The organism is Dietzia cercidiphylli (genome assembly GCF_039531545.1).
Taxonomy (GTDB): domain Bacteria; phylum Actinomycetota; class Actinomycetes; order Mycobacteriales; family Mycobacteriaceae; genus Dietzia; species Dietzia natronolimnaea.
In genome coordinates this window covers 184,973-241,229 of record NZ_BAAAQG010000003.1, presented here as the reverse complement: position 1 = coordinate 241,229, position 56,257 = coordinate 184,973, and the positions used below count along the sequence as shown (strand labels likewise).

Here is a 56,257-nt window from a genome sequence, read left to right as displayed (position 1 = left end):
GGCGGCGTTGTCGGCGGCGTCGGACTCCACACACCCGGTGCAGGTGGCGTCGCCGACGGTGCGGAAACGGACGAGCTCGGTGCGCGCCTCCTCGCCCGGGAGGGTCTCGAGGAACCGCGTCTTGGCCAGGAGCATCCCGTCGCGCTCGATCACCTCGCGCTGGTGCGCGTAGTAGATCGGCGGCAGGTCGATGTCCTCCCGCTCGATGTACTGCCAGATGTCCAGCTCGGTCCAGTTGGACAGCGGGAACACCCGGATGTGCTCGCCCTTGCGGTGGTTGCCGTTGTACAGCTTCCACAGCTCGGGGCGCTGTGCGCGCGGGTCCCAGGCGCCGAACGCGTCACGGAAGGAGAAGACGCGCTCCTTGGCGCGGGCCTTCTCCTCGTCGCGGCGGGCGCCGCCGAACACGGCGTCGAAGCGGTTCTCCTGGATGCCGCGCAGCAGGGCGGCGGTCTGGAGTCGGTTACGGCTGGTGCCGACGCCCGTCTCCTCGACCACGCGGCCGGCGTCGATGTCGTCCTGGACGTACGACACGAGCAGCTGGACCCCGGTCTCCTCGACCACCCGGTCCCGGTACTCGATGACCTCGTCGAAGTTGTGACCGGTGTCGACGTGCATGAGCGGGAACGGCATGGGCGCGGGCCAGAACGCCTTGCGCGCCAGGTGGAACATCACCACGGAGTCCTTGCCGCCGGAGAACAGCATCCCCGGGCGTTCGAACTGCGCGGCTACCTCGCGGAAGATGTGGACGGACTCGGCCTCGAGTGCGTCGAGGTGCGAGAGCGTCACCGCCGTCCTCGCTGTCATGCGACCTCCAATGTCGTGGGCTCGTCCGGCGTGACCGGACAGCAGACCGCAGACAGGTCTGTCTGCGGTCCGGCTCGGAGACCATCGTGCTCCCCGAGCGGCCCGATTTACATCTCGGAGACGGCAATCCCGGGCAGATTGTCCGCATGTCGACATAGGCTGTCGGATATGCGACACGAACCCACCCACCGTGTGCTCTCCGTGATCGAGGCGCTGTCGATTGAGGGCCCGCCGTTGCCCCTCGCCGAGATCGCCCGGGCCACCGGGGCCAGTCGCTCGACCCTGCACGCCGTGCTCGCCGAGATGCAGGCCGAGCAGTGGGCCGAGAAGCTCGAGGGCGGGTGGCGCGCCGGGCCCCGGATGCGCTCGGTCGCCGCGTCGCTGTCCGCCGAGGTCGACCTGGCCCGGGCCGCCAGGCAGCCGCTGGAGCGACTCGTCGACGCCACCGGCATCGCCGCCGTGGTCTTCGAGACCCGCGACGGCATGAGCGAGGTCGTGGACGCGGTCGGGGCGGGCATGCGCACCGCCTCGCGACCGGACATCGCCGTCGGGCACGTCGTCCCGGTGCGCGCGCCCTTCGCCCGCGAACTCGTCGCCCGGCTGCCGCTGGTCGACCAGCGGCGGTGGCTGTCCGACTCCGGCGGACTGACCGGGGCCGCGAGGGAGCGGCTGGAGCTGGTGATGCCGCAGATCGCCCGGCGGGGCTGGTCCATCGAGCGCCTCACCCCCGCGCGCCGCGAGCTGCTGCGGATGGCCGACTCACTGGAGTCCTCGGGCGTGGGAGCCCTGGTGCGCGACCGCGTCTCCGAGCTCTTCGTGGAGCTGTCCGAGATCGACGTGACCGACGCCGAACTCTCCTCCGCCGCCGACCTCGCGGTGACCTCGGTGGCGGCCCCCGTGCTGCGGGCCGACGGCCGGGCCGTCGGCTCGGTGGCCGTGACCCCGGGGCGGCGCATGACCGGCCGGGCCGTCGCGCGCGCGGTCGACGCCGTGACCGGGTGCGCGGGCGAGGTCTCCTCCCGCCTCGCCGCCCATCCGCGTCCCGCCCGCGCGCCCGGGCTCCCCGCGCATCTGGTGCACCCGGCCCACGCGGCCCGGAGCCACTGAGCCGCCGCCCGAGCCCCGGGATCCCGATCGCCCGAGCCCTGGGATCACCCCGCCGCCCGCTTGCGTATGGTGTGAGTCACACCCCTCATCCGGCCGGAGGTGCCCCGTGACCCAGACAGTCCACTCCCCCGTCGCGCCCGGCGAGGACCCGGTGGACCTGTCCTGGCGCCGGTCCGCCTCGTGCGGACTGACCCCGAAGAGCGCGCGCCCCGGTGCCCCCGATCCGCACGCCTCCCGGTCCCACCGTCTCGCCGAGGCCGCCCGACCGGTGATGGACGACCTCGACGAGGTCCTCAAGGACACCGGAGCCATGCTCCTGCTCGCGGACCGCGAGGGCCGGGTCATCCGCTCGGTGCGCGACAACGCCCGGATCTCCCGCATGCTCCTGCGGCGGGGAGTCGACGACGGTGCCACCCTCACCGAGGACGCGGTGGGCAACAACGGCATCGGCACGGCGCTCGAGACCCGCGCCGGGGTCTTCATCCACGGCGAGCAGCACTTCGCGGAGGTCCTGCGCGACTTCGCCTGTTACGGGCACCCGATCGTCGACCCGCTCACCCGCCGCCTGGTCGGGGCGGTGGATCTGACGGGGATGAGCGCCGACGCCTCCCGCATGTTCGCGCCGTTCGTGCGGAAGATCGTCGCGGACATCGAGGCCCGCTACGTCGACACCGCCCGCGCGGACGACCGCGAACTCTGGCACCGCTTCGTCGAACGCACCCGATCCTCCGACGCCGCCACCTGCGCGTTCGGCGACGAGGTGGTGCTGGCCTCGCACTCGAGCCTGGAACGTCTGGCCTCCCGGGACATCGCAAGACTCCGGCGGCTGGTGGAGCAGGACGAGGTGGGCGACGTCGTGGAACTCTCGGTGGGGACGGTCGGGGTCCTGTCCAGCCGGGTCGGCCGCCGCGGCCACCTGCTCGACCTGACGTTCCCCGACCAGCACCCCGCGCCCACGCTGCGGAGCACCTCCTCCCCGGGCCCCGGCTCCACCCCGGGCTCGACCTCGACGCGGGCCATGACGTCCGCCCCGGGTTCCACCTCCACGCCGGGCACGACGTCCCCGCCCGGGTCCACGGGTCCGGCGGACACGTCGGGTCCGGGGGCCGGCGTCGGTGTCGGTGTCGGTGGCGGTGCCGGCGTCGGTGTCGGTGCCGGCGTCGGTGTCGGTGCCGAGGGCGCCACCGCCCGGTCCCACGCCGTGGTGGGTCCGTCCGGGTCGGGACGGTCGACGACGGCGACGGCGCTCGCCGGCCCGGACGCCGCGCACGTCCGGCTCGCGGAGGCCGACAGCGCGGACGCGGCCTGGCGCGACCTGGCGGTGCCCGCCCTGCGCGGACTCGGCGCCCGGGGCGATGCGCTGGTCCTGGACGACATCGACCTCCTCGACGACGCCGACCTGCGCCGCCTGGCGGCCCGCCTGGGGTCCGCGGGGGCGGCCCTCGTCGTCGTCACCAGTCGCGAGGACCCCCGCGCGGCGGTGACGGAGGTGCTCGACGCGTGCGGCGCCCGGACGGTCCTGCGCCCGCTGCACGAGCGCGGTTCCGAGAGTGGCGAGATCGTGCGCCGGATGGTCGCGGAGCTGGCCGCCGGGCGCGGTGTCGGGGCGCCGACCGTGACGGTCCGGTTCGTGGACGCCGTCTGCGCACTGGACCTGCCCAACGGGCTGGTGTCACTGCGGTCCGTCCTGGGCGACTGCCTCACCCACACCGCCAGGAGAGGGTCGGGAGTCCTCGACGTGGACTCACTGCCCTCCCGGGCCCGTGCCGTCCGGCCTCCGCGCGCCGGCGAGCTGGCACGGGGCGAGTACGACGCGATCGTGGCCGCGTTGGCGGACTGCGACGGCGTCCGGTCCCGCGCCGCCAAGCGGCTGGGCATCAGCCGGACGACCCTCTACGCCCGGATGCGGGAATTCGGCCTGTCCTAGAAGGTGTCCAGAAACTGAACACTCCGGGTCCCGTCCACGACCCCATGATGGGTTGTGACCGGCCTCACACCTGAGCCGGTCGGGATTCTTGGAGGACACAATGACCGGCACACTCTCCCGGGACACCGGCGCCACCACCCAGGGCGACGAGCGACTCGGCGCCGAGGCCCGCGACTTCCTCGGCCGCCCGCACCAGCTCTTCATCGACGGGCAGTGGGTCGACGCGGCGGACGGCCGCACCTTCGGCACCTACGACCCCGCCACCGGCGCCGAGATCACCCAGGTCGCGCACGGCGGACCCGAGGACGTCGACCGGGCCGTCGCCGCCGCGCGCCGCGCCTTCGACGACGGCGCGTGGGCGACCATGAAGCCCAACCAGCGCGAGCAGATCCTGTGGCGCATCGGCGACCTGCTGGACGCCAAGGCCGAGCTCTTCGGGCAGATCGAGGCCCTGGACAACGGCAAGTCCGTCGCGATCGCCACCGCCGTGGACGTGGCGTGGGCGGCCGACGTGTTCCGCTACTACGCCGGCTGGTCCACCAAGATCGAGGGCTCCACGGTCAACGTGTCGATGCCGTTCGCCGGCGACAAGCAGTTCCACGCCTACACCCAGCGCGTCCCCGTGGGCGTGTGCGGCCAGATCATCCCCTGGAACTTCCCGCTGCTCATGGCGGCGTGGAAGCTCGCCCCCGCCCTGGCCACCGGCAACACCCTGGTCCTCAAGCCGGCCGAGCAGACTCCGCTGACCGCGCTGCTGCTGGGCGAGGTCATCGCCGAGGCCGGCGTGCCCGACGGCGTGGTCAACATCGTCACCGGCTTCGGCGACGCCGGCGCCGCGATCTCCGCCCACGACGACGTGGACAAGGTGGCCTTCACCGGCTCCACCGAGGTGGGCAAGCTGATCGTCGACGCCGCCAAGGGCAACCTCAAGAAGGTCTCCCTCGAGCTGGGCGGCAAGAGCGCCAACATCGTCTTTGCCGACTGCGACTTCGACGCCGCCGTCGCCGGATCCGTGGCCGCGTGGATGTTCAACCACGGCCAGGCCTGCACCGCCGGCACCCGCCTGTACGTCGAGGACTCCATCTACGAGAAGTTCACGCAGGCCGTCGCCGACGCCGCCGCCCAGGCCACCATCGGACACGGCCTGGACCCCGCCACCGAGCTCGGCCCGCTGGTCGACCAGGACCAGTTCGACAAGGTCTCCTACTACCTCCGCGCCGGCATCGAGGACGGCGGGCGGGCCCTCACCGGCGGCGGCCGACACGGCGACACCGGCTACTTCGTCCAGCCGACCGTGTTCGTGGACGTCGAGCCCGACCACCGGGTGGTGACGGACGAGATCTTCGGCCCCGTCGTCTCGGCCCTGCGGTTCACCGACGTCGACGACGCGGTCCGGCAGGCCAACGACTCGATCTACGGCCTGGCCGCCGGGGTGTGGACGAAGGACATCTCCAAGGCCCACAAGGTCGCCAGCCGCCTCCACGCGGGCTCGGTCTGGGTCAACCAGTACAACGGCTTCGACACCGCCATGCCGTTCGGCGGGTTCAAGCAGTCCGGCTGGGGCCGCGAGCTGGGCCAGGGTGCACTGGACCTCTACACGCAGACCAGGTCGGTCAACATCCAGCTCTGACCTGGTCCGGGTCGGACTCCCTCCGACCCCCGGGACCGGGACCCGGCGTCCCCGTGACTCGTCCGGGGACGCCGGCGACTCCCCTTCTCTGCGACCTCTCCTGACGTCCCACACCCCTTGCCCACCCGCCCCGTCCACACCCCCTCTCCACTTCCGATCACCCGCTCCCCCGAAAGGAACACCGCCGTGAAGACCAAGGCAGCAGTACTGTTCGACCTCCACCAGCCGTTCGAGATCATCGAGCTCGACCTGGACGATCCCGGCCCCGGCGAGGTCCTGATCAAGTACACGGCCGCAGGCCTGTGCCACTCCGACCTGCACCTGTCCGACGGCTCGCTCCCGCCGCGCTTCCCGATCGTCGGCGGGCACGAGGGCGCCGGCGTCATCGAGGCCGTGGGCGTGGGCGTCACCAAGGTCAAGCCGGGCGACCACGTGGTGTGCTCCTTCATCCCCAACTGCGGCACCTGCCGGTACTGCTCGACCGGGCGACAGAACCTCTGTGACATGGGTGCCACGATCCTCGAGGGGCACATGCCCGACGGCACCTTCCGCTTCCGCTCGGGCGGCAAGGAGTTCGGTGCCATGTGCATGCTCGGCACCTTCTCCGAGCGCTCGGTGATCTCCCAGCACTCGGTGGTCAAGGTCGACGACTGGCTGCCGCTCGACAAGGCCGTCCTGGTGGGCTGCGGCGTGCCCTCCGGCTGGGGCACCGCCACCTATGCGGGCAACGTGCGCCAGGGCGACACCGTGGTGATCTACGGCATCGGCGGGCTCGGCATCAACGCCGTCCAGGGCGCCGTCCACTCGGGGGCCCGCCACGTCGTGGTGGTGGACCCCGTCCAGTTCAAGCGCGACGAGGCCCTCAAGTTCGGCGCCACCCACGCGTTCGCCGACGCCGCCGAGGCCCACGCCGAGGTGGAGAAGCTCACCTGGGGCCAGATGGCGGACCAGGCGCTCATCCTGGTGGGCACCGTCGACGAGCAGGTCGTCTCGAGCGCCTTCGACGTGATCGGCAAGGGTGGCACCGTGGTGATCACCGGCCTGGGCAACATGACCGACAAGACCGTCCAGGTCAGCGGCACCGTGATGGCGCTGTTCGGCAAGACCATCACGGGCACCCTGTTCGGTTCGGCCAACCCGCAGTACGACATCGTCAAGCTGCTGCGCCTGTACGACGAGGGCAAGCTCAAGCTGGACGAGCTCATCACCACCACCTACTCGCTCGAGCAGGTCAACGAGGGCTACCGGGATCTGCAGGACGGCAAGATCATGCGCGGCGTGATCATCCACGACGCCTGACCCGTCGCCACCCGACCGGCGCGGCCGACGACTGCGCACGCCGCCCCGATCCCGGGGTGGCGCGCGCAGTCGTTGGCCAAGCAATGGCGGGCAGGCGCTCCCGCGGATGGCGTCTCGCGCGAGCGCGTGCCCGGTCAGCGCACAGCCGCACGACGGGATGGCGTCTCGCCCGCACCGCGGCTCACGCGAGACGCCATCCCGGCGTGCGGCTGCGTTGGGCCGGCTCAGGGAGTGGGCGCGCCGCCGGTCACCGAGAGGGTGTTCCCGGTGGTGTAGGACGACTCGTCGGAGGCCAGGTACACGTACGCGCCCGCCATCTCGACCGGTTGTCCGGGCCGACCCAGCGGATTCTTGTGCCCGAAGATCGGCAGCTTCTCGGGCTTCTGGCCGCCGCTCACCTGGAGCGCTGTCCAGAACGGACCGGGCGCGACGGCGTTGACGCGGATGCCGCGCGGTGCGAGCTGCTGGGCGAGCGACTTGGACATGGTGTTGACCGCCGCGCGCGAGGTGGCGTAGTCCACGAGCCCCGGTGACGGGGTGTACGCCTGCACCGAGGACGTGAAGATCACGCTCGATCCGGGCTGCAGGTGGGCGAGCGCCTCCTGCATCATCCAGAACGGCGCCGAGATGTTGACGTTCATCGTCTCGGCCCACTGCTCGGAGGACAGGTCCTCCAGGTGCTCGACGAAGGTCTGCCGGGCGGCGTTGAGCACGAGCACGTCCAGACCGCCGAGCCCCGCGACGGCGTCGCGGACGATCCCGCGCGCGACGGCCTCGTCACCGACGTCGCCGGGGAGCAGGACGCAGGTCCGGCCGGCCGCGCGCACGAGCTCGGCCACGTCGTCGGCGTCGGACTGCTCAGAGGGCAGGTAGCCGATCGCCACGTCGGCGCCCTCGCGTGCGTAGGCGATGGCCACGGCGCGGCCGATCCCGGAGTCACCGCCGGTGATCAGTGCACGCCGCCCGGTGAGCCGGCCGTGACCCACGTAGGTGTCCTCCCCGTGGTCGGCGGGAGGGTCCATCTCGGAGGCCAACCCCGGAACCGGTTGCTGCTGGACCGGCACCTCGATCTGGTACTTGGTCGTCGGGTCGACGAGTACGGAATGCCCGGGCTGGTCAGAGGACTGAACTGTCGGATCGGTGGTCACGGATGCCTCCCTGGTCGTCTGGACTCCCGACCGTACGCCCCCGGCGACCGGATGCGAGTGGGCGCTCGATCCCCCAGAATGCGGACACGACACACGTCACCCGAACCGAAGGAGTGGGCATGCCCCGTTACCGCGTGATCGACCCCGAGCAGAACGTCATCGATGAGAAGGAGTTCGCCGACGACACCAAGGCCTACGACTGGTTCAAGACGGTCGAGGTCCCCGACGATGCTCTCGGTTACGCCATGGAGGTCGACATGGACGGTAAGTGGACCCGCTTCGAGATCAACGACGGTGGCACCAACACCTCCCCCGCGGCCGACGAGGGCACGGGCGTCGCCTGACCTGACTCAGGGCTGCTCAGGCCACGCAGCCGACCCCGACGGGCCGGCTCCCCACCGCGTCGATGCGGGGGGAGCCGGCCGGTCGTGGTTGTGGCGATCCCCTCGAGGCCGGCCCTCGCGGTCAGCCGGTCGGAGCCGATCGGGCGAACTCGACGACCGAATCGAGGTCGTAGCTTCCGGCGGTGGTCCCGAGCCCCCGGGCCACCTGGGCCGCGACCGCGCAGCCGAGGACGGCGGAGCCCCGCAGGTCGCGACCGAGATGACGCCCCACCAGGAACCCGGCGGAGAACGAGTCCCCGCAGCCGGTGGTGTCGACGACGTCGATCGCGAAGGCGGGTACCGCGATGGTCTCGTCCGGTGTCACGACGAGCGCGCCGTCGGCGCCCGCGGTGAGGGCCACGCACGCGACCCCGCGCTCGATCAGCATGCGCGCGCCCTCGGCCAGCATGTCGGCGCCGGTGAAGCCGCGGACCTGGTCGTCGTTGGGCAACAGGTAGTCCACGTGCGGTAGCGCGTCCGCGATCCACTCGAGCATTCCGGGGTCGCCGTCGGCCAGGATGTCGACCGACGTGGTGATCCCCTTCCCACGGGCACGGGCGAGCAGCTCGCCGGCCGCCGGGCCGCCCAGGAACTCCGGCCCACCCAGGTGCAGATGAGTGAGCCCCTCGAGCGCGTCGTCGTCGATGTCGTCCAGGGTGAACACGCCGTTCGCGCCGATGCAGTGCCACGCCGGCCGGTCCCCGTTGGGGCGCACGGGGATCACCGAGGCGGACGTCTGTGCGTCCGCCTTGGTCACCAGGCGGCCGGTGTCGACCCCCTCCCCGCTCAACAGGGTCATCAGGGTGCGCCCGATCGAGTCGGCGCCGACCGCACCGATGCTGCGGACCCCGGCCCCGAGGCGGCTGAGCACCACCGCGGTGCCCCCCGCGGTCCCGGCCGGGGAGAAGGCGATGGTGTCCACGAGGGCCCCGGCAGAGCCCTCCGGGATGGACTCGATCCCGATCGCGTGGACGTCGAGGACGTGCACTCCGACCGTCGCGATCGTCATGGATGAGATGTCGGTCATTGCGGGCTCTCCTTGGTGGTTCCGTACTCGAGGGTGATCGCCTGGACGACCGCGTCGTGTTGCTGCGCCTCGGTGAGGGGTCGTGGTGTGCCCACCCCACTCGCGCGGACGTGCAGGGCCGCCAGCCACTCCAGCAACAGCGCGTTGTCGAGGGCCTTGTCGAGGGAGGATCCCACCGTCACCGAGCCGTGGTTGGCCATCAGGACCGCCTGCCGGTCGCGCAGGCCGTCCACGACGAGGTCGGCGAGCTCGGGGGTTCCGAAGGTCGCGTAGGGCGCCACCCGGATCTCGCCGCCCAGCAGCAACTGCTGGTAGTGCAGTACGGGCAGCGCGTCCATCCCGGTCACGCAGGAGACGGCGGTGGAGAACGGGGCGTGGGTGTGGACGACGGCCCCCGCCTGAGTACCGGAGTAGATCCCCAGATGCAGCCCGAGCTCGGAGGTCGGCGCGAGTCGGCCGTCCACGTGCTCGCCCGTCGCGCCGACCACGGTGACGTCCTCGGCTCGGCAGTCGGCCAGGACCACGCCGGTGCCGGTCACGGCGATCCGCCCGTCGTCCACCCGGGCCGAGACGTTTCCGGCGGTGCCGATGAGCAGTCCCTCGGCCGCCAGTCGCCTGGCGGTGGCGGCGACGTGCTCGCGGGCCCGCGACGACTGCCCACGGGATCCCGACGACTCCGTCGTCACAGCCCACCGGCCTGATCGATGCCGCGTTCGGCGTGCACGACGCTCTCGAGCGTCGTCATGGACCGGCGGAACTGGCCGGTGAGCGACTTCTCGAGAACCGGCGCGATGAGGCGGCCGAGGGGGCCGAGCCCGACCCGGCAGTCGACCCGGTACGTCATCAGGGTGGCCTCGGCGCCCAGCGGCTCGAAGCGGAAGGTGTTGACCATGTCGTGCAACGGCGCGAACCCGGTCCCGGAGTCGACCCTGAGGGACCGCGGCTCGACCTTCCCCACCGTCCACACGGACCGCGTCGTGAGCGGCCCGATCGTCCGGTTCCGCTCGGAATAGGTCTCGCCCACGGTCGCCGCACCGTGGTGGGCGGTGACCTCCAGGGCCCCGTCGACCCACTCGGCGTACCGGGAGGTGTCGTCGATCACGGCCCAGATGTCCTCGACCGGGGCTGCGAGTCGCTGCTGTACGGAAACGGTCAGACGTGTCACGGATGTCCTCCTGAGTGTGCGATCACGGCGCGGGCGGCGGCCTCCCCGGAGCGGACCGCGCCGTCCATGTAGCCGTTCCAGTAGTCGGAGTGTTCGGCACCGGCCCAGTGCACGCGGCCGAGCGGCCGGTCGCGCCACTGACCGAGCGTGGTCAGGACGCCGGGGCCGAGGACAGCGGTCGGGCCACCCCGGGTCCAGCGTTCCGCGGTCCAGTCCTTCTCGAAGTATCCGACAGGCGCCAGCGCCGCGGGCCCGACCACCCGGGCGAAGCTCTGCAGGACCGCCCCGCCGCGCTCCCGGGCCGGACGGGGCGCCCACTTCCGCCACCCCGCTCCCCCCACGAACCCCATGAGGATCCCGGGTGAGCCGCTCGGCGGGGTGTTGTCGAACATCGAGCACACCGGGGTACCGCCCCCGCGGAAGACGCCCTGGCCGGAGAGTCCGTCCTCCCGCCAGAACGGGCGCTCGTAGATCGCCTCACACTTCATGAGGGTGCCGAAGGCCATCCTGCGGAACAGGGCGTCCTGGTGGGCGGGCAGCGACGGGCTCCACTCGATCTCGGCGGCCAGGTGGGGTGGCGCGGTCACGATCACCTCCTCGCCGTCGAAGGACCCCGCGTCGGTGGTGACGGTGACCCCCGTGGCACGGTGTTCGATCCGCCGGACGGGGGCGCCGAGGGTGACGGAGTCGCCCAATTCCTCGGCCATGCGTTGCGAGATCACCTGCGAACCGCCCACGACCCGGGATTCCTGGGCCCCGCCGGCCACGCCGATCATCCGGTCCAGTGAGCCCGGGTGGATCTCGTCACCCGCGCCCGCGACATACGCCAGGCCGTACAGCGCCGAGGCCTCGGACGCCGCGGCCCCGAACGCCGAGCCGAGGAGGGTGTCGATCAACTCGACCCCGCCGGCGCCGATCGCGCCGCGCCGCAGCCAGGTGGCGAGGCTCTGGGCGTCCAACCGGCCCGCGTCGGGATGCTCCCACGGCGCGGCCACGTCGACCTCGCCACTCGCGCGGGCCAGGCGGGTGGTCGCCAGGGCGATGTCGGGCAGGGCGAGGCGGTCCGGCGGGATGTCCCCGCGGAATCGCCGGCTGCGCGAACCGTGGACGTAGACCGTGTCCCCGACGGTGTGGGCGGGGAACGTCGTCACCCCGAGCTCCGCGGCGAGCCCCAGCACGTGGTCCTGGGTGGGTCCGACGAACTGCCCTCCCGCCTCCACCACCTGCCCGTCGTCGAGCACGTGGTTAAGCGTGCGTCCGCCGACACGGTCCCGGGCCTCGAGCACCCTGACCGTGCGACCCGCCTCGACGAGCCTCCGCGCGGCGGTGAGCCCGGCCAGTCCCGCACCGACCACGACGGTGTCGACCGTGGTGCTCACCGGCGGTCGCCCGGAGCCGGGTCGGTGGCGGCGCCGGTGGCGGAGCCGGTGGCAGTGGCAGTGGCGGCGCCGGTGGCAGTGGCAGTGGCGGGGGAGATCCGGGCGACCAGCCTGGTGTGGAGGACGCCGACCGCCTCGAGCAGCGCGTCCCGGGCGGCGTGTCCCACTCCCGTCGCGTTGATCAGGCCGTGCACGTGGCCGCTGTGCCGTCGGAGGGTCACGTCGACCCCCGCCTCGACCAGTGCGGCCGCGTAGCGTTCGCCCTCGTCACGGAGCACGTCGAAGCCGGCCACCACGACGTAGGCCGGGGGCGCGTGGCCCAGCTCGCCGGCGAGCAGTGGCGAGACGCGCGGGTCCAGGGCCTGTTCGGGATCGGCGAGATAGTGGGATTTGTACCAGTCCATCTGCGCCTCGGTGAGGAAGAACCCTCGTCCGAACAACTCGTACGACTTGTGCTTGGTGGACAGGTCCGTGACCGGGTTGAACAGGACCTGCATGGCCGGTGGGGTCCATCCGGGGGCGCGGTGCAGGGCGACCACCGCGGCCAGGTTCCCGCCCGCGCTCTCGCCCCCGATCGCGATCGCCCGTGGGTCGAGGTCGTACTCCGCCGCGTGCTCGACGACGTGCCCGAACGCCGCGAGGGCGTCGTCCAGGCCGGCGGGGAACGGGTGCTCCGGAGCCAGCCGGTAGTCGATCGAGATGACGGTCAGCGGGGTGTGGGCGGCGAGGAAGCGGGACACCGAGTCTCCCGAGTCGAGGTCGCCCAGGACCCAGCCGCCACCGTGGAGGTACACCAGGGCGGCGCTCGGCCCCTCGATCCCCGCGGGCCGGTACAGGCGAGCCGGGATCGGGCCGTTCGGACCGGGGATGGTGAGGGGACGGACGGTCTCGACGGGGGTCTGGTGACCGAAGACGAAGGCCTCGCCCGCGATCTGGTCCCGTCCCCGGTCCAGCGGCATCCGTTCGAAGGTCTCGGACACCCCGAGGTTCAACAGTCTGGTGCCGACCTGGGCTTCGAGGCCGAGCTGCTGCCCGTCGACCCGGACCGGGGGCCCGGCGATCAGTCGCTGGATCGGGGACGGTGCCGCCCCGATGAGGCGGATGACGCGGCGGAGCACGTGTTCCGCGAGAGGTCTGTGCGTGGGGCTCATCTGGGTATCGATTCTGCGAGGCCGAACTGGAGGTGCGACCACCGTATGCCGAACTTGGACGCGCGTCCAGTATTTCCCGGAAAATCCCGGATCGACCCTCCCGTGCCTGCCCCGGTCCCCGCCGATCGGGCCCGGATCCTGGACACCCGTCCTACACTCGGCGCCATGGATCGAGGCCCACAGCGGCACGCGGACGCCGCCGACGTGATCGTGATCGGCAGCGGGTTCGGTGGCGCGGTCAGCGCCCTCCGGCTGGCCGAGCAGGGGCTCACGGTCCTGGTGCTCGAACAGGGTCGTCGTCATTCCCCCGACGACCTCCTGGCCGCCCGCAGGGACCCGCGCAGGTACCTCTGGATGCCCGGTCTGGGCCTGCGCGGCTTCTTCTGGCAGCGGGTGCTGCGTCATGTCGGCATCATCGGCGGCGCGGGGGTGGGGCGGCGGCAGCATCGTGTGGGCCGGGGTGTTGCTCGAGCCGAAGGACGAGTTCTTCACCGACCCCGCCTGGCCCGCGTCCGCCGCCGGCTGGCGCGATGAGCTCGCCGGGCACTACCGGACCGCCTCGCGCATGCTCGGCCGCGAGACCACCCGCCACGTCGGACAGATGGATCTGCACCTGCAGGCCACCGCCCGCTCGATGGGGGCCGACCGGACGTACGGCCCCACGCCCATGGCCATCTGGTTCGGCGAGGAGGGGGTGACCGTGCCGGACCCGTACTTCGACGGCGAGGGGCCCGACCGCACCGGCTGTCGCCTCTGCGGGGCGTGCCTGATCGGCTGCCCCTACGGGAGCAAGAACGCACTGGACCTCAACTACCTGTGGCTGGCCGAGAAGCGCGGCGCCCGTATCCGACCCGAGACGCGGGTGGAGGCGATCGCGGAACTCCCGGGCGGCGGCTACGAGGTGCGCGCGGCCGGCGGCGAGAGGTTCCGCGCGGGGGAGGTCGTCCTGGCCGCCGGTGTCCTGGGCACGGTCGAACTACTGTTCCGCTCCCGCGAGCAGGGTCTCCTCCCCCGCGTCTCGCCACGGCTCGGCGAGCGCGTGCGCACCAATTCCGAGGCCATCACCGCCGTCCTGGCCGACGACCCCCGCACCGATCTCACCCGCGGCCCCACCATCTCCAGCGAGTTCTACCCCGACGCGGCGACCCACGTGACGCAGAACCGCTACGTCGGGGGATGGCACATGCGCTTCCAGCTGGGCCCACTCGTCGACGGCGAGGACCCGGCCAGGCGGCGGCGGGCGACACTGACCCGGCTCGCGCGAGCGCCGTGGCAGCAGATTCGGCTGATGGCCGCCCGCAACTTCATCGCGCGCCTGAGCGTGTTCACCGTGATGCAGAACGTGGAGAACGAGATCCGGTTGGTCTTCGACCGCTCGCCGGTCCGCCCGTGGCGGCGGGTGCTCAGATCGCGGGTGGTGGGCGGCACCCGGGCCCCGAGCTACCTGCCGCAGGCCAACGAGGTCGCGCGCCGGTTCGCGGAGTCGGTGGGCGGGCGGCCGCTCAACCTGCTTCTGGAGAGCGTGGGCGGCAAGTCGATCACCGCGCACGTCCTCGGTGGCGCGTCGATGGGAGAGTCGGCGGCGGACGGTGTGATCGACACCGATCACCGGGTCTTCGGCCATGCCGGGCTGTACGTGGTGGACGGTTCGGCTGTTCCCGCGAACGTGGGCGTCAACCCGAGCCTGACCATCACCGCGATGGCCGAGCGCTTCGCCGCCCGCCACGCAGCCCGCCGCGCCGCGACCCCGTCCTCGACCTCGACCTCGCCGTCGCCCGGGTCCTCACGGACGATCGGAGCCTCATGACCCAGCCCCCTCCGACCGGACCCGCGCCGGCCTCACCCCTGCCCGACTCACCACTGCCCGCCTCGCTCGGCGCACTGCGCGGGCTGTTCTCGCGGGCGCCCGCCCCGGCGGGGCCGCCCGAACCGGGGGACTACCTCATCAGCTTCATCGGACCGGGGCCGCTCAGGGCGGTCGCGCCCCGGGCCATCGCCCTGGGCGGGATGCCCGGGTGGCGCGGCAAACGCATCGCCGCCGACGGTACCGCGGTCAACCTGCTCGACGACGGCCGCGGAGCTCTGCGCGAGGCCCTGCCGATGCGGGTCACGGTGGAGTCGTCCTGGTCGGACGGCCGGCCGACGATCGTCTGCTCGTACGGCTCGGACGGGCCCGTGCCGTGGCGCTGGGTCCGCGACGAGTTCCGTGCGCTGGACGACCGCCGGCTCCTGGGGTTGACCTTCGTCGGTGGCCCGTGGTCCCGGATCGCCGCGGCTCCGCTGCTCCTCACGCGCGCCTAGACCGCGCCCGGCCCGCGGCGCGCGGCCGGATCGTCAGCGGTTCGACTCGTACCTCGCGGCCAGGCGCGAGAGCGTCTCGGTGATCCCGGCGGCGTTCTTCTCCGCCATCCCGACGCGCTCCATGACCCGCCCGATCTTCGACTCACGGTTGTCGAAGCTCTCGGTGACCTCGGTCCGCCCGTCGGCGGTCGGGGTGAACTCCCAGCGCCAGCGGTGCCCGGCGGGGTGGGCCCACTCGACGACCTTGAGCTCCGGGGTGTCGACATGCTCGGTCACCGTGGAGGTGATGCGGTACGGGACGCCGTACATCCGCATCCTCGTGGTGAACTTCGCACCCTCGGACAGGGCGGACGGGCCCTTGACGTTGTCGCGGACCGTCCCCGATCCGTCGACGAGGCCGTGCTTCGCGGGGTCGTTGACCAGCGCGAACAACTCGTCGGCGGGGGCGTTGACGGTGACGCGCCGGGCGACGACGCGCGGTCCGCGGTCGACTGTGGTGATGGAGGTCATGGGTGGACCGGTCCTCTCGGGAGACGTCGATGACGGTGCAGACCACGAGGGGTCTCGGGTCGGTGGGCCTGCCTCCGGACCACCGTACGCCCGAGTTCCGCCACGTTCCCGGCGACCGCACCGAGGCCGGCGCCGATGACCAGGCCCGGGGCCAGGCCGGTCGGGCCGGCGACCGCGAGCCCGATGATCAGGCCGGCCCCGGCCCCGTAGACGAGTCCCAGGCCGACCAGTGGTCCGGCCGCACGCGATCTCATCACCTCACCGTAGACCCCGGCGCCGCGCTGACGAGGCGGTCACGCAGCGGTCTTGAGTCCGACCACCCCGCCGATGATCACCAGGAGGAAGACCACCTTGGCCGGCGAGACCGGTTCCGCGCCGGTGGCCATGGCGTACAGCACGGTCAGGGAGGCGCCGATGCCGACCCACACGGCGTAGGCGGTTCCCACCGGGAGGCCTCTCATCGCGTAGGCCAACCCGGCCATGCTCACGACCAGTGCGACCCCGAACACCACGGACGGGATGAGCCGGGTGAAGCCCTCGGATCTGCCCAACGCGGTGGCCCACACCGCCTCGAGGATCCCGGACAGAACGAGTACGAACCACGCCATGACAGCCTCCGGCGGGCCGTCTTGTCGCGCTCCGGGTACGGCGCCCCTCGTCCGGGAGACCCGTCCACGGGACTCTGGGGACCATGCTGGCACATCGGGAGCCGGTCCGACCGACCCGGACTCCGACCACAACCGGCGAATCCGTCTCCCCACCCGACCGACTGCGGCATCATCCCCGGTGCGCGACCCTCCGGACGACCGGATGGAGCGCCCCTCGAAAGGACCCCCTTGATCACCCTCACCGTCCTCTACGGAACCCCCGACGACGTCGAGAAGTTCGACGAGTACTACGACGGGACCCACATCCCCCTCGCCCGCGCGGTTCCGGGCCTCGACGACGCCAAGGTCACACGCTTCCTGCCCGGCCCGGACGGCTCCGCACCCGAGTTCCACCTGATGGTTCAGTTGTTCTTCGCGGACGCCGAGGCGATGGGAGCCGCGCTTGCGACGGACGAGGGCCGGGCACTGGTGGCGGACGGGGCGAACCTCGGGATCACCCCGACGATGCTCGTGGGCTCCACCGGGTAACCGCCGGGAACGCGCGGCCGCGGAGGGGCCGTGGGTACGGTGAGGCCACCATGACCCCTCACCACTCCCCCTCTGCGCGGCCGGACCGGGCATCCGTCCCCCCGTTGGCGGTGGCCGTGATCGGCGCCGGCGCGATCGGGACCGCGGTAGCGGAGGCACTGGAGAACGGCGACGTCCCCGGAGCGCGTCTGGTGGCGGTGCTCCGCTCGGGCAGCACGCGCGACGAGGTCGACGCGGCCGTCGATGCCGCCGACGTCCTGGTCGAGGCCGCCGGGGTCGAGGCCGCGGAGGAGTTCATCCCGCGCGTCACGGGCGCCGGCAAGGACGTGATCGTGTGCTCGTGCGGGGTGTTCGCGCGGCACGAGTACCCGCAGGACCTGATCGGGGACGGCCCGGGCCGCGTCCTCGTTCCCGCCGGGGCGGTGGGCGGACTGGACGTCCTCGCGGCGGCGGCCCGGGCGGGCACCGATGAGGCCGCGCTTCGCCACGTCACCATCAAGAGCCCGGCCGCGCTGGGCATCCGGCAGACCCTCGACACGCCCCTCGAGGTCTTCCGCGGGTCCGCGCGGGAGGCGGCGCTGGAGTTCCCCCGCACCTCCAACGCCTCCGTGGCGCTCGCGCTCGCGACGCTCGGCCTGGACCGCGTGGAGGCGATCGTGGTGGCCGACCCCGGGGTGCAGCGCACCCGACACGTGGTGGAGTGGGAGTCCCCGGTGGGCCGCTACGACATGCGTTTCGAGAACGCGGTGGACCCGGACTCCGGTGGCCGCACCTCGGCGATCACGGCGTGGTCGGTGGCCGGGGTCCTCACCTCGATCAGGGCCGGGGCCGGGCCCGGCGTGGTGGTCGTGGCTGCGGCCCGACCGGTGGAGGGTGCGCGGGTGACGCCATAGCGTGGAGGGACCAGCCGCCACGAAAGGTGTCCCATGACCCACGCACGGCCCTCCGACCCCGATCCGAGTCAGAGCCCCGATCTCGACAGCGGCGGTTCACCCGACGGACCGCAGACACCGGACTCCGATTCCACGTCGATGCAGTCGGACAGCGCCACGGAGAAGCAGAGCCCGACGCAACAGCAGAGCCCCACCCCGTCCCCGTCCAAGAAGGGGGCGTACATCCCGATCGTCGTCATCGTCGTCGTCGTCCTCCTCCTGGTCATCGGGCTCGTGGGCTACGCAGTGACGGTCTGACCCGTGTCCGCCGCGTTCGACACCGTGATCATCGGAGGGGGCAACGCCGGGATCTCCCTGGCGGCCCGCCTGCGCCGGGACGGTCGGCAGAACATCGCTCTGGTCGACCCGAGTCCCGTGCACCGGTACCGGCCGATGCTCAACTACGCCGCCACCGGCCTGGCACCGATGAGGCGGTACGAACGCGCGATGACGGACGTCGTCCCCGCCGGCGTCCACCTGCTCCCCCACCTGGCCGGACGGGTCGACACGGACGCCCACACCGTCACCCTCGGTCCGCGCGAGGAGGGTCCCACGATCACCTACGAGGACCTGGTCGTGTGCCCCGGCCTGACCCCGCGGTGGGACGCGATCCCCGGGCTGGACAAGGCCTACGTCGCCGGATGGGCGGCCTCGGCCCACGTGCCCGAGTACGCGGGTCGCGCGTGCGCCGCGCTGGTCCGCCTGCGCGAGGGGACCGTGGTGTTCTCGGTGCCACCCGAACCCGCCTCCTGCGGCGGGACCGTGCTCAAGGCCATGTTCCTGGCGTGCGACCGCTGGCGGCGCGAGAAGGTGCTCGATCGTATCGACGTGCACCTGGTGACCCCGTTCCGCGGACTCCTCGGACTCGAACCGTGCGACTCGCGGGTGCAGCCGTACCTCCGGGAGTACGGCATCACCGTCCACGAGGGATCCGAGGTCGCCGCCGTGGATCACCACGCCCGCACCGTCACACTCGACGGCCCGGTCCCCACCACGATCGAGGACGTCGACCTGGCCTACGTCACCCCTCTGAGCCGCGCGCCGAAGTTCATCGCCGACGCCGGGTTGTCCGACGGCGGTGTCGCCGGGCTGGTCGAGGTGGACCCCCGGACCCTGCGCCACGCGCGCCTCGACTCGGTCTGGGGCCTGGGCGACGCCGCGACCGTCGACACCCGTCCGTCCGGAGGGGCGCTGAGACCGCAGGTGGCGGTGGTCGCCGACAACCTGCGCGCGGCCCGGGACGGCGGACCCGGCACGCGGTACGACGGCTACACGATCATCCCGATCGCCGTGAGCCGCGACCGGCTGATGCTGGTCGAGCACGACCGGGACGGTCGGCCCGCACCGTCGGTGCGGGGGATCGACCTGACCGTGCCCAGACGCTCGACCTACGCGTTCGACCGGTATCTGCAGCCGGTGGTCTACTTCCGGAAGCTGCTCCGCGGGCGGGTCTGAAGGCGGGTCAGTCCCGCGACACGGTCCCGGCCCCGGACCCGGACCCGGCCCCGGACCCCGCCCCGGCACACAGTGCGGCCTCGATCATGTCGTAGAGGTGCGCCACGACGTCCTCGAACCGCGCGTTGACCACGGTGTTCCGGGCGTCCCGGCGGTCCTCGTAGACCGCCAGCGCCCCGGTGAACATCTGGGTGGCCAGGTCGATGCGTTCGAACGCCACCCGCCGCGGCAGGGGGGAGAGCACGTCGATCAGCCGCACCACCACGTCGTCGGTCGCCGTCCGCAGATCCGCCTCCGGGATGCCCGGCGCCATGACCGGCCCGACCCGCTGCAGGAACCGCGCGTAGTGCGTGGCCTCGGGGTGGGCGCGCAGGAGCTCGACGATCGGTTCGAACAGCACCCCGACGAGGGTGTGCAGGTCGTAGCCCAGACCCTGCTCGTCGGCCGCGGCCAGCCGCGTCTTCCGGGCGGAGTCCAGGGAGATGATCCGGCGTCGCAACACCTGCAGGATCAACCCGTCGCGGCTGCCGAAGTGGTACTGGACGGCCGAGTTGTTGCGTTGACCGGCCGCCGTCGCGACGTCGCGCATCGAGACGTCGTCCAGCCCCCGCTCGCTGATCATCTTCTCGGCGACCTCGATCATCGCCGTCTTGGCGTCCTTGGCGTCGCGGGAATCGCCGGCCTCCTCGGGCATCTCGGCCACGTCGGCTGCGCTCCCCTCGGCTGAGGTCTCATCAGATCTTCGCTGCACCGGGACTCCACTTCCGACCTGCCGCCTCGCCCAGCTGATTGAAACTGAGCACCGTCAGGAATAGTACGACCGCCGGGACGCCGACGAGATACGGGTATCGCTGGAAATCGGCCTGACCGGCACTGATCATGTTGCCCCATGTCGGTTCCGGCCGGGGAATGCTCAGCCCCAGGTAGCTCAGCGACGCCTCGGCCACGATCAACACGGCGACGAGCATGAAGCTGTACGAGAAGACCGGTTGGACGATGTTCGGGGTGACCTCCCGCAGCATGATCCGCAGTTCACCCGCCCCGAGCGACCTCGCCGCGGTGACGAACTCCCGGCCGGCGAAGCTCATCGCGTTGGCCCGGACGAGCCGGGCGTAGGCCGGGACAACCATGATCCCGAGGGCGAGGGTGATGTTGGGCAGTGTCGGGTCGAGCACGGTGACGATCGCGATGAGCAGGATGAGCGACGGGAACGCCAGCAGGGTGTCGGTGATGATGGAGACGATGCGATCGGTCCACCCACCCCGGTAGCCGGCCACCAGCCCGAGCGCGCCACCGACGAGGGCCCCGACCAGGACTCCGCCGATACCCACGACGAGGGAGACCCGGGCGCCGTAGAGCAGGCCTCCCAGGATGTCCAGGCCCTGTCCGTCCGTCCCGAGGGGATGGTCGGACAGCAGGTCGGGGGCGAGGGTCGACGGCGTCATCAGCGCGAGGGACGGGTCGCGCGCCTCGGCCAGCGGCAGGAAGTCCACGAACAGTGCGCCCAGGACGATGAGGACGGTCCAGGCCAGGGCGAGCGCGGTGCCGAGTCCGGACAACCGGGGCATCCTCGGACGGCGGCGTGCCGGGGTGGCGGCGGCCACGGTGGGATCGGCGACGACGGCGGGGCCCGCGACGGGCCCGGAGGCAGCGGGGGTGGAGGCAGCCCGGGTGGGATCGGGGCGGGTGGAATCGGGGCGGGTGGAATCGGGGCGGGTCGGGTCGGTGTCAGCCACGGCGGATCCTCGGGTCGATGAGTGCGTACGTGACGTCGACGGTCATGTTGACCAGGACGTAGAACACGGCGATCACGATCACCCCGCCGAGTACGACCGGCAGGTTGTCGTTCTGGACGGCGTCGACGATCATGCTGCCCATGCCGGGGAGGTTGAACAGGCGCTCGACCACCACCGTCCCGCCGATGAGCCGGCCCAGGCTGATCCCGGCCAAGGTGATGATGGAGACCGTGGACGGTCGCAGTGCCTCCGAGACCAGGACGTGCCGGGTGGGCATGCCCTTGGCGCGCGCCGAGAGGACGAAGTCCTGCTGGAGGGTGGAGATCATGTCGGTCCGCAGGACTCGGGTGAAGATCGCGACCTCCATCAGGGCGAGGGTGATGGCCGGCAGGGCGATGCTCCGCAGGTTCTCCCCCAGTCCGTCGGCCAGCGGCACGTAGCCCTGACGCGGGAACTCGGGGAGGAACAGGGCCACCAGCGCCAGCACCGCACCCACGGCGACGCCGCCGATCAGGGCCCGACCCCACATCACCCCGGGTGATCCGCGCCCGCCGCGCCGACCGAGCGGGGACAGCGCCACCGCGAGGCCGATCACCACCGCCGCACCGAGGATCAACTGCTGCGCCAGCGAGTGGTTGAAGACCAACAGGTAGATCAGCAGGAGGCCGGCCACGAAGCTGGGCACCGAGATGAACGCGAACGCGACGATCGAGGCGACCTGGTCAAAGACCCCACCGCGGCGGTAGGCCGACCACACGGCGACCGGCACCGCTATCGCGAGGGACAAGATGATCGACAGGAACGCGAGTTGCATGGTGACCGGCAGGGCGTTGCCGATCATCTCCCCCACGGCCTGGTTGGGCGGGATGAGCGAGTTGCCGAGGTCGCCGGAGGCCAGCCCCCCGACCCAGTCGGCGAACCGGGTCCACACGGGATCGTCCAGTCCCAGTTCCTCCCTCGCCAACTGATATTGCTCCGCGGTGGCCCCCGGGCCGACGGCCGAGGCCGCGGAGTCGCCCGGGACCGCCTCCATGAGGAAGAACGCGCCGGTCGCGGCGAGTACGACGACGACGATCGCGTGCAGAGCGCGTTCGCCAATGAACCTGAGCACGTAGTGACCCTTCGATTGAGACACCGCCTAAGGCGGTTTCTTACTCGTCTTGACGTAGCCACCATATGCCGTGATACTCGTCACAGCAAGACGGATTAAGTAGATGACTTAGACCGGACCATCACCCCGAGGAGGCCGTCATCGCCGCCGCACCACCCCGCAGACCCGTGTCGTCGAACGACCGGGACGACCTGCTGCTCGAGGTCCGGGATCTCCGCACCCACATCGACACCCCCTCCGGGCGCATCACGCCCGTCGACGGGGTCGACATCTCCCTGCGCCGCGGCGAGACGATCGGCATCGTCGGCGAGTCCGGCTCCGGCAAATCGATGCTCGTCCGCTCGATCATGGGCATCGCCCCCACCACCGCCCGGGTGGATCCCGCCTCGACGGTCCGTTTCGACGGCCGCGACGTCCTGGCCCTGTCCCAGCGCGAGGCGCAGAAGTTCTGGGGCCGCGAGATCGCGATGGTCTTCCAGGACCCGCTCACCTCGCTCAACCCCATCCGGACCATCGGCCGGCAGATTATCGACCCGCTGCGGCACCATCTGGGGCTCGGTCGCCGGGAGGCGGCCGACCGCGCGGTCGAACTCCTCGAGCGGGTCCGGATCCCCTCACCCCGGGCCCGCCTCACCGAGTACCCCCACCAGCTCTCCGGCGGCATGCGCCAGCGTGTGGGGATCGCCATCGCCCTGTCCTGTTCGCCCAAGCTGCTCATTGCCGACGAGCCCACCACCGCGCTCGACGTGACGGTGCAGCACGAGATCCTGGACCTCCTCCACGGGCTGCAGGCCGACGGGGACATGGCGATGATCCTGGTCTCCCACGACCTCGCCGTGGTCTCGCAGCACACCGACCGGATCGGGGTCATGTACGCCGGTCGGTTCCTCGAGGTGGGCGACACCCGGGCGCTGCTCGACGAACCCGCGCACCCCTACACCGGCGCACTGCTGGACTCGATCCCGCGGCCGGACCTGCCTCCGCACACCCGGCTCACCGTGATCGAGGGGCGCCCGCCGAACCTGCGGGAGATGCCGCCGGGATGCCGGTTCGCCCCGAGATGCCCCCGGGTGGCGGACGACTGCCTCGTCGTCGACCCCCCTCTCGAGGACCTCGCCACGGCCTCCGCCTCCCACCCCACGGCGACCACCGTCCACCGCGTCGGATGTCTCCACCCCACCGTCCCCGTCCACCACCGCACCAGCAGCGAGGCCTCATGACCGGCTCCAGTCAGCACGTCGCCGACGCGCCCACCCCGCCGGACGCGGGACGGCCCGGGGACGCCAAGCTCGTCGTCGATCACGTGACCGTCGAGTACCACACCCGCAAGGGGACGGTCCACGCCGTCTCGGACGTCTCCCTCGAGGTCCCCCAGGGCAGGACGCTGGCTCTGGTCGGCGAGTCCGGCTGCGGCAAGTCCAGCCTCGGCCGGGCGCTGCTCCAGCTCCCCCGTCCCACCTCCGGGCGGGTGATGGTCGACGAGACCGACCTGTGCTCGCTCTCCGGGGCCTCCCTCACCCGGGCCCGGAAGCTGATCCAGATGGTGTTCCAGGACCCCGTCTCGTCGCTCAATCCCCGCCGCAGGGTCCGGGACATCGTGGCGGAGGGCCTGGAGATCCAGGGCGTCGACGGCGGCCGGGAGGAGATCCGGCGCCGGGTCGACGCGGCCCTCGAGGCGGTGGGCCTGGACCCCGACCACGCCGGTGGCCGGCGCCCGTCCGAGTTCTCGGGCGGCCAGTGCCAACGCATCGCGCTGGCCCGGGCACTGGTGCTCGAGCCCGAGGTGCTGGTGTGCGACGAGCCGGTCTCCGCGCTCGACGTCTCCGTGCAGGCGCAGATCCTCAATCTGCTCGAGGAGATGAAGGAGCGCTACCGGCTGACGATGGTCTTCATCTCCCACGACCTGTCGGTGGTGCACAACATCGCCGACCAGGTGGCCGTGATGTACCTCGGCACGGTGTGCGAGGTCGCCGACACCTCCTCCCTCTACCGCGCGCCCGCCCACCCGTACACGATGCTGCTCATCTCGTCGGCCCCCACACTCGGCGGCACCCTCGCGGACACGCTCGGCGAGTCGCCGATCACCGCCACGAGTTCGGAGCTGCCCTCCCCGCTCGACCCCCCGTCCGGTTGCCGCTTCCGTACCCGGTGCCCCCGGGCCACCGAGATCTGCGCAGCCGAACGCCCACAGCTGACCGTCCTCGCACCCGGCCACCAGGTCGCGTGCCACCACCCTCTCGAGGAGAACCGATGAAGCGCACCACCAGCGCACTGGCCGTACTAGCGGCGGCCACCCTGACCCTGACCGCATGTGGCGGGGGCGGGGACGACTCGACCGCCGCGGCCGGCGGCGAGGGCCTCGCGCCGGACCAGTCCGAGCGCTGCACCGAGGACCGCGCCGGCGGCACGATCACCGTGGGCGAGTTCTCCATGCTCCCCAGCTTCGCGCCCGGCCAGGGCCAGTACGGCGTCCGCGGCGGCGCCCAGTCGGCGGCCGTCTACGACCGACTCATGGTGTGGAACCCGGAGGCCGAGGAGTTCGAGCCCAAGCTGGCCGAGTCGCTGGAGTCCAACGACGACAACACCGTGTGGACCCTCACCCTCCGCGACGGAGTGACCTTCTCCAACGGCGACCCGCTCACCGCGGAGGACGTCGCGTTCACGGTGGGCCTGCACAAGGACCCCGCCACCCGGTCGGTCGCGATGACCGAGGCCATGGAGATCACCGAGGCTCGGGTGGTGGACCCGCTCACCGTCGAGTTCACGCTCGCCGACCCGTGGGCCGGGTTCCCCATCACGCTCGCCGGGACCGTCGGGGAGGTCATCCCCCGGGACGCCTACGAGGCCGCCGACCCGCAGGAGTGGGCCAGCAACCCGATCGGCGCCGGAGCGTTCACCGTCGCCGACTTCACGCCGGACCAGGAGACCGTGCTCGAGCCCAACCCCGACTACTACGGCGGTCCCGTCTGCCCGACCCTGAAGTTCATCCGCATCCCCGGATCCCAGGGCACCTACGACGCGTTCCAGACGGGTGAGGTCCAGGTCGGGTTCCTGCGCGGCGCCAAGTTCGTGAACATGGCCCAGGACGACGAGGTCCGCGGCTTCGAGGAGATCATCAGCTCCGGCTCGGTGATCAACATGAACTCCGGCAAGGCCGGATACGACGGCGTCCTGACCGACGTCCGCGCCCGCCAGGCCGTCGCCGCCGCGCTGGACCGCGACCTGTGGAACCAGCGCCTCTACAACGGTGAGGGCCAGGCCACCTCGGCACTCGTCGCCGACTCCTCCCGGCTCTACGACGGCCAGGAAGGGCCTGCGTACGACGTGGAGGCGGCCCGGGCCCTGGTGGAGGAGGTCAAGGCCGACACCCCGGACTGGGACGGCACCCTGCGCATGCTCATCGGCGACGGTCCCGAGAACATCGAGGCCGGAGTCGTGGCCAAGGCGCTGCTGGACGCGGCCGGGTTCACGGTCGTGATCGACAACGCGCCGGTCTCCCAGGTCACGGCACGCCAGTTCACCGGGGACTTCGAGATCGTGATCGGCGGACTGGCCACCTCGGACGCCGATCCTGCGGCCGCCTTCGCCAGCGGCATGCTCCCGACCGGGGCGACCAACATCACCGGGATCGACGACCCGGAGCTCACCGCCGCCATCAACGACCTCAAGGCCGCCGCCGACCTCGACGCCCAGAAGGAGGCGCTCACCCGCCTGCAGGAGGTCTTCAACGAGGTGCAGCCGTTCACCGTGATGGCCAACGCCGAGCAGTACGTCACGGTCTCCGACACAGTCGGTGGACTCACCCCGACCCTGTCCTCGACGGTCCTCTACGACGGGGCGTTCGTGACCGAGTGACTCTGCTCAGGAGTGACGGTGCTCCATGAGTGACGCTGCTCCAAGAGTGACGCTGCTCAGGAGTGATCCCCACCGGTCCTGACCGACCGGCTGCACTCCGACCCCCACGCACACGGGCCCCGGGCTCCCGCCACACGGCGAGGCCGCCCGGGGCCCTGTGGCGTCCCGGTCGAGTCGAGGAACAGTGGCGCGGCTCCTGCCCAGCTCGTGCCCGGCTCGTGCCTGGCTCCCTCCCAGCTCGTGCCCGGCTCGTGCCCGGCCACAGCCGCACGCGAACCTGGCGTCCCGCGTGTACCGATGCGCAGGCGAGACGCCATGTTCAGAAGCGGCTGCAGTCAGCGTGTACGGGCGCGCGAGCGAGACGCCAGGCGCGGGAGCGGATGAGCGAGGCGCAGAGAGCACGGGCCACGGCCCAGCCGCCGCAGCGGACCGGGCGGCGCAGGAGACAGGCGGGTCAGGAGCCTCGCAGGTCAAGAGCAGGGCGGCGCAGGAGACAGGCAGGTCAAGAGCCAGGCAGGTCAGGAGCCGCACGGGTCAAGAGCCTCGCGGGTCAAGAGCCGCGCGGGTCACCGCCATCCGAGCCCGGACGATCAACGCCCGCGCGTCACCATCCCTCGTACCCCGGCGCCACGGTCGCCCACGGCGCGGCCGCCTCGAGCTGCCCCGACAGCCGCAGCAGCACATCCTCGCGGGCGTAGTCGGCGACCAGCTGCACGCCCACGGGCAGGCCCCGGTCATCCGCGGCCAGCGGGAGGGAGATGGCCGGCTGCCCGGAGAGGTTGAACATGCTCGTGCACACGGAGAACGCCGAGGACCGCGTCCACATCGCCTCCGGGTCGGTCGGGTCGAGGTAGCCCAGCTCAGGGGTGGTGGAGGGCAACGTCGGCAGCATCAGCACGTCCACGCCGTCGGGTCCGAACAGTTCGGCCACGCGCCAGCCGGTCCGCGTGGCGGTCTGCAGGGCCCGGGCGACGTCGGGCGCGGAGTGGGTCATGGCGTTGTCCAGGATCACCCGGGTCCAGGGCTCGATGTCGTCGTCGTCGAGGTCTCTTCCCAACGCGGCGAGGCGCGCATCGATGGTGGCCCGCAGTTGGGCGCCCATGATGGCGCCGACCGCCGACATCCCCTCCAGCACGTCGACGTCCAGCTCCACCTCATGAACGTCGTGGCCGAGCCCGGCGAGCAGAGCGGCGGTGTGGTCGACGGCGGCGGTGCACGCGGCGTCGGTGGGGAACGGTCCCGGCGCGACGCGCAGCATGCCGACGCAAAGACGGCCGGGGTCGGCGCCGACCTCGTCGAGGAACGGGCGCGACGGCGTGGGCGCACCGTAGGAGTCGCCGGGGCGGTGGCCGGCCACCACGTCGAGTAGCGCTGCGCTGTCACGGACAGTGGTGGTCAGCGCGTGGTGATAGGACAACGGCGAGGAGAGCGCGTCGGGGTGCGGCCACGTCGGAACGCGCCCGCGGCTGGGCTTGAGGCCCACCAGTCCGCACATCGCGGCGGGGATGCGGATGGAGCCGCCGCCGTCGGTGCCGTGAGCGACCGGCACCATTCCCGAGGCGACCGCCGCCGCCGATCCGCCACTCGACCCGCCCGTCGAGTACGCCGTGTTCCACGGGTTGTGGCACGGGCCGTGCAGCAGCGATTCGGTGGTGGTGGACTTGCCCATCTCGGGCACGTTGGTCGTACCGAGCACCACCATCCCGGCGGCCTTGTAGCGCTGCACGACGGTGCTGTCCACGGTCGCCACGACGTCGGCGAGCAGTCGGGAGCCGTCGGCGGCGGGCAGCCCGGCGACGTCGGTGCCGAGCGCCTTGATGACGATCGGCACCCCGCGCAGTGGGCCGTCGGGCAGGCCGGCCTCCACCTCGGCACGCGCGGCGTCGATGCGCGTGGAGACCATGGCGCCCAGCCCGGGGTCGAGCCGCTCAATGCGGGCAATGGCCTCCTCCAGTACCTCGGCGGCGGTGGTGGCGCCGGCGCGGATGTCGGCGGCCAGGGCCAGCGCGTCGCGGCTGGTCGGGGCGGTGTTCGTGGGACCAGTGGTCGGGGTCATGGCGGAGGCTTTCCGGGGAGAGGGGTTGTACGGGGCGACGACGACGGGGTCAGCCCCAGCGGGACTGGCCGCCGTCGAGGGGGATGGTGGCACCGCTGAGGTACGAGGCCTCGGCCGAGCACAGCCAGGCCACCGGGCGACCGATGTCGGGGAGGGGGTCGCCCACGCGGCCGGCGGGGATGCTCGACACGAACTCCTCGGCCTCCTCGGGGTTGTTCTCCATCCACCAGTCCAGCCCGGGGCTGTGAGCGTGCGGCGCCACGTTGAGGGCGCGGGTTCCCTCGGCCGCCCACTCGTAGGCGGCGGCGCGGGTCAGGGCGCGGATGGCCTCCTTGACCGCGGAGTAGATGCCGTAGTTGGCGGCGTCCCACCGGACGGCGGCGGCGGTCACGAGGTTGATGATCGTTCCCCCTCCGCGCTTGGCCATCTCGGGCCGCGCCAGCTTCATCAGGGTGAAGGTCACGCGGGGGCCGCCCTCGAAGGCCTTGCGGAACTCGTCGTCCGGGTAGTCGGACAGCGGCAGCGGCATGGCCATGTTGGCGTTGTTGACCAGGATGTCGACACCGCCGAGCTTCTCCACGGCGGTCGCGATGATCGCCTCGGGGGCGCCGTCGGTGATGATGTCCACGGCCAGGCACTCGGCCGTCCCACCGTTCGCACGGATGATCTCGGCGACCCGCTCGAGTTTGCGCATCCGGCGGCCGACCAGCAACAACGCGGCACCGGACTCGGCGAGGCCGAGCGCGATGCCCTCCCCGACCCCCTGCCCGCCGCCGGTGACGATGGCGACCTTGCCGGCCAGACGGTTCTCCCGTGCGGTGCCGGCGTTCTCGGTGTGCTGCGCGGTCGTGTCGGTCTGCGTGGACGTGTCAGTCTCTGCGGTCGTGTCGGTCTGCGCGGTGCTGTCGGTCATGGGGTCCTCCGGGGTCGGTACGGGAATCTGTGGGAGTGGGAACGGGGCGTCACGGCGATCACGCGGTGGCGAAGGTGACGAGGCCGGCGATCACCACGAGGGAGATCACGGCGGAGCGGAACACGTGGGTGGGCAGGCGCATGGCGATGCCGATTCCGAGCTGGTTGGCCAGGACCCCGACGACGGTGCAGGCCACCACCACGGGCAGCAGGGCGGGCAGGTCGATCTCGGTGCCCGACCACAACAGTGCGAGGGAGACCAGGCTGGTGATGACGAAGTACCCGGCGAGGTCGGCGATGAAGCCCAGCGGCGGCAGCCTGGCCCGGCTGAGCAGCAGGACGACAGGCGGTCCGTTGAGCGAGGTGGTGGTGGAGAAGTACCCGCTGATCACCCCGGTGACCGCGGTCGCGATCGCCGAGGGCGGCCGGGGTGTTTTTGCCGCGGGCAGCGCCATGGCGACCCCGCACAGGACCGTGATCGCGCCTGCCGCCGGCTTGAGGTGCTCCTCCGGCAGGAACGCGATGGTCTGAACGCCCAACCAGGCGCCCGGCACACTCGCCAGTCCCAGCACCGCGACGCGCGGCCAGGTGATGTGAGCGCGCAACTGCACGGTGACGCCCACCCTGGTGACCAGGGCCACGACCAGGTTCACCACCACCGTCTCGGCCAGTCCGATGCCCGCCATCAGCATCAACGGGGTGGCCAACAGGGACGTGCCGAACCCGGTGGCGCCGCCGATGACCGAGGCCGCCGCCACGCACAGCGCGGCGATGACGATCAGCTCCACGCGTCACCGTCACGGTCACAGTCGTCGTCACCGACTCGCCGGGCAGAGCTCGCACCGTCCGCCCGCGCCCTCACTGCCCGCCGGTGGGGGCGAGGTGGTTGTCCGTGAGCTGGAAACTCGGGATGTCCTTGAGGTTGAGCATCGCCTCGTAGGTGCGCTTGTAGCCGGTGCTCGTGATGACCCAGCGACCGTCCTGGCGCGCGTAGGTGTCGGAGTAGAAGGCGCTTCCGATGATCATCGTGTCGAAGGCGGGCACGATCACCCGGTCCTGCAGGTACCAGCGGCCGGTCGCGGTGTCGCCGTCCACCTCGATCTCCGGGTGGTGGGCCTGGTGCTCGGTGATGACGTCGTCGGTCATCTGCTCCCGCAACCCGGCCACCACCTCGTCGCGGCCGGTGTAGGACAGGCGCTTGCCGTAGGAGGCCGAGACCTCGGGGGCGAGTGTCCCGGCGAGCTCGTCCCACAGTCGCAGATCCACACAACGCAGGTAGCGGTACTTCAGGGACTTGATCGCGTCGATGTCGTCGCGGCGGTCAGTGGTGGTCATCGTCGGCCTTTCGCACGAGGGGCGGGGCGCGTCAATCCACACCCGTCAACCCGACTGTAGTCAATTGTGTACAGTTTGGGAATGGAAAGTGAGAACCGATCCGACGACGACGAGGACGGCCTCCCCGGACCGACCCCGCCCGACTCCGCGCCCACCCGTGGGCACGGCGCCCCGCGACCCCGCCCGACCGGTCGCGACGAGGTCCGTTCCGCCGTCCTGCGCGAAGCCCGGCGGCTGCTGTCCGAGCGCGGGCCGCACGTGCCGTTGCGCGATATCGCGGACGCCGCGGACGTCAACCTCGGCCTGATCCACCGGCATGTCGGCCGGAAGGACGCCCTGCTGACCACCGTCATGCAGGAGGCGGTGCGCCTCGGCGCCGCGCGGCTCGAGCACCTCGACGACGCGGGCGAGGCCGTGCGCGGGATGCTGCTCGGCGCCACCGCACACCCGGAGATCAGCCGCCTCCTGGCCTGGTTGGCCCTGGACGGCGAGGCGGCGTTCCCACCGATGGTCGACCCGGCCGAACGACCGGCCGCCGCCCTGAGGCGCATGACCTCTCCCCCGCCGGCCGGGGACGTCGAGCTGCTCCTGGTCTTCACCGCCGTCTACGCCTGGCCGGTGCTGCGGGGCGCACTTCTGGACACCCTCGACATCCCGGCCGATCAGCGCGAGGAGATCGACGAGCGGCTCGCCGATCTCCTCGCCCGCATGGTGACGGGCCACCGCGACGGCGGGGACGGGACGGACTAGACGGTGGGCCCCTCCGGCCCGTGACCGACCGGCCCTTCCGGCCCCTGGCCGACCGGGGTCTCCGGACCGTGACCCGCCGGGACCTCCGGCCCGTGACCGACCGGCTCCTCCGGCCCCTGGTCCAGGCGGAACGGAGGGTACTCGTCGCGCAGGAGCAGGACGTACGAGCCGACCCGGTACACCCAGCGGTTCAGACCCACGATCAGGTCGAAGAGCCCGGGCAGGTAGCGGCCGGTGAACAGCAACCCGATCGCGGCGATCAGCACGAGCAGGCCCACCAGCGAGATGTTCCACTCGGCGCCCCCGTACTCCGAGGCGCTGGTCAGAGCCGCCCCGCCGCCGGTGAGGATGCCCACGATGAGCAGGTGCGGGATCACGAGCAGCCACCACTTGACCAACACCAGGCCGCGCGAGAGCCGCTCGGGGTAGGCCACGTCCAACTCGGCCGGGTAGTCGGCGGGCGCCAGCGAGAAGGGCGGGTACCGATCCGTGCCGAGCACGGAGTAGGCGTAGAACCCCACGCGCCAGTTCCACCGCAGCACCCCGACGCTGTACATGAACCACGACCGCGGATAGCGACCGGTGAACAGCACGACCAGGCCCGCGGCGATGGTGGTGACCACCAGCGCGAACCACAGCAGCGCGATGACGATGTAGTGCGGGATCGCCAGCAGCCACTTGATCAGCCACATCGCGCGCGAGACCTGCGGGTCCGGGAGCCCGGTCAGACGCAGCGGATCGGGACCCGCGCCCACGGCGGGGACGCCCGCACCGGGCCAGCGGTCGATGTCGCGCCCGAGGCCGGCGGTCCCCAGCAGGATCAGCGGCAGCCCCAGCACCAGCGCCACGATCCCGGTGACCAGAACCCCGGGATTGGCGAGCCCGAAAAGCTCGGTGTGCGCGCCCACCTGCACGTCGACCCACACCGGGCGGGTGCCGTCGGCGTTCATCACCACGACCACCCAGTCGCCGGACTGCAGGTCGACGGTGATCGTCTGCTGCTCGCCGCCCGTCGCGGACTGGGCCCAGAAGTCCTGGTCGGTCGGCGGTTCGGGGGTGCGGGTGCCGGGCACCTCGTCGAGCGCGGTGTCCGGGTCGGACCCCGTGCCCCATGTGTACGGGGTCTCGACGGTGTACCCGGTGTCCCACGGGTCGTCGCCGAACACCGCGTGGGGGACGTCGTTGAGATAGGCCGAGACATCGGACGCATCGGCGATGCCGATGAACACGTCCTGATCGGGGACCACCGGGGTCGCGCGGAGCTGGATACTGATCAGGTCGTCGAGACCGAACGTGCCGACGGTGGCGCCCTCGTCGACGTGGACCGTGAGGGGCGCGGTCGTGATGGCGTGGCCGACGGTCTGGAGTCGCTCGGTGTCCGTGTAGGCGTAGCGACCGTCGCGCTGGGAGGCCTCGGCCACCATGAGAGCCGCGCCGGTGGCGGTCATCCCGAGGCCGAACACGGCCAGCAGGACCCCCGCGACGAGCATGACCCAGTTCACCGGGCGGGTCCGGGGAGAGTGGTGGACCGAGGTGGAGGACGGCCCGGACGGGGTGTCATGTGGAGTTGCCATGATGAGTCCTTGTGCAGTGGGGTGCGGATCCACCAGGGACGGCGCATCCGCCTACATGAGGTGACGTTACTCTTATACGGGCAGTGTGACGCCCGTTTACTCGGGTCTCCAGCCCCGGCTCCAACCCCACCATCGGCCCCCTTCACCCCCGGTCGCCCGCGGCCCCGGACCCGGCCCCGGACGCGGTGGTGATCCCCGCCCGGCGACATCGCCGCGATCTGCGCCTTCGGCCTGACATACCGACCGGTACAGCGGCCGTGGCGGCGCCGCATCGAATCGCGGACCGATGCGCTCGTCCCGGGCGCGGGCGAGGAGGCCTCACACATCCCTCGGGATGACATCGCGGCGATCAGGCAGGCCCCGCTCGTGTCGACCGCGAGAACAGAGGGGCAGCGGTGCGGGTCGCGGCGCGCGGGTCAGGGCCGCGGCGCGGAGAACCCCGTCGCGGGCAGCGAGTGGAACCCGCGGGTGAACGGCGAGAGCGCCCGGACGGCCGCGCCCCTGTCGACCCCGATGGCCGGGTGCGCGGCGTAGAGTTCCTCCAGGGCGATCCGCGCCTGCAGACGCGCGAAGTGCGAGCCGATGCAGAAGTGCGGGCCGCGGGCGAACCCCAGGTGCCCGGTGATCTCCCGGGTGATGTCGAGCTCCTCGGCGGTGGGACCGAACTCGCGCTCGTCGCGGTTGGCCGAGCCGTAGAGCATCATCACCTTCTCCCCCGCCGGGATCGTCACCCCGCCCACCGTCACCTCACGGATGGTCGTCCGCGCGAGCGCCTGCACGCTGGACTCGAAGCGCAGGCACTCCGAGAGCGCGCCGGGGATCAGCCCCGGGTCCGCCACGAGCAGCTCCCGCTGCGGCGGGTGCTCGTCGAGCAGCGCGACGGTGTGCGAGATGAGATTGCCGGTGGTGTCGTTGCCGCCCGCCACGATCACGAAGCAGAACCCCAGGATGTCCCAGTCGTCCAGCCTCTCGCCGTCGATCTCGGCCTGCGTCAGGGCGGAGACGAGGTCTTCTCCCGGGCTCGTGCGCCGCTCGGCGATGAGCTCCCCGAAGTAGGCGAACATCTCCGCCACCGCCGCCGCCGCTCCGCCCTCGAGGCCCGCCGGACGGAATCCCTCCTCCTGCAGGGTCGTCAGCGCGCTGACCCACGGGCCGAACCGGGGGCGGTCCGCTGCCGGCAGGTCGAACAGCTGGGCCAGCACGAAAGTGGGGATCTGCGAGCTGAAGTCCCGGTGCAGATCGACCACCTCGTCGTCGTCGTCCCTCTCGGCCATCTCGGCCAGGCGCCCACGGACGAAGTCGCGGATCTGCGGCTCGGTCTCCGCGACCCGCTTCGGGGAGAACGCCTTGGCCAGCAGCCGCCGCTTCCCGGTGTGCTCCGGCGGGTCCATCATGACGATGGTCGGCGCCAGCCCCAGCTTCTCGATCTCGTCGCGGTAGAAGGTCAGACCGCTGGCGGAGGAGAACGCCTCCGGGTCGCAGACCGCCGCGTCGACATCGGCGTAGCGGGACAGCGCCCAGAAGTCCGGGCGGGCCGCGGTGCCGTCCCCGCGGTGGAAGTGGACCGGGTCCGTCTCGCGCAACCGCCGGTAGCCGGGATAGGGATCGGCCAGGTGCGCGGGATCGAAGGGGTCGAAGGCGGGGCCCGTGGTGGTCGGGGCTGGCTCGGTCGGGGCAGGCTCGGTCGGGGCCGGCTCGCGGGTGGGAAGAACTGGGCGGGTCATGGCCACATTTAACACGTGCTGTTAGAAATTGGGAAGAGGCGATCTACACTCGGGCGGGTGCCCCGCTCCACCGCGATCTCACGCCAGTCCCGATCGACCGCCACCCGGGAGGCCCTCTACCAGGCCGGACTGCGGCGCTTCGCCTCCGACGGCTGGCGGACGGCGCGGATCCGCGACATCGTCGGCGACGCCGGCCAGGGCAACGACTCGGCGATCAACTACCACTTCGGCGGCCGCCTGGGCCTGTTGGAGGACGTGTTGCTCCGCGGGGTCCTGCGCATGGAGGACGAGCGTCGGGCCGATCTGCAGCGGTGGGCGTCGTCGACCCCCGACCTCGCGGAGATCGTCCGGGCGGTGGTGTCCCCGTTGGCCGACCTGTTGGACGACGACGAGGGCCGCTGCACCCTCCGGGTGATCGCCCAGGTCGGTGCGCTCGCCGAGGTCGGCCGGACGGTCACCGGCGGCCCGGTCGCCGACACCGCTCTCCAGGACCAGCTCGAGATGCTGGTGTCGGCCGCGACCGCCCGCTGCGGCAGGGAGCTCGCCGGGCACCGGGTCCGGCAGCTCATCGTGATGCTCACCGCCGAGCTCGCGGTGCGGGCCTGCGACGCCCCGGAGGCCGGACCGGCCCACCGGGAGTACGTGGCCGATCTCGTGGACTGGCTCGCGGGGGGACTGGCCCGTCCGGCGCCGCGCTGACCGGTCCCGCCGCCCGGCCCGCCGCCCGGCCCGCAGTCCGGCCCGCGGCATCGAGAAGAGCGTTCCGCACACCTGCCTCTCGGCCGATGTGTGCGGAACGCTCTTGGCGAGGGGGCTGGTTCGCTCAGATCGCCAGCGCCGACGTCACCTCGTGGGCGGCGGTGTCGTCGGAGGCGCCCGAGTGGGTGACCCGCCCCGACTCCACCACGTAGAACACGTCCGAGGCCCTCAGGGAGAACCCCACATGCTGCTCGACCAGCAGCACGGACAGGTCGCCGCGCGAGGCCAGGTCCACGATGATCCGCTCGATCTCGGCCACGACATTGGGCTGGATCCCCTCGGTCGGCTCGTCCAGCACCAGCAGCCGCGGCTCGGTGATGAGCGCCCGGGCGATGGCCAGCTGCTGCCGCTGCCCACCGGAGAGCAACCCGGCCTTCCGATCCAGCAGCTCCTTGAGCGCCGGGAACAGGTCGAGTGACTCGTCGATGAGCGCCTTCCCCCGCTTGCGCCCGTCCGCCACGACCCGCAGGTTCTCGGCGGTCGTGAGCTGGGTGAACGACTGCTGACCCTGGGGCACGTAGCCGATACCCAGCGCCACTCGGCCATGCGGTTTGAGTCCGGTGATGTCCTGGCCGTCGAAGGTGATCGTGCCGGCCTTGCACGGCAGCAGACCGACGGCGGCCCGCAGCAGGGTCGTCTTTCCCGCCCCGTTGTGTCCGAGCACCGCGGCCACGCCCCCGGCGGGGACCTCCAGGTCCACCCCGTGGAGCACCTCGGACCCGCCGTACCCGGCGCGGACGCCGGACATCTGCAGTAGTGCGCTCATTCGTCTGACTCCATCTCGGGTTCGGTGCCGCTTTCCGGCTCGGTACCGCTTTCCGGCTCGGTACCGGTTTCCAGTTCGGTGCCGGTGGCGGCCGCGGTGCCCAGATACACCTGCTGGACCTTGGGGTCGGCCTGGATCTCGGCGACCGTGCCCTCGGCGAGGACCTTGCCGGCCGCGAGAACGGTGACCGAGGTGGCGAAGTCGCGCATGAAGTCCATGTCGTGCTCCACCACCACCACCGTGCGGTCGGCGGCGATGCGCTGGAGCAGTTCGCCGGTGGCCTTGCGCTCATCCGCCCCCATGCCGGCGACGGGTTCGTCGAGGAGCATCACGTCGGAGTCCTGGACGAGCAGCATGCCGATCTCCAGCCACTGCTTCTGACCGTGGGCCAACACCCCGGCCTTGGTTCCGGCCAGGTGCTCGAGACCGATGGTGTCCAGCGTCTCGGCGACCACGGTCGCGCGGCCTCGGCGACGCCGCAGCAGGGTCATCCATCCCCGACCGGAGCCGGCCGCGATGTCCAGGTTCTGCTCTACCGTGAGGTCCTCGAAGATGCTGGCCGTCTGGAAGGTCCGGCCGATCCCCATGCGGGCGATCTTGTGTGTCTTCATCCCCAGCACCGGTTGCCCGGTCTTGTCGACCGTCCCCGTCGCCGGGACGAGCCCCGTGATCGCGTCGACGACGGTGGTCTTGCCCGCGCCGTTGGGTCCGATGAGGAACTTGAGATCACCCTGGATCAGCGTCAGGTCCACCCCGTCGACGGCACGGAACCCGTCGAACGAGACGGTCAGACCGCGGACCTCCAGGTAGGTCCGTCCCGTCGAGGCGCCGGCGCGGCCGCCTCCGGCCCCGGTCGAATCGGTGGCCACAGCGGTGGGGGTCATGGGGTCTCCTCCGTGTTGGATCCGGTGGATCCGGTGGTGGCGGGGGTCGCGGGGCCGGACCCGGTGGACCTGCGGCGCCGGCGGATGACGAACAGGCTGGCCAGACCGCCGGGCAGGAAGCCCACGACGACGATGAAGAGCACACCCTGCAGGTAGGTCCACTGCGACGGGTAGGCCTCGGAGAAGGTCGTCTGCGCCCAGGCCACTCCGATCGCTCCCAGGACCGGGCCGAGCAACGTGGCCCGGCCACCGATCGCGACGCCGATGAGGAACGCGATCGACGGGGCGATGCCGATCGCCGAGGGCGAGATGATCCCGACGATCGGGACGAACAGCGCGCCGGCGATCCCGGCGGCGAAGGCGGCGACCGCGTACGCCAGGGACTTGACCAGCGCCGGGTCGTACCCCAGGAAGCGGACCCGCTCCTCCTGGTCGCGGACGGCCACGAGCAGCTCACCGAAGCGCGACTGCATGAACTGGCGCACCAGCAAGACCACACCGATGAGGGCGCCACCGGTGATGAAGTACAGCATCTGGCGGTTGGCCGGATCAGACAGGGCGAAGCCGAAGAACCCGGTGAACCGGTTGAGCCCGTTGGAGCCGCCGAGCTCGGGCCGGCTGACCAGGAAGATCGCCGCGGCGGCCGCGAGAGCCTGGGACAGGATCGCGAAGTAGGCGCCCTTGACCTTGCGGTTGAACACCAGATATCCGAACCCGAAGGCCAGCAGGGGCGGCAGGAGCAGGATCACCACGAGGGTGAACACCGGCGAGGCGAACGGCTCCCAGTACCCGGGAAGCGATCGCATCCCGGCGATCTGCATGAAGTCCGGCAGGGCGTCGGGACCGCCGCGGTCGCGGGCGTCGGCGAGCTTGAGGTACATCGCCATGGCGTACGCGCCGACGCCGAAGTACACGCCCTGACCCAGCGTGAGCATGCCGCCCCGCCCCCACGCCAGGCCGATCCCGCTGGCGACGATGCCGAAGCAGAAGAACTTGGCCAGCAGGTTGAGCCGGAACTCGCTCAACAGGGCGGGTGCGACGCCGAAGATGAGGATCGCGGCGACGGCGAGCGCCACCCAGAACACCCAGCGGGGTCGTTCGCCCTCGGTGGTCAGCTCGCCGGGCAGGGGCAGACGAGGTGGCCGTCCCCGACGACCCGCGGCCGGCTCGGCCGGGTCCGGGGTGGTGGTGCCGATGGTGGCGGTGTCGGTCATGCCAGGCTCCTGGTCTTGACGGCGAACAGCCCCTGCGGGCGGATCTGGAGGAAGACGATGATCGTCACAAAGACGAGCACCTTCGCCACGGAGGCGGTCGTGGAGTATTCGAAGAACGAGTTGAGGATCCCCAGCGCGAAGGCCGCGATGACGGCGCCCCTCAGCTGACCGAGGCCCCCGACCACCACCACGAGGAAGGCGTCGATGAGGTAGGACTGCCCGATGGTGGGGCTCGTCGAACCGATGAGGGTCAGCGCCACGCCCGCCACCCCGGCGAGGCCGGAACCGATGAAGAACGTGGTCAGGTCACTGCGGCGTGAGTTGATGCCGGAGCTCTCGGCGAGGTCGCGGTTGAGGGTGACGGCCCGGATGCGCCGCCCCATCGGGGTGAACCGCATGGCCGCCATGAGTGCGGCGACACACGCCACCGCCAGGAGGAAGATGAAGACCCGCGTGTACGGGACGGAGGCCCCGAGCAGGACCAGGTTCCCGCGGAGGAACGCGGGCACCTCGACGTTGACGGCGGGGGCTCCCCAGATGTCGCGCGCGATCTGTTGCAGCACCAGCCCGACGCCGAAGGTGACGAGCAGTGTGTCGAGCGGTCGGGCGTACAGCCGTCTGATGAGCAGCACCTCGAGGATCACCCCGAGCAACCCGCCCACCACGAACCCCGCCACGAGGGAGATCGCCAGCCCCGCACCGGAGGCGGCGACGAACTGTTGGATGACGTAGGCCGTGTAACAGCCGGCCATGATGAACTCGCCGTGCGCCATGTTGATGACGCCCATCTGCCCGAAGGTCAGGGACAGGCCGAGCGCTGCGAGCAACAGGATCGAGCCGATGCTCAGTCCCGTCGCGAGTTGACCGATGATGACGTCCACACCGGCTCCTTTCTCCTGCGTGCGCCCGCCCGCGGCGGCCCCGGTGACCGGGACCGCCGCGGGGGGCGGTGGACTCGGACTAGGTCAGTTACCGGACAGGTCGCCGGCCCAGTCGTAGCCCTCGAGGAAGGGGTCCGGCTCGATGGGCTCGCCCGAGCTCCACACCTCGTAGATCAGGCCGTCGGGGCGGATCTCCCCGACGAGTGCGGTCTTGGAGATGTGGTTGTTGTCCCCGTTGATCGTCACGGTGCCCTCCGGGGCGTCGAAGCTCACGCCGCCGGCGTTCTCCTGGATCTCGGCGACGTCGAAGCTGCCCGCCTTCTCGACCGTGTTCTTCCACAGGAACAGCGAGGTGTACGCGGCCTCCATGGGGTCGGAGGTGACCCTGTTCTCGCCGTACTTGGCCTTGAACGCCTCGACGAACGACGTGTTCTCCGGACTCTCGATGGTCTGGTAGTAGTTCCACGACGTGAGCTGGCCCTCGATATTGTCCGCGCCGATGCCCTGGACCTCTTCCTCGGCGATCGACACGCTCACCACCGGGGTGTCCTCGGCGGTGAGGCCGGCGTTGGTGTACTCGCGGAAGAAGGCCACGTTGGAGTCGCCGTTGAGGGTGTTGAAGACGGCGTCCGGGTCGGCGGTGCGCACCTTGTTGACGATGGTGGAGAAGTCGGTGGACCCGAGCGGCGTGTAGTCCTCACCGAGGATCTCGACGTCGTTGGCCTCCGCCCACGCCTTGATCACGCGGTTGGCGGTCTGCGGGAAGACGTAGTCCGAACCGACGAGGTACATCGATTCGACGCCCTGCTCCTTGAGGTACTCCAGCCCCGGGACGATCTGCTGGTTGGTGGTGGCGCCGGTGTAGAAGATGTTCTCCGACGCCTCGAGCCCCTCGTACTGGACGGGGTAGTAGAGCAGCGCGTTGTTGTCCTCGACCACCGGCAGCATGGCCTTGCGGGAGGAGGAGGTCCATCCCCCGAAGATCGCGGCCACGCAGTCGCTGGTAATGAGCTTCTGCGCCTTCTCCGCGAACACGGCCGGGTCGGAGGCCCCGTCCTCGACCACGGTCTCGATCTGCTTGCCCATCACTCCGCCGTCGGCGTTGATCTGCTCCACGGCGAGCTCGACGGAGTCTCGCACGGTCCGCTCGGAGATCGCCATGGTTCCCGAGAGCGAGTGCAGCGACCCGATCTTGATGGTGTCGCCTGAGGTGTCCACGCACGATTCCGCGGAAGCCGCGGCGGTGTCCGAGGTGCGGTTGCCGCAGGCGGTGAGGGCTCCGGCCCCCAGGACCACGAGGGCGGCGGCGGCAGCAGTGCGTCTGGAGATGGATTTCACGCGGGTTCATCCTTGCCGTGGGCGGGCTGTCGATGGCCCCCGCTTCTCGGGGATCGACGCTCGATGAACGCAAAGTTATGAGTTTCATGTGAGCCGCACGGTTCCACAGTGTTTCGTCTGTGTTGCCTCGATCCACCTGCAGTGAACCCTGGGTTTCTCAGCCCTTGCGCAGGTCCGGCGCCGGCGCCCCCAGGACGTGTTTCCGGGCGGCGGACCACACCGCGCGAACAGCGGCATCCACCGCCTCCGGGCTGCCGCCCACCACCCGGGCCCACGCCCCGCACCCCTCGGGCAGGGTGCTCACCCCGCAGCGCACTTCATCCCAGCGCACGCCCACGCTCGAGCCGATGGCCGCACGCATCGAGGCCGCCAGGTCCGCCGCCGGCCCCGGCGCCAGCACGAACAGTGTGCCGATGGCATCGGACCCGCCGGTGACCATGTCGTCGTCGGGCCCGGTCTGTCCGGCGCCGACCCCGGCGCCGACCCCGGCACCCGCTCTGCCCATGATCCGCGTGGTGTCCACCACCACCGGGGTACCGTCGGGACGGGTGATCTCCACCTGGGAGACCAGCGCGTCCACCGCCCACCGCTCGCCGCGCGCCACCCGGCCGGCGGTGAGGACGTCGGAGACCACCAGCACCGCGTCCTCGGGGACCGTCGCCCGCAGCCGCTGCTGGAACCGGCTCCCGGCGTACGGGATGAGGGGGTCGGGAACCCACTCGCACACCGCGCCGGCCCCCAGCGTCAGCGTGACGTCCTGCGTGGCGAAGCCGGCGTCCATGCGGTGGATACGCGTGGCGGCCTGGGTGGTGATCATCGCGTGGGACCGGTCGGCCAGCCGGACGTCGATGTCTAGTCTGTCGCCGCCCACCACGCCCCCGCCCGTCGACATGAGATAGGTCACCGGCACGTGGGGCAGCACCGGGTCGACGTACAGCGGGCGCATCACCTGTAGAGGCGACTTCTGGTAGCGGTCGGCCAGGACGGTGCGCCCCTCGACGTCGACCCGGTAGTCGAGGTCCAGGACGCCGACCTTCCCCGGCGATCCCACGGGCAGCGACCCGGCCGCATAGGCCGGACCGGCCGCCACGACGGCCGAGACGTGGCCGGGGTCGGCCGCGCGCGCCAACCGATCGGCCCGGGACAGGGGTGCGGTCACGCGCTCGGCAGCAGGTCCGCGCGACGCGACTCGAAGTAGTCCAACACCTCGTCGACCCCGGTGCCGCTGAGGCAGTCGGTCAGCACGACCGGCTTGCCGGAGCGCACGCGGTCGGCATCGGAGCTCATCACCCCCAGGTCACAGCGGACGTATTTGGCGATGTCGATCTTGTTGATCACCAGAAGGTCGCACTCGGTGATCCCGGGGCCCCGCTTGCGCGGCATCTTCTCGCCCTCGGCGGTGTCCAGGACGAAGAGGAACAGGTCCACCAGAGCGGGCGAGAACGTCAGGGTGAGGTTGTCCCCGCCGGACTCGAAGATCAGGGTGTCGACGTCCGGGTGGGCCTCGAGCATCTCGGCGCCCACGGCCAGGTTCATGGTGGGGTCGTCGCGGACGGCGGTGTGGGGGCACGACCCGGTCTCCACGCCCACCACCTTGGCGGGGTCGAGGACGCCGGCCAGCGTGCGGCGGACGTGCTCGGCGTCCTCCTGGGTGTAGATGTCGTTGGTGATCACCGCGGGGGCCCGCCCGCGCTCGATGAGCAGGGGCACCAGCGCCTCGATGAGCGCGGTCTTGCCCGAGCCCACGGGCCCGCCGATCCCGATGCGCAACACGTTCTGTCCCTCGGTCATGTGCGTCCCTTCCGTCATGGCGTGCGTGTGGGTGGCGTGCGTGTGGGTGTGCGTCAGCTCGCGAAGAGCCGGGCGTCGGAGTGCTCGTGGTGGCAACTGGCCAGGTCCAGCACCGGGGCGAACCCGCCCAGATCCTCCAACACAGTGCTGACGGCGGCGTCGGCGACCTCCTCGACCACGGGTGCCGCACCGCGGACCAGCGCCTGGGCACTGCGGTGGTCGGCCAACCGCAGGCGCAGCGCGGCGCCGGCCAGGCTGATCACCACGGCGGTGAGGTCGGCGGCCACGGCGTCGCGCTGGTCCAGCCCCCCGCGCGCGTAGACCACCCCCATCACCACGGACTGGGACCCCGGCGACCGGCGGGCTCTGACGTGCGCGTTCCAGGCGCTGACCACCGGGTCGTTGAGCAGCTCGGCCGCCAGGTCCAGGACCTGCTTTCCCGTGCGGGTGGCGCCGTCGCGCAGTTCCCGCGTCAGCCGGGTGGCGTGCAGTCGCCGGTCGATGCGGGTCACCGCGTCCAGCAGTGCGTCCGTGTCACGGCCCCCGTGCTCGCGGGTAGCCGCCCACGCGAGCGCGAGCGCGACCGAGTCCGCCGGGCCGATGGCGTGGCGCAGCATCGAGTGCAGCACCTCCGGTAGGCGCCGGGCGTCGACCTCCCCGCGCTGGGCCAGCCCCTCGAGCCCGTGGGACAGGGTGTACATCCCGGAGGGGAAGGACGAGTCGGTAAACTGCAACGCGAGCAGCAGCCGCGACAGGTCGGAGCCGCTCATGCCAGGTAGTGCAGCTGGGCCAGCGGCAGCGTGGTGGCCGGGGCGATGGTGGCGGGCTCGCCGTCGACGGTGACGACGTAGGTCTCGGGATCCACCTCGATGGTCGGGCAGCGGTCGTTGCGGACCATGTCCTTCTTGCCGATCCCGCGGCAGCCGCGCACGGGCAGGCACGGCGAGGTCAGGCCCAGTTCCTCTGGCACGCCGGCCTCGATCGCCGCGGAGGACAGGAACGTCACCCGCGTGGACTGCAACGCCCCTCCGTACGCGCCGAACATCGGCCGGTAGATCACCGGCTGCGGCGTGGGCAGCGACGCGTTGGGATCGCCCATCGGCGCCCACACGATCATCCCGCCCTTGATGATCAGCGACGGCTTGGCCGCGAACGAGTCCACCGGCCACACCACCAGGTCCGCGAGCTTGCCTGGCTCGATCGAGCCCAGGTGGTCGGCGATGCCCGCGGCGATGGCGGGGTTGATGGTCATCTTGGCGACGTAGCGCAACACGCGCTCGTTGTCGTTGCCCTCGCTGTCCTCGGGCAGCGGCCCGCGCTCGACCCGGCAGTGGTGCGCGGTCTGGAACGCCCGCTGCCACGACTCCCCGATCCGTCCCATGGCCTGCGAGTCGGACGAGAAGATCGAGATGATGCCCTCGTCGTGCAGCACGGTCTCGGCGGCGATGGTCTCGGCCCGCACGCGGGAGTCGGCGAAGCTGACGTCCTCGGGGATGTCGTGCGACAGGTGGTGGCAGACCATCACCATGTCGAGCAGCTCGTCGACCGAGTTGACCGTGTACGGCAGCGTCGGGTTGGTGGAGGCGGGCAGGACGTTGGGCTCGCCGCACACCCGCAGGATGTCGGGCGCGTGGCCGCCGCCGGCGCCCTCGGAGTGGAAGGTGTGGATGGTCGAGTCGCCGAACGCGGCGCGGGTGTCCTCGTAGAAGCCGGACTCGTTGAGGGTGTCGGTGTGGATCGCGACCTGCACGTCGTACTGGTCGGCGACCTCCTGCACGCAGCGAATGGTCGCCGGGGTGGTCCCCCAGTCCTCGTGGATCTTCAGCCCGGCCGCCCCGGCCACGATCTGCTCGACCGCCGACTCGGGCTGGGAGGTGTTGCCCTTGCCCAGGATCCCGATGTTCACCGGCAGCCCGTCGGCGGCCTGCAGCATCCGGCCGATGTTCCAGGCGCCCGGCGTGCAGGTGGTCCCCTTGGTGCCCTCGGACGGGCCGGTCCCTCCGCCGAACATGGTGGTCACCCCGTTGGACAGGGCCTCGTCCACCTGCTGTGGGGCGATGAAGTGGATGTGGGTGTCCACTCCCCCGGCGGTGACGATCTTGTGCTCGCCCGCCACCACCTCCGTGCCGGGGCCGATCACCAGCTCGGGGTGCACTCCGTCCTGCAGGTGCGGGTTCCCGGCCTTGCCCACGGCCACGATCCGGCCGTCGCGAATCCCGATGTCGCCCTTGACCACCCCGATCACGGCGTCGAGGATCGTGGCCCCGGTGATCACCAGGTCGAGCGCGCCCGAGGCCCGCGTGCCGGCCGGGTCCTGCGCCATGCCGTCCCGGATCGCCTTGCCGCCGCCGTAGACGGCCTCCTCGCCGTAGCCGGACGACCCGTCGGTGGTGACGGCGTTGTGATCAGTGGTGATCTCGACGGTCAACACCGTGTCCGCCAACGTCAGTCGGTCCCCGACCGTGGGTCCGTAGATGTCGGTGTAGGTCGCGCGCGGGAGCACGGTCGGCGGGCCCTCGGCGACGGGCACACCGTCCGTGGGCGGCCGGGCCTCGTTGTCGTCGTCATCGGCCACGTCCGCGCTGTCGCAGAGGAACCCGCCGTCGCGCATGCGCCCCAGCGCGCGCTCACGCACGGCCGGATCGTAGAGGGGGCCGTCGACCAGCCCGGAGAAGCCGTGGCAGACGCGCTCGCCGGCGTAGTCCACCAGCCGCACCGTGCGGGTCTGACCGGGTTCGAACCGCACCGCCAGGCCCGCGCCGATCGCCAGGTGGCGCCCGTAGGCGGCGGGCCGGTCGAACCGGAGCTCGCGGTTGGCCTCGAAGAAGTGGTAGTGCGAGCCCACCTGGACGGCGCGGTCCCCGGTGTTGGTCACCGCGAGTTCGACGGTCGCGCGCCCGGCGCCCAGCGTGATGTCGCCGTCGCCGTACTGGTACTTCCCGGATCCGGACATCGCGCTCCTCGGGGTCGGTGTGGTGGTGGGCTGGTGGAGTGGGGGCTAGTGCGAGTGGGTGTAGACGCTGCCGTCGGCCGCCACGTGGGAATGGGCGTAACCGTGGCCGTCCTCGGCGTCGAGTGCCGCGTCGATGCCGTCCCGTCCGTGATCGAGCCGGTGGACCGCCTCGCGCACGCGGGTGTCGATCACGCTGCGCAACACCGCCGGACCCAGGAGGTACTCGCCCTCGCCGGGCAGGTCCCGGCCGGTGACCGGCGCCGGGGCTAACGTGGCGCTCACGACCATCGGACGCCCCGACCCGAGCGCATCGAGCCGCGCGACACCGCCGGCCAGGTCCGGGTCCGGCTCGGTGCCGCCGTGGAACGCGACCTCGACCAACCCGGGCCGGCCGTACTGCCGCGCGAGACGGGCCAGGCGGAAGAGCTCGGCGTCGGCGAACGGGTCGATCGCCGGACTCACCACGAGCACCGAGTCGGCTGCGGTGTCTCCGAGCTCGTGGCGTCGGATCGCGGCGCGCAGGCGGGTGACCAGCATCGTGGCATCGCCCAGCGGCGCGGCCAGCGCGAGCCACGCGCCGCCGGCGCGGCCCCGGACGTCACGGAGGGTGCGGGCGCAGTCGGCGATCACCGTGGGTGCCCGGCCGAACGTCATGGGGACGACGACGACGAGGTCACCCGACTCCCCCTCCGCCGCCACCAGGTCCGCCAGTCCACGCCCGGGCGCGGCCGACGGGATGCCGAGGTCGGGCATCTGCTCCGATTCCGGACCCAGCGCCGCGACGATCCTGGCGGTGGCCGGGTCTGTGTGCTGGTGGGCGTGCTCGTGCACCGGTGAGTGGGCGGTCACGCCTGCTGCCCCGCCGGGCCGACGGGATCGTGCACCGTGACCAGTTTGGAGCCGTCCGGGAAGGTGGCCTCCACCTGGATCATCGGCAGCCGCTCCACCACCCCGGCCATGACCTGGCCGGCGTCGAGGACCCGACGGCCGAGGTCCATGCACTCGGCGACCGTCCGCCCGTCGCGGGCGTGCTCGACGATCTCCCACGAGATGAGCGCGGTGGCCTCCGGGACGTTGAGCAGCACCCCGCGCTCGAGCCTGCGCCTCGCGACCTCCGCCGCGGTGAACAGGGTGAGCTTGTCCAGCTCGCGGGGGGTGAGCTTCATCCTCTGAGGTCCTCTCGTGCGCGTCGACGGTTCTGAACGCTAGCGAGTGTGTGTGTCGGCCGTGTTACTTAGCCCGACATCGCCTCTGACCTGCGGTGCCCTGCAGGGTTCGCGCAGGGCACCGAAGGTCGGAGCACCGGTCAAGGTGGCGAGGCTACGACCCTCGTGCTCGACGCTCGCCGTGCCGGACCCTTGACGATGCCGCGTGTCTGCCGTGCCGGTCTCGAGCGCACCGCACTGACCTGGGATGCCCTGCGGAGGGCGAGCAGGGCACCGCAGGTCAGCGCACCCGGCTGCGCGGGCGGCACCCCGGGACCGCACCCCGGGCGGAGCCGCCGGCCGCGACTCTGCCGGGGAGCGATTGTTACGGCGCGTTACGACTCCCGCGTCACCGGTGACCCGGGCCCTGCCCGCTGCCATGATGAGCCGATGCCCCAGAACACCACCGCGACCACGGCGACCGACGCCCCCGCCCTGCGCGGGTTCGATACCGTCCCCGCGGACGATCTGTTGCCGATCCTGACGGAACTCTCGGGCTCGGCCGGATGGGCACAGGCGATGCTGGAGGGTCGGCCCTACCGCTCGCGCGAGTCGCTGCACGCCGCGGCCCGGCGGGTGCTCGCCGAGCAGAGCGACGCCGAGGTGCTGGCTGCAGTCGACGCGCACCCGCCGATCGGGGCGGGTGCGGGCGCTGCCGCCGAACCGGTCGGCGACGCCTCGGCCCGGGAGCAGAGCGCGGCAGCGACCGCGGACGCCGAGCTGGCCCGGCGCCTGTCCGAGGGGCAGCGTCGCCACGCCGAGCACTTCGGCCACGCGTTCCTCGTCTGCGCCACCGGGATGTCGGCGCAGGAGATCGCGGGAGAACTCGATCGGAGGATCGCACTCGGCGCAGCCGAGGAGCTCGCGTGCACCCGCGAGCACCTGGCGAGGATCAATGCGCTGCGGCTGGACCGGCTGCTCGACACGGGCGCACTGTGAGGAGAACCTGATGTCCCTGAGCACCCACGCGCTGGACACGGCCACCGGGACACCCGCGGCAGGGTTGGCCTACCGGCTCACCGACTCCGCCGGCGCGGAACTCGCCGCCGGTGCCACCGACGCCGACGGACGGGCGCCCGAACTGGGTGGGGTCGAGGTCGGTGCCGGGGTGTACCGGCTGCATTTCGATACCGGGGCCTACCACCGCATGCAGGGGCTGCACGGCTTCTACCCGGAGGCGGTGATGTGCTTCGAGGTCACCGATCCGGCCGCCCACCACCACGTGCCGCTGATCCTCTCGCCGTTCGGCTACAGCACTTACCGTGGGTCCTGAGGCACGGACCTCGTCATCGCTCTGACCTGGGGTGCCCTGCACAGGCTTCGCAGGGCACCCCAGGTCAGCGGCCGATCCGCCGCCGGGTGCACTGCTCGCTCAGCTCCGCGGCCAGCACCTGCTCCTCGGCGGTGACGAGCTCGAAGTCCCGCACCACCACGCGGCCGCCCACCACCACGTGGCGGGGCCGGCGGCCCGGATTGGCCCACAGCAGCCCTCGGGCCGGGTCCGCGACGCCGGCGTCGGCGACCCCGGAGACGTCCCACACCACCAGGTCCGCAGCCGATCCCGGCGTGAGGCGGCCCAGTTCGGGCCGGCCCAGCCCGTCCGCGCCGCCGGAGGTGGCCATGGTCAGCGCCTCCAGTGCGTCCAGCGGCCGCCCGGCCAGAGGGGCGACCTGCATCGCCAACCGGGCGTCGGCGAGCAGGTGCCCGGCGTCGTTGCTCCCGCCGCCCGAGGTGCCCAGTCCGACGCGCACCCCGTGGTCGAGCAGTCGAGCCACGGGGGCGACTCCCCACCCCATCGGCAGGTCGCAGGCCGGGGCGTGGGTGACGGTGGCCCCGCTCCCCGCGACCAGTGCCACCTCGGAGTCGGTGATGTCGCAGAGGTGCGCCAGGGTGACGTCCGGCTCGAGCCACCCCCACTCCTCCAGCAGGTCCAGAGGGCGGCGACCGTACAGTTCGGCGGCCCGGGCCACGTCGACCTGCTCGTTGGCCTGGGTGCGCCGGCGCAGCCCGAGGGTCCGCGCGACCTCGCCGAGGGCGGCGAACGTGGCGGGCCCGTCGGCGTGGAGTCCCGACGGCCCCACAGCCAACTGACGCATGCCGTCCTCTGTGACCCCACCCCGCGCACCGGGCAGGTGCGTCGCGTGGATCTCCGCCACCGACGAGGCGGCCGCGTCCGGGTCACAGCCCGCGGTGCCGCGGACAAAGGCCAGCCGCGCACCCACGTCGCGGGCGGCGTCGAAGGCGGCCCCCGCGACCTGCACCGGGTCCACACCGGGTGGCCAGGTCAGGAGGTGATCAGCGACGGTCGTGACCCCGCACAGCAGGGACTCCGCCAGCGCCACCCGGGCGGCGAGCCCCACCAGATCCGGGTCCACGCGGGCGGCGACATAGGCCTCGCGCATCCGCCCGAGCCAGACCGACATCTCCACCCCGCGCGTTCCGGGCAGCGTCCGGAACGCACTCTGCAGCAGGTGATGGTGCGCGTTGACCAGGCCCGGGGTGACCACGCCGCCCCCGGCGTCCAGGGTGTCGACGGGGCCAGTGTCGACGAGGCCAGTGTCGACGGGACCAGCGGCAGTGGGACCAGCGGCGATCCGCCCGTCCACGCACTCCACCGTGGCGGCGTCGGCGAACCCGAGCCCCGGCGACCACACCGCGCTGGCGCCGGTGATCCGCAGGACTCGCGCGCTCATGACCTGACCCCGACCGGCTCGGTGGGAGTGGCACCGGCGGGGTCGGGGGCGAACGATCGCATCCACACCCGGTCCGGCGTCAGCGGGATCGAGTCCTGTCTCACCCCGGTGGCCCGCCGGACCGCGATCCCCACCGCCGCGGCGACCGGACAGTAGGGCGCCTCGGACATGGACTTGGCGCCCAGCACACCCTGCGGTTCCACGGTGTCGGCAAAGAAGACCTCGGTGCGCGGCACATCACCCATGCGGGGCGGGTGGTAGTGGCGCAGGGTCGCGTTGGTCACCGCACCGGTGTCGTCGAGCATCACCTGCTCGTATAGCGCCGCCCCCAGTGCCTGCGCGACGCCGCCCTCCACCTGGCCTCGCAACTGCTGCGGGTTGAGGACCCGCCCGGCGTCGACGGCGTGGACGCTGTGCAGGACCCTCACCGTCCCCGTGTCGGGGCACACGGCCACGCGCACCCCCTGGGCGGTGAACGCCGCCTGCCGGCCGAACCCGTCGGCGGAGCCCTCGGCGGACACGGGCAGGTGGGCGCCGGCACGGAGCAGGTCGGCGACCCGCGTCGCGGCGCGGTGCAGTGCTCGCCCACCCACCACGGTCCCGGCGGACCCGAACGCGCCGGTGTCGTGGGTGAGCTGCGCGGTGTCCGAGGCGTGCAGCACCACCGAGTCGGAGGGCACCGCCAGCACCTCGGCCACGATCTGCGTGTGCACGGTGGCGGTGCCGTTGCCGAACTCCGCGGTGCCCACGTAGGCGTGCACGATGCCGTCGGCGTCGATCTCCACGCGGGCCGAGCCGTGGTGGCCCCCGGGCGGGTTGGTGGCGATCATGCACAGCGCGACGCCGGTCCCCTCGGACCATCCGGGTGGGGCCGGGTCCCCTCGCCCCGACTCCAGTGCCCCGGCGACCAGGTCCAGGCAGTGGTCGAGTCCGTAGGAGGACAGGGCCAGCTCGTCGTCGTCGCCCGCCGAACTCACCAACCGGTCACCCGGGCGCACCACGTTGCGCCGCCGCAGCTCGAGGGGGTCGATCCCGGCGGCGTCGGCGAGCTCGTCCAGCGCGCTCTCGAGCGCGAACCCCACCTCCCCCAGTCCGTACCCGCGGAAGGCCCCCGACGGCACGGTGGTGGTGTAGACGGCCTCCGCCGACACGCGCTTGGCCGGGCAGCGGTACAGCTCCACCGACTCGGTGATCGAGTGGAACATCACGCCCGCCGAGTGCCCGCCGTACGCGCCCGCGTCGGACAGCACGTCCAGGTCCAGCGCGGTGAGCCGGCCGCGGGCATCGCACGCGACCGTCGCCGTCACCCGGTAGGGGTGGCGCACGGTGGCGGAGGTGAACTGCTCGGCGCGGCTGTACTCCCACACCACGTCGCGCCCGGTCCGCAGGGCGGCCAGCACGGCCAGGTCCTCGACGATCATCTCCTGCTTGGCCCCGAACCCGCCGCCCACGCGGGCGGCGTGCACGCGAAGATCCTCCCGTTCCAGACCGAAGATCCACGCCAGCTCGTCGCGGACGAGGAACGGCACCTGCGTGGACGAGCGGATGTCGAGCGCGCCCCCGCACCGGGGCCCGCCGTCGACGTGGCGGACGATCACCGCGTGCGTCTCCAGGTGCGTGTGCTGCACCCGCGAGGTGCTCCAGGTGCCCGTGACCACGTGCGCGGCGCGGTCCACCCCGGCCTCGACGTCCCCCACCGCGCCGCGCCACCTCGCCACCACGTTGCGCGCGGGGTCGGCGATCCGGGACGCGGGGCTCTTGTCCCCGTGGATGGTCGGCGCCCCGGGTCGCCGCGCGGCCTCGGGGTCGAGCACCGACGGCAGCACCTCGTACCGGACGCTGATCTCCTCGCAGGCCAGGCGGGCGAGCTGGGGGGTCTCGGCCACCACGGCGGCCACACGTTGACCGTGGTAGCGCACCACCGGGTCCAGCACGCGGGTGTCGTCGGGGTCGTCGGTGCGCCGCTGGTGGCGGGCGGTGGAGAACAGCACGTCGGGGTCGTCGTGGTGGGTCAGGACGGCCACCACGCCGTCCATGGCGAGCGCGCGGGTGGCGTCGATCTCCACGATCCGGGCGTGCGCGTGCGGGGAGCGCAACACCGCCAGATGGGCGCAGCCGGTGAGCTCGGTGTCCAGGGTGAAGGGTTCGGCTCCGCGCACCACGCGCTCGGTGGCGGGCGCGGCGACCGGGCGGCCGATGCCCCCGGCCGGGCAGGTGTTCGCGGCGCCGTCGAGCGCGTCCTCGATCGCGCGGTAACCGGTGCAGCGGCACAGGTTGCCCTTCATCGCGGCAGTCCGAGCGGCCGGGCCCCCGTCGCGGGAACACGGTGCGTGGTCCAGTCCGGTGACGGTGGTGACCATCCCCGCCGTGCAGAACCCGCACTGGAACCCGGCGGCGCGGGCGAACGCCGCCGGGACCTCGTCGGACACCCCGGCGGCCGTCCTCACCTCGGCCCCCTCCGCGCGGTGGGCCGGGAGCACACAGGAGTGCGTGGGCACGCCGTCGACCAGCACCGTGCACGCGCCACAGTCACCGGTGTCGCACCCCTTCTTGACCGCGAACTGCCCGAGCTCTCGCAGCAGCGTCCGCAGGCACTGGCCGGGGCGCGGGGTGGGCGCGTATCCGCGCCCGTCGACCGAGATCTTCATGACTGCTCCTCCTGTCCGGGGTTGGTGCCGGAGTGGGTGCCGGGGCCGCCGCTCAGTTCGACGACGACGGCGAGGGCCGCGATCCCCGCGACGTGTCGGCGCCACCTCGGGTGGCCCTGGGGGTCGTCGTACCAGTGGGGCAGATCGCGGACTGCCGCCGCGGCGACTTCGGGCGGGGGCGCGGCATCCCACTCCAGGACGTGCGGGGCCGGCACCGCGGCGGTGACGACCAGCGTGCAGCGGCCGTCGGGGTCCAGACGGCCCGTGACCACCGACCCCGAGCGGCCGCTGGGTACCAGCGAGTGCCGCCGGACGGCGTAACGCGCACGACCCGCCGCGGCGGGGATGCGCAGCGCTCGCAAGATCTCCCCCGGGGCCAGGGAGGTCCGGCCCGGTCCGGTCACCACGTCCGCGGCGGGGATCGTGCGGGTGCCACCGTCCGGGGTCCAGATCTCGGCGGTCGCCCCGAGGGTGCAGGCCGCGGCGGTGCCGGCTCCGGCCGGCAGAGCGGCGCAGAGGTTGCCTCCCCAGGTGGCGCGGGCCCAGATCTTCCACGAGGCGAGCAGGCAGGAGAAGGCGTCGTGGAGGAACGGGCGCAGCTCCGCGGTGAGCGGGTGGTCGAGCACGGTCCGCAGCGACGCGGTCGCCGCCACCCGCAGGCCGCCGTCGGGCAGGGCCTCGACGTCGGGCCAGCCCAGGTCGAGCAGGTCCACGAGCCCGGTGAGCGGCGGTGTGTCCTCCCCCGGTGGCGCCGCGGCGCCGGCGGGATGGAGGTACGCCTCGCCGTGCAGCGCGGTCCCTCCGGCCAGGGGCACCGCACCGGCCAGCAGCGCCTCGTGCGCCTCGTCGCGGGTACGCGGGCGGTGGAGTTCGGTGACGGAGACCAGGTCCATCGAGGCTCACCCGGCCTTGGCCAGTAGGCGACGACGGGCGGCCACGACGTCCCGGGCCACGGCATCGGTGTCCACGGTGAGCACCCGGCCGTCGGCCACCACGCGTCGGCCGTGGACCCACACCCCGGCCATCGGCGGACGCGAGCCGAGGACCAGCGCGGCCACCGGGTCGTCGATGCCGGCGTGCGCGGGGGTGTCCAGGCGCCACAGCGCGACGTCGGCCAGGTAGCCCGGTGCGAGCCGGCCGATCTCCTCCTGACGCCCCAACGCCCGCGCGCCTTCCACGGTGGCCATCCGCAACGCGGTCCGCACGTCCATGGCCCGCGGGCCACGGGTGGCGCGGGCCAGCAGCAGCGCCTGGTGCATCTCCTCCCACAGGACGCCCGACTCGTTGCTGGCGGCGCCGTCGACGCCCAGACCCACCGCCACGCCCGCGGCCAGCATGTCCGGGACGCGGGCGATGCCGGCGCCGAGCCGACCGTTGGAGACCGGGCAGTGCGCGGCCGCCATCCCGCCGGCGGCCATCGCGGCGATCGCCGGGTCGTCCAGGTGCACGGTGTGGGCGAACCACACGTCGGCACCGGTCCACCCGACGGACTCCATGTACTCCATGGGCGTGCTGCCGAACCTCTCGCGGCAGAACACCTCCTCGTCGTCGGTCTCGGCCAGGTGCGTGTGCAGGCGCACGCCCCGCTCGCGCGCCAGCTCCGCACTCGCGCGCAGCAGGTCGCCGGTCACCGAGAACGGGGAGCACGGCGCCACGGCGATCCGGCACATCGAGTCCGGCGCGGGGTCGTGGTGCCGGTCGATCACCTCGGCGGTGCCGGCCAGGATCGCGTCGATGCCCTCCACCACCGAGTCCGGCGGCAGTCCGCCCGCGCTGCGGCCCAGGTCCATCGACCCGCGGCACGGGTGGAACCGCAGCCCCACCGTGGCGGCGGCCTCGATCTCGGCGGCAAAGACGTCGCCGGCGTCCGCGGGAACCACGTAGTGGTGGTCGGTGGTGGTGGTGCAGCCGCCCAACGCGAGGTGCGAGAGTCCCCCGAGCGCCGCGGAACGCACGTCGTCGGCGTCGATGCCGGCCCACACCGGATAGGAGGCGGTGAGCCACTCGAAGAGCGTGGCGTCGGCCGCCAGCCCGCGGGTGAGCCACTGGTACAGGTGGTGGTGGGTGTTGACCAGGCCCGGCGTGGCCAGGCAGCCGGTGCCGTCGACCCGCTCCGCGCCCTCCGGGACGAGCGCGGGGTCGCACGGCCCCGCCCCCACCGCGGCGATCCGGCCGCCGATGAGCAACACGTGACCGCTGGCGTACTCAGCGCCGGCACGGTCGTCCATCGTCGCGACCGCACAGTTCTCGATCAGGACCGCGCCGCCGCCCCCCGCCGTCACGAGCGCACCCCCACCGGCCGCGTGTAGGCCGGGGCGAACCCGCGCGCCCGCGCCGAGCGGATCATCCGCTCGGTGAGCTGGGCGTCGGCCTCGTCCGCCAGCGGGTGCAGTGAGCGTGCCCCCTCGGCGACCAGCCGCCCGCCCACGTACACGTGCGTGAGGTTGCGCAGCGAACACGCCAGGACGTACGTGGCCACCGGGTCCCAGATCGGCCCGGTGGCCGGGGCGGTGGGATCCACGACCAGCAGGTCGGCGTGCTTGCCCACCTCGATGCTGCCGATCCGGCCGGACAGGCCGAGCGCCTCCGCGCCACCCAGGGTGTGCATCCGCAGCACCTCGTGCGCGGCCAGGACAGAGGCGTCGGAGTGGACGGCCCGCTGGGTGTAGAGGCCGATGCGCATGTTCTGGAACGGGTCGGAGACGTCGGTGCAGGACTGGTCGTCGAGCCCCATCCCCACCCGGATCCCCGCGGCCCGGTACCCGGCGACGTCGGCGATACCGGATCCCAGCCGGCCGTTGGAGGTGGCCTGCCAGATCACCGCGGAGTCGGTGTCGGCCACCCGACGCACCATGTGCTCGGTGGGGTGGACGAAGTGGCCGAAGGAGAAGGCGGGGCCCAACACCCCGGCGTGGTCGTACCAGTCGAACTTGGCCCGCTGCACCTCCAGGTGCTCGGCGGTCTCCACGAAGTGCGCCTGGTTGCCCACACGGTGGGTCGCCATGGCGTGCCGTTCGCGTTCGGCGGTGACCGGCGAGGACGACCACTGCACCGACCCGAACACCGATCCGCCCAGATCCAGGTCCCGGGGGACCGTGCGCTGGCGGTGCTCGGTGACGTGGGCGAACGCCTCGAAGCACTCGGCCTCGGGCAGCTGCTCGTCGTCCAGCCGGGTCGAGGTGACGCACCGCAGTCCCGAGTCGGCCTGCGCGTCGATCTGTCGCGTGAGGAACTCGACGTCGTGGACCCGCTCGGCGACCAGGGTGGAGGTGGCGTGGTCGAACACCGCCACCACCCGGCTCTGGGTGAAGTTGTAGGCGCTGGTCACGCCGTTGCGCAGGAAGTCCAGGCAGCCGGCGAGGGTGAACCAGTACAGGTCCTCGGCCTCGGCCCCGACCATCATCTCGCCCATCCGTGAGACCCACCCGTAGAGCGTGTCGTCGGGGGCGATGCCGCGCATCCCGGCGGTGAACAGGTGGCTGTGCGCGGAGACGAACCCGGGCGCCAGGATCGACCCACCCAGGTCGTGGACGGTGCCGGGCAGTCCGGGCGGCGGATCACCGGCACCCAGCGCGGCGATCAGCCCGTCCTCGTCGACGTGGACCCAGCCGTGGAACCACGGCGGGGCGTCGGCTGCAGTCGTTCCCGGGGTCGTCGTCACGGGGATGACGAGCGCATCGGTGAAGGTGATCATGAGGGGTCTCTCGTTCTCGGGGCGGCGGCAAGGGTTGGGCGCGCGCGGTCGGCGCGGCGTGTCAGCCCGGGAGGTCCTCGGCCAGCCAGCCGCCGGGACGCAGGTGGAACCGTCGGCGGTGTGAGGGCGCGTCGGGCTCGCCCCGCCAGAACGTCACCGCCTCGGGCCGCAGGCGGTACCCGGTCCAGGTGTCGGGCGGGTCCTGCGGGGTGGGCCCGTGCCGGGAGACGGTCTCCGCCCACACCTCCCGTCGTCCGGCCGGGGGCAGGGCCGCTGTGGCGGGACTGTTGGTCCAGGCCAGCAGCTTGAGATACGGGGTCCGGTCGCGATAGGTGAGCAGTTGCTCCTCGCGGTCCGTGGGTGCTGCGGGGCCGGTCATGGTGAGCTGGCGGGTCCGGTCGGCGCTGAGCACCACGAGGGTGGCGCGGGGGTTCGCCGCGAGGTCCGCCACCTTCTGGGATCGCGAGTCCGTGTGGAAGGTCGGGCCCTCGGGGGTGGCACCGGAGATCAGAAGGTGCCGACACCGGGGCGTCCCGTCCGGGTCGACGGTGGCCAGCACGCCCAGTGGCGGGTCGTGGGGGTCGACGGCGAGCCAGGCCACCATCGCGGCCAGCGGATCGTCACCCGGCTCCGGCACGGTGACCCCCGCTGTGGCCGCCTCGCCCGCCCAGGCCCCGGGCAGTTCGGCGGCCGTCATCGCGGACCTCCCCCTGCGGCGACGGCGGAGAGGTCGGCGGAGAGGTCGGCGGAGAGGTCGGCGCCCCGGACTCCGCGCGCCGGGTCGAAGACCGCGATCTCCGCGAGCGCGCCGACGACGGTGGCCACGTGATCGGCCACCAGTCGTGCACCGGTGTCGGGGTCGGCGCCGGTGGGGTCGCCGATCACCCCGGTGTCGGACAGGTCATCGGCCAGCCAGCCGAACTTCACGGGGCCGGTGAACCCGATGTGCTGACACCCGGCCACTCCGGTGGGGATCCTGGCCTCGGCCACGGACATGTCGACGAGGTCCGTGCGCAGGTGG

General features: G+C 72.0%; 56 protein-coding genes and 1 riboswitch (2 of these 57 cut by a window edge). Of the genes, 19 read left to right on the top strand and 37 right to left on the bottom strand.

Going from position 1 to position 56,257, the window contains the following annotated elements; translation table 11 throughout:
• Window positions 1-807, bottom strand: partial view of a sulfate adenylyltransferase subunit CysD gene (cysD, locus tag ABD250_RS02835; RefSeq protein ID WP_095718176.1) — the 5' portion only. The gene continues 111 nt to the left of window position 1, outside the view; the window shows 807 of its 918 coding nt (coding positions 1-807); it begins with the start codon at window positions 805-807; its stop codon lies beyond the left edge, outside the window.
• Between the two features lie 168 nt (window positions 808-975).
• On the opposite strand from cysD, the gene ABD250_RS02830 reads away from it, so the two are divergent.
• From ABD250_RS02830 to ABD250_RS02815, 4 genes are all read left to right on the top strand, one after another.
• On the top strand, window positions 976-1,914 hold the full coding sequence (locus ABD250_RS02830; RefSeq protein ID WP_179523231.1) for a helix-turn-helix domain-containing protein: 939 nt from the start codon (window positions 976-978) through the stop codon (window positions 1,912-1,914).
• Window positions 1,915-2,020: 106 nt separating this feature from the next.
• The gene (locus ABD250_RS02825) at window positions 2,021-3,841 is read left to right on the top strand and encodes a helix-turn-helix domain-containing protein (RefSeq protein ID WP_344390502.1); all 1,821 of its coding nucleotides are present in this window, start codon (window positions 2,021-2,023) and stop codon (window positions 3,839-3,841) included.
• A gap of 100 nt (window positions 3,842-3,941) precedes the next feature.
• Window positions 3,942-5,471, top strand: coding sequence for an aldehyde dehydrogenase family protein (locus ABD250_RS02820; RefSeq protein ID WP_182657951.1), 1,530 nt, complete (start codon window positions 3,942-3,944; stop codon window positions 5,469-5,471).
• A gap of 186 nt (window positions 5,472-5,657) precedes the next feature.
• Complete coding sequence (locus ABD250_RS02815; protein WP_179523234.1) at window positions 5,658-6,770, top strand: NDMA-dependent alcohol dehydrogenase; 1,113 nt, start codon at window positions 5,658-5,660, stop codon at window positions 6,768-6,770.
• Window positions 6,771-6,994: 224 nt separating this feature from the next.
• Here the strand turns inward: ABD250_RS02815 and ABD250_RS02810 are convergent, their stop codons facing one another.
• The gene (locus ABD250_RS02810) at window positions 6,995-7,918 is read right to left on the bottom strand and encodes an SDR family oxidoreductase (RefSeq protein ID WP_179523235.1); all 924 of its coding nucleotides are present in this window, start codon (window positions 7,916-7,918) and stop codon (window positions 6,995-6,997) included.
• Between the two features lie 119 nt (window positions 7,919-8,037).
• Between ABD250_RS02810 and ABD250_RS02805 the strand changes: the two genes are divergently transcribed.
• Window positions 8,038-8,262: a hypothetical protein gene (locus tag ABD250_RS02805; protein ID WP_179523236.1), complete on the top strand. Its 225-nt coding sequence runs from the start codon at window positions 8,038-8,040 to the stop codon at window positions 8,260-8,262.
• A 121-nt stretch (window positions 8,263-8,383) separates the two neighbouring features.
• Here ABD250_RS02805 and ABD250_RS02800 read toward each other — a convergent pair whose 3' ends face one another.
• Genes ABD250_RS02800 through ABD250_RS02780 form a run of 5 tightly spaced genes read right to left on the bottom strand, consistent with a single transcriptional unit; the run spans window position 8,384 to window position 13,023 of the window.
• Window positions 8,384-9,328: a carbohydrate kinase family protein gene (locus ABD250_RS02800; protein ID WP_182658081.1), complete on the bottom strand. Its 945-nt coding sequence runs from the start codon at window positions 9,326-9,328 to the stop codon at window positions 8,384-8,386.
• Entirely contained in the window at window positions 9,325-10,014 is a 690-nt protein-coding gene (locus ABD250_RS02795; protein WP_179523238.1) for a class II aldolase/adducin family protein, read from the bottom strand. Before ABD250_RS02795 ends, ABD250_RS02800 begins: the two co-directional genes overlap by 4 nt.
• Window positions 10,011-10,493, bottom strand: a complete 483-nt coding sequence (locus ABD250_RS02790; RefSeq protein ID WP_182645648.1) for an SRPBCC family protein — start codon at window positions 10,491-10,493, stop codon at window positions 10,011-10,013. The genes ABD250_RS02795 and ABD250_RS02790 overlap by 4 nt, the downstream gene beginning before the upstream one ends.
• Window positions 10,490-11,872, bottom strand: coding sequence for a flavin monoamine oxidase family protein (locus ABD250_RS02785; protein WP_344390492.1), 1,383 nt, complete (start codon window positions 11,870-11,872; stop codon window positions 10,490-10,492). The genes ABD250_RS02790 and ABD250_RS02785 overlap by 4 nt, the downstream gene beginning before the upstream one ends.
• Complete coding sequence (locus ABD250_RS02780; protein WP_344390489.1) at window positions 11,869-13,023, bottom strand: alpha/beta hydrolase; 1,155 nt, start codon at window positions 13,021-13,023, stop codon at window positions 11,869-11,871. The genes ABD250_RS02785 and ABD250_RS02780 overlap by 4 nt, the downstream gene beginning before the upstream one ends.
• Before the next feature lie 165 nt (window positions 13,024-13,188).
• Here ABD250_RS02780 and ABD250_RS02775 point away from each other — a divergent pair, with 165 nt between their 5' ends.
• From ABD250_RS02775 to ABD250_RS02765, 3 genes are read left to right on the top strand one after another with little or no spacing between them, the layout of a single operon-like run.
• Window positions 13,189-13,557: an FAD-binding protein gene (locus ABD250_RS02775; protein WP_241730748.1), complete on the top strand. Its 369-nt coding sequence runs from the start codon at window positions 13,189-13,191 to the stop codon at window positions 13,555-13,557.
• Window positions 13,472-14,830: a GMC oxidoreductase gene (locus ABD250_RS02770; protein WP_425551861.1), complete on the top strand. Its 1,359-nt coding sequence runs from the start codon at window positions 13,472-13,474 to the stop codon at window positions 14,828-14,830. Before ABD250_RS02775 ends, ABD250_RS02770 begins: the two co-directional genes overlap by 86 nt.
• Window positions 14,827-15,324 carry a hypothetical protein gene (locus tag ABD250_RS02765; RefSeq protein ID WP_344390485.1) on the top strand — a complete coding sequence of 166 codons (498 nt, stop codon included), beginning with the start codon at window positions 14,827-14,829 and terminating at the stop codon, window positions 15,322-15,324. The genes ABD250_RS02770 and ABD250_RS02765 overlap by 4 nt, the downstream gene beginning before the upstream one ends.
• A 33-nt stretch (window positions 15,325-15,357) precedes the next feature.
• On the opposite strand, the gene ABD250_RS02760 is transcribed toward ABD250_RS02765, so the two are convergent.
• Genes ABD250_RS02760 through ABD250_RS02750 form a run of 3 tightly spaced genes read right to left on the bottom strand, consistent with a single transcriptional unit; the run spans window position 15,358 to window position 16,442 of the window.
• Window positions 15,358-15,834, bottom strand: coding sequence for an SRPBCC family protein (locus tag ABD250_RS02760; protein WP_179523243.1), 477 nt, complete (start codon window positions 15,832-15,834; stop codon window positions 15,358-15,360).
• The gene (locus ABD250_RS02755) at window positions 15,831-16,088 is read right to left on the bottom strand and encodes a hypothetical protein (RefSeq protein WP_182611046.1); all 258 of its coding nucleotides are present in this window, start codon (window positions 16,086-16,088) and stop codon (window positions 15,831-15,833) included. Before ABD250_RS02755 ends, ABD250_RS02760 begins: the two co-directional genes overlap by 4 nt.
• 39 nt (window positions 16,089-16,127) lie before the next feature.
• Window positions 16,128-16,442 carry a DMT family transporter gene (locus tag ABD250_RS02750; protein ID WP_182659423.1) on the bottom strand — a complete coding sequence of 105 codons (315 nt, stop codon included), beginning with the start codon at window positions 16,440-16,442 and terminating at the stop codon, window positions 16,128-16,130.
• A 10-nt stretch (window positions 16,443-16,452) separates the two neighbouring features.
• Window positions 16,453-16,520, bottom strand: a riboswitch (guanidine-III (ykkC-III) riboswitch).
• Between the two features lie 150 nt (window positions 16,521-16,670).
• Between ABD250_RS02750 and ABD250_RS02745 the strand changes: the two genes are divergently transcribed.
• The 4 genes from ABD250_RS02745 to ABD250_RS02730 are packed head-to-tail and all read left to right on the top strand — an operon-like array spanning window position 16,671 to window position 19,357.
• Window positions 16,671-16,970, top strand: coding sequence for an EthD family reductase (locus ABD250_RS02745; RefSeq protein ID WP_182659422.1), 300 nt, complete (start codon window positions 16,671-16,673; stop codon window positions 16,968-16,970).
• Window positions 16,971-17,020: 50 nt separating this feature from the next.
• The gene (locus ABD250_RS02740) at window positions 17,021-17,863 is read left to right on the top strand and encodes an aspartate dehydrogenase domain-containing protein (protein WP_344390477.1); all 843 of its coding nucleotides are present in this window, start codon (window positions 17,021-17,023) and stop codon (window positions 17,861-17,863) included.
• 33 nt (window positions 17,864-17,896) lie between these two features.
• Entirely contained in the window at window positions 17,897-18,160 is a 264-nt protein-coding gene (locus tag ABD250_RS02735) for a hypothetical protein (protein WP_182610755.1), read from the top strand.
• 3 nt (window positions 18,161-18,163) lie between these two features.
• Entirely contained in the window at window positions 18,164-19,357 is a 1,194-nt protein-coding gene (locus tag ABD250_RS02730; RefSeq protein WP_182610754.1) for an FAD-dependent oxidoreductase, read from the top strand.
• A gap of 7 nt (window positions 19,358-19,364) precedes the next feature.
• On the opposite strand, the gene ABD250_RS02725 is transcribed toward ABD250_RS02730, so the two are convergent.
• The 3 genes from ABD250_RS02725 to ABD250_RS02715 are packed head-to-tail and all read right to left on the bottom strand — an operon-like array spanning window position 19,365 to window position 22,204.
• Window positions 19,365-20,108, bottom strand: a complete 744-nt coding sequence (locus ABD250_RS02725) for a TetR/AcrR family transcriptional regulator (protein WP_344390474.1) — start codon at window positions 20,106-20,108, stop codon at window positions 19,365-19,367.
• A complete protein-coding gene (locus ABD250_RS02720; protein ID WP_338404215.1) occupies window positions 20,092-21,093 on the bottom strand; it encodes an ABC transporter permease in 1,002 nt (333 codons plus the stop codon). The genes ABD250_RS02725 and ABD250_RS02720 overlap by 17 nt, the downstream gene beginning before the upstream one ends.
• Window positions 21,086-22,204: an ABC transporter permease subunit gene (locus ABD250_RS02715; protein WP_182659042.1), complete on the bottom strand. Its 1,119-nt coding sequence runs from the start codon at window positions 22,202-22,204 to the stop codon at window positions 21,086-21,088. Before ABD250_RS02715 ends, ABD250_RS02720 begins: the two co-directional genes overlap by 8 nt.
• A gap of 167 nt (window positions 22,205-22,371) precedes the next feature.
• Between ABD250_RS02715 and ABD250_RS02710 the strand changes: the two genes are divergently transcribed.
• The 3 genes from ABD250_RS02710 to ABD250_RS02700 are packed head-to-tail and all read left to right on the top strand — an operon-like array spanning window position 22,372 to window position 26,059.
• Window positions 22,372-23,424: an ABC transporter ATP-binding protein gene (locus tag ABD250_RS02710; protein WP_338404216.1), complete on the top strand. Its 1,053-nt coding sequence runs from the start codon at window positions 22,372-22,374 to the stop codon at window positions 23,422-23,424.
• Window positions 23,421-24,458: an ABC transporter ATP-binding protein gene (locus ABD250_RS02705; RefSeq protein WP_182659043.1), complete on the top strand. Its 1,038-nt coding sequence runs from the start codon at window positions 23,421-23,423 to the stop codon at window positions 24,456-24,458. The genes ABD250_RS02710 and ABD250_RS02705 overlap by 4 nt, the downstream gene beginning before the upstream one ends.
• On the top strand, window positions 24,455-26,059 hold the full coding sequence (locus tag ABD250_RS02700) for an ABC transporter substrate-binding protein (protein WP_182616507.1): 1,605 nt from the start codon (window positions 24,455-24,457) through the stop codon (window positions 26,057-26,059). Before ABD250_RS02705 ends, ABD250_RS02700 begins: the two co-directional genes overlap by 4 nt.
• Before the next feature lie 604 nt (window positions 26,060-26,663).
• On the opposite strand, the gene ABD250_RS02695 is transcribed toward ABD250_RS02700, so the two are convergent.
• The 4 genes from ABD250_RS02695 to ABD250_RS02680 form a co-directional block, all read right to left on the bottom strand.
• A complete protein-coding gene (locus ABD250_RS02695) occupies window positions 26,664-28,115 on the bottom strand; it encodes an amidase (protein ID WP_344390469.1) in 1,452 nt (483 codons plus the stop codon).
• 49 nt (window positions 28,116-28,164) lie between these two features.
• Window positions 28,165-29,028 (bottom strand): SDR family NAD(P)-dependent oxidoreductase, encoded by an 864-nt coding sequence (locus tag ABD250_RS02690; protein ID WP_182659047.1) that lies wholly within the window; start codon window positions 29,026-29,028, stop codon window positions 28,165-28,167.
• Window positions 29,029-29,086: 58 nt separating this feature from the next.
• Window positions 29,087-29,815, bottom strand: a complete 729-nt coding sequence (locus tag ABD250_RS02685) for a TSUP family transporter (protein WP_182659048.1) — start codon at window positions 29,813-29,815, stop codon at window positions 29,087-29,089.
• A 70-nt stretch (window positions 29,816-29,885) separates the two neighbouring features.
• Window positions 29,886-30,362, bottom strand: a complete 477-nt coding sequence (locus ABD250_RS02680) for a nuclear transport factor 2 family protein (RefSeq protein WP_179523255.1) — start codon at window positions 30,360-30,362, stop codon at window positions 29,886-29,888.
• A gap of 81 nt (window positions 30,363-30,443) precedes the next feature.
• Between ABD250_RS02680 and ABD250_RS02675 the strand changes: the two genes are divergently transcribed.
• Entirely contained in the window at window positions 30,444-31,112 is a 669-nt protein-coding gene (locus ABD250_RS02675) for a TetR/AcrR family transcriptional regulator (protein WP_179523256.1), read from the top strand.
• Here ABD250_RS02675 and ABD250_RS02670 read toward each other — a convergent pair.
• A complete protein-coding gene (locus ABD250_RS02670) occupies window positions 31,109-32,686 on the bottom strand; it encodes a DUF4389 domain-containing protein (RefSeq protein ID WP_241730712.1) in 1,578 nt (525 codons plus the stop codon). The genes ABD250_RS02675 and ABD250_RS02670 overlap by 4 nt on opposite strands.
• A gap of 416 nt (window positions 32,687-33,102) precedes the next feature.
• A complete protein-coding gene (locus ABD250_RS02665; protein ID WP_344390462.1) occupies window positions 33,103-34,410 on the bottom strand; it encodes a cytochrome P450 in 1,308 nt (435 codons plus the stop codon).
• 57 nt (window positions 34,411-34,467) lie between these two features.
• Between ABD250_RS02665 and ABD250_RS02660 the strand changes: the two genes are divergently transcribed.
• The gene (locus ABD250_RS02660; protein WP_344390460.1) at window positions 34,468-35,109 is read left to right on the top strand and encodes a TetR/AcrR family transcriptional regulator; all 642 of its coding nucleotides are present in this window, start codon (window positions 34,468-34,470) and stop codon (window positions 35,107-35,109) included.
• A 124-nt stretch (window positions 35,110-35,233) separates the two neighbouring features.
• Here the strand turns inward: ABD250_RS02660 and urtE are convergent, their stop codons facing one another.
• The 11 genes from urtE to ABD250_RS02605 form a co-directional block, all read right to left on the bottom strand.
• Window positions 35,234-35,935 carry an urea ABC transporter ATP-binding subunit UrtE gene (gene urtE, locus ABD250_RS02655; protein WP_179523259.1) on the bottom strand — a complete coding sequence of 234 codons (702 nt, stop codon included), beginning with the start codon at window positions 35,933-35,935 and terminating at the stop codon, window positions 35,234-35,236.
• The gene (urtD, locus tag ABD250_RS02650; protein ID WP_182658201.1) at window positions 35,932-36,819 is read right to left on the bottom strand and encodes an urea ABC transporter ATP-binding protein UrtD; all 888 of its coding nucleotides are present in this window, start codon (window positions 36,817-36,819) and stop codon (window positions 35,932-35,934) included. Before urtD ends, urtE begins: the two co-directional genes overlap by 4 nt.
• A complete protein-coding gene (gene urtC, locus ABD250_RS02645; protein WP_241730545.1) occupies window positions 36,816-38,033 on the bottom strand; it encodes an urea ABC transporter permease subunit UrtC in 1,218 nt (405 codons plus the stop codon). The genes urtD and urtC overlap by 4 nt, the downstream gene beginning before the upstream one ends.
• Entirely contained in the window at window positions 38,030-38,914 is an 885-nt protein-coding gene (gene urtB / locus ABD250_RS02640) for an urea ABC transporter permease subunit UrtB (protein WP_182610272.1), read from the bottom strand. Before urtB ends, urtC begins: the two co-directional genes overlap by 4 nt.
• A gap of 84 nt (window positions 38,915-38,998) precedes the next feature.
• On the bottom strand, window positions 38,999-40,252 hold the full coding sequence (urtA, locus tag ABD250_RS02635) for an urea ABC transporter substrate-binding protein (protein WP_182610273.1): 1,254 nt from the start codon (window positions 40,250-40,252) through the stop codon (window positions 38,999-39,001).
• Between the two features lie 157 nt (window positions 40,253-40,409).
• Window positions 40,410-41,411, bottom strand: coding sequence for an urease accessory protein UreD (locus ABD250_RS02630; protein WP_344390454.1), 1,002 nt, complete (start codon window positions 41,409-41,411; stop codon window positions 40,410-40,412).
• Window positions 41,408-42,043, bottom strand: coding sequence for an urease accessory protein UreG (gene ureG / locus ABD250_RS02625; RefSeq protein WP_179523264.1), 636 nt, complete (start codon window positions 42,041-42,043; stop codon window positions 41,408-41,410). The genes ABD250_RS02630 and ureG overlap by 4 nt, the downstream gene beginning before the upstream one ends.
• 53 nt (window positions 42,044-42,096) lie before the next feature.
• Entirely contained in the window at window positions 42,097-42,813 is a 717-nt protein-coding gene (locus ABD250_RS02620; protein WP_344390452.1) for an urease accessory protein UreF, read from the bottom strand.
• A complete protein-coding gene (ureC, locus tag ABD250_RS02615; protein ID WP_344390450.1) occupies window positions 42,810-44,996 on the bottom strand; it encodes an urease subunit alpha in 2,187 nt (728 codons plus the stop codon). The genes ABD250_RS02620 and ureC overlap by 4 nt, the downstream gene beginning before the upstream one ends.
• Window positions 44,997-45,041: 45 nt before the next feature.
• Complete coding sequence (locus tag ABD250_RS02610; RefSeq protein WP_344390447.1) at window positions 45,042-45,845, bottom strand: sirohydrochlorin chelatase family protein; 804 nt, start codon at window positions 45,843-45,845, stop codon at window positions 45,042-45,044.
• Entirely contained in the window at window positions 45,842-46,162 is a 321-nt protein-coding gene (locus tag ABD250_RS02605; protein ID WP_344390445.1) for an urease subunit gamma, read from the bottom strand. The genes ABD250_RS02610 and ABD250_RS02605 overlap by 4 nt, the downstream gene beginning before the upstream one ends.
• A 429-nt stretch (window positions 46,163-46,591) precedes the next feature.
• On the opposite strand from ABD250_RS02605, the gene ABD250_RS02600 reads away from it, so the two are divergent.
• Together ABD250_RS02600 and uraH are read left to right on the top strand one after the other, a co-directional pair.
• Entirely contained in the window at window positions 46,592-47,140 is a 549-nt protein-coding gene (locus ABD250_RS02600) for a 2-oxo-4-hydroxy-4-carboxy-5-ureidoimidazoline decarboxylase (RefSeq protein WP_344390443.1), read from the top strand.
• A 10-nt stretch (window positions 47,141-47,150) separates the two neighbouring features.
• Entirely contained in the window at window positions 47,151-47,474 is a 324-nt protein-coding gene (uraH, locus tag ABD250_RS02595; protein WP_344390442.1) for a hydroxyisourate hydrolase, read from the top strand.
• A gap of 64 nt (window positions 47,475-47,538) precedes the next feature.
• Here uraH and ABD250_RS02590 read toward each other — a convergent pair whose 3' ends face one another.
• The 7 genes from ABD250_RS02590 to ABD250_RS02560 form a co-directional block, all read right to left on the bottom strand.
• Window positions 47,539-48,894, bottom strand: coding sequence for an amidohydrolase family protein (locus ABD250_RS02590; protein WP_344390440.1), 1,356 nt, complete (start codon window positions 48,892-48,894; stop codon window positions 47,539-47,541).
• On the bottom strand, window positions 48,891-51,542 hold the full coding sequence (locus ABD250_RS02585) for a molybdopterin-dependent oxidoreductase (RefSeq protein WP_344390437.1): 2,652 nt from the start codon (window positions 51,540-51,542) through the stop codon (window positions 48,891-48,893). The genes ABD250_RS02590 and ABD250_RS02585 overlap by 4 nt, the downstream gene beginning before the upstream one ends.
• Window positions 51,539-52,435, bottom strand: a complete 897-nt coding sequence (locus ABD250_RS02580; RefSeq protein WP_344390435.1) for an FAD binding domain-containing protein — start codon at window positions 52,433-52,435, stop codon at window positions 51,539-51,541. Before ABD250_RS02580 ends, ABD250_RS02585 begins: the two co-directional genes overlap by 4 nt.
• 6 nt (window positions 52,436-52,441) lie before the next feature.
• Complete coding sequence (locus ABD250_RS02575; protein WP_304816828.1) at window positions 52,442-53,824, bottom strand: 8-oxoguanine deaminase; 1,383 nt, start codon at window positions 53,822-53,824, stop codon at window positions 52,442-52,444.
• On the bottom strand, window positions 53,821-55,236 hold the full coding sequence (locus tag ABD250_RS02570) for an amidohydrolase family protein (protein ID WP_344390431.1): 1,416 nt from the start codon (window positions 55,234-55,236) through the stop codon (window positions 53,821-53,823). Before ABD250_RS02570 ends, ABD250_RS02575 begins: the two co-directional genes overlap by 4 nt.
• Window positions 55,237-55,297: 61 nt before the next feature.
• Window positions 55,298-55,933 carry a pyridoxamine 5'-phosphate oxidase family protein gene (locus ABD250_RS02565; RefSeq protein WP_344390429.1) on the bottom strand — a complete coding sequence of 212 codons (636 nt, stop codon included), beginning with the start codon at window positions 55,931-55,933 and terminating at the stop codon, window positions 55,298-55,300.
• Window positions 55,930-56,257 carry the end of a creatininase family protein gene (locus ABD250_RS02560; protein WP_241730863.1) on the bottom strand. The gene runs 527 nt beyond the window's last position, so only the last 328 of its 855 coding nucleotides appear in the window; its start codon lies beyond the right edge, outside the window; it ends in the stop codon at window positions 55,930-55,932. Before ABD250_RS02560 ends, ABD250_RS02565 begins: the two co-directional genes overlap by 4 nt.

Coding starts and splice junctions, on each gene's coding strand:
- ABD250_RS02590 (WP_344390440.1), bottom strand. CDS start 48,894: ATGAGCGCGCGAGTCCTGCGGATCACCGGCGCCAGCGCGGTGTGGTCG.
- ABD250_RS02705 (WP_182659043.1), top strand. CDS start 23,421: ATGACCGGCTCCAGTCAGCACGTCGCCGACGCGCCCACCCCGCCGGAC.
- ABD250_RS02750 (WP_182659423.1), bottom strand. CDS start 16,442: ATGGCGTGGTTCGTACTCGTTCTGTCCGGGATCCTCGAGGCGGTGTGG.
- ABD250_RS02820 (WP_182657951.1), top strand. CDS start 3,942: ATGACCGGCACACTCTCCCGGGACACCGGCGCCACCACCCAGGGCGAC.
- ABD250_RS02585 (WP_344390437.1), bottom strand. CDS start 51,542: ATGAAGATCTCGGTCGACGGGCGCGGATACGCGCCCACCCCGCGCCCC.
- ABD250_RS02620 (WP_344390452.1), bottom strand. CDS start 42,813: ATGAGCGGCTCCGACCTGTCGCGGCTGCTGCTCGCGTTGCAGTTTACC.
- ABD250_RS02735 (WP_182610755.1), top strand. CDS start 17,897: ATGACCCACGCACGGCCCTCCGACCCCGATCCGAGTCAGAGCCCCGAT.
- ABD250_RS02580 (WP_344390435.1), bottom strand. CDS start 52,435: ATGGACCTGGTCTCCGTCACCGAACTCCACCGCCCGCGTACCCGCGAC.
- ABD250_RS02665 (WP_344390462.1), bottom strand. CDS start 34,410: ATGACCCGCCCAGTTCTTCCCACCCGCGAGCCGGCCCCGACCGAGCCT.
- ABD250_RS02755 (WP_182611046.1), bottom strand. CDS start 16,088: ATGAGATCGCGTGCGGCCGGACCACTGGTCGGCCTGGGACTCGTCTAC.
- ABD250_RS02805 (WP_179523236.1), top strand. CDS start 8,038: ATGCCCCGTTACCGCGTGATCGACCCCGAGCAGAACGTCATCGATGAG.
- ABD250_RS02700 (WP_182616507.1), top strand. CDS start 24,455: ATGAAGCGCACCACCAGCGCACTGGCCGTACTAGCGGCGGCCACCCTG.
- ABD250_RS02695 (WP_344390469.1), bottom strand. CDS start 28,115: ATGACCCCGACCACTGGTCCCACGAACACCGCCCCGACCAGCCGCGAC.
- urtC (WP_241730545.1), bottom strand. CDS start 38,033: ATGACCGACACCGCCACCATCGGCACCACCACCCCGGACCCGGCCGAG.
- urtD (WP_182658201.1), bottom strand. CDS start 36,819: ATGACCCCCACCGCTGTGGCCACCGATTCGACCGGGGCCGGAGGCGGC.
- ABD250_RS02675 (WP_179523256.1), top strand. CDS start 30,444: ATGGAAAGTGAGAACCGATCCGACGACGACGAGGACGGCCTCCCCGGA.
- ABD250_RS02680 (WP_179523255.1), bottom strand. CDS start 30,362: ATGACCACCACTGACCGCCGCGACGACATCGACGCGATCAAGTCCCTG.
- ureC (WP_344390450.1), bottom strand. CDS start 44,996: ATGTCCGGATCCGGGAAGTACCAGTACGGCGACGGCGACATCACGCTG.
- ABD250_RS02800 (WP_182658081.1), bottom strand. CDS start 9,328: ATGACCGACATCTCATCCATGACGATCGCGACGGTCGGAGTGCACGTC.
- ABD250_RS02670 (WP_241730712.1), bottom strand. CDS start 32,686: ATGGCAACTCCACATGACACCCCGTCCGGGCCGTCCTCCACCTCGGTC.
- ureG (WP_179523264.1), bottom strand. CDS start 42,043: ATGACCGAGGGACAGAACGTGTTGCGCATCGGGATCGGCGGGCCCGTG.
- ABD250_RS02690 (WP_182659047.1), bottom strand. CDS start 29,028: ATGACCGACAGCACCGCGCAGACCGACACGACCGCAGAGACTGACACG.
- ABD250_RS02760 (WP_179523243.1), bottom strand. CDS start 15,834: ATGACCTCCATCACCACAGTCGACCGCGGACCGCGCGTCGTCGCCCGG.
- ABD250_RS02765 (WP_344390485.1), top strand. CDS start 14,827: ATGACCCAGCCCCCTCCGACCGGACCCGCGCCGGCCTCACCCCTGCCC.
- ABD250_RS02565 (WP_344390429.1), bottom strand. CDS start 55,933: ATGACGGCCGCCGAACTGCCCGGGGCCTGGGCGGGCGAGGCGGCCACA.
- ABD250_RS02570 (WP_344390431.1), bottom strand. CDS start 55,236: ATGATCACCTTCACCGATGCGCTCGTCATCCCCGTGACGACGACCCCG.
- urtE (WP_179523259.1), bottom strand. CDS start 35,935: ATGAGCGCACTACTGCAGATGTCCGGCGTCCGCGCCGGGTACGGCGGG.
- ABD250_RS02775 (WP_241730748.1), top strand. CDS start 13,189: ATGGATCGAGGCCCACAGCGGCACGCGGACGCCGCCGACGTGATCGTG.
- uraH (WP_344390442.1), top strand. CDS start 47,151: ATGTCCCTGAGCACCCACGCGCTGGACACGGCCACCGGGACACCCGCG.
- ABD250_RS02740 (WP_344390477.1), top strand. CDS start 17,021: ATGACCCCTCACCACTCCCCCTCTGCGCGGCCGGACCGGGCATCCGTC.
- ABD250_RS02830 (WP_179523231.1), top strand. CDS start 976: ATGCGACACGAACCCACCCACCGTGTGCTCTCCGTGATCGAGGCGCTG.
- ABD250_RS02605 (WP_344390445.1), bottom strand. CDS start 46,162: ATGAAGCTCACCCCCCGCGAGCTGGACAAGCTCACCCTGTTCACCGCG.
- ABD250_RS02600 (WP_344390443.1), top strand. CDS start 46,592: ATGCCCCAGAACACCACCGCGACCACGGCGACCGACGCCCCCGCCCTG.
- ABD250_RS02780 (WP_344390489.1), bottom strand. CDS start 13,023: ATGAGCCCCACGCACAGACCTCTCGCGGAACACGTGCTCCGCCGCGTC.